At 67.9% G+C, this 54412-nt stretch carries 56 protein-coding genes and 4 pseudogenes (2 of these 60 running past the window's edge); 20 read left to right on the top strand and 40 right to left on the bottom strand.

The genetic code is table 11. The features are described from left to right. Nucleotides 1-244: the start of a VOC family protein gene (locus DD542_RS11670; protein WP_127805779.1), read on the bottom strand. The gene continues 617 nt to the left of window position 1, outside the view; only the first 244 of its 861 coding nucleotides appear in the window; the start codon lies at nt 242-244; its stop codon lies beyond the left edge, outside the window. A 99-nt stretch (nt 245-343) separates the two neighbouring features. Here DD542_RS11670 and DD542_RS11665 point away from each other — a divergent pair, with 99 nt between their 5' ends. Then, nucleotides 344-1270, top strand: coding sequence for a LysR family transcriptional regulator (locus DD542_RS11665; protein WP_164868385.1), 927 nt, complete (start codon nt 344-346; stop codon nt 1268-1270). Nucleotides 1271-1312: 42 nt separating this feature from the next. Here DD542_RS11665 and DD542_RS11660 read toward each other — a convergent pair whose 3' ends face one another. From DD542_RS11660 to DD542_RS11570, 19 genes and pseudogenes are all read right to left on the bottom strand, one after another. Next, the gene (locus tag DD542_RS11660) at nt 1313-2830 is read right to left on the bottom strand and encodes a methyl-accepting chemotaxis protein (protein ID WP_127805777.1); all 1518 of its coding nucleotides are present in this window, start codon (nt 2828-2830) and stop codon (nt 1313-1315) included. A gap of 29 nt (nt 2831-2859) precedes the next feature. Next, on the bottom strand, nt 2860-3471 hold the full coding sequence (locus DD542_RS11655) for an OmpW family outer membrane protein (RefSeq protein ID WP_127805776.1): 612 nt from the start codon (nt 3469-3471) through the stop codon (nt 2860-2862). A 32-nt stretch (nt 3472-3503) separates the two neighbouring features. After that, nucleotides 3504-4532, bottom strand: coding sequence for a 2Fe-2S iron-sulfur cluster binding domain-containing protein (locus DD542_RS11650; protein WP_241559757.1), 1029 nt, complete (start codon nt 4530-4532; stop codon nt 3504-3506). Further along, nucleotides 4529-5515, bottom strand: coding sequence for an aromatic/alkene monooxygenase hydroxylase subunit beta (locus DD542_RS11645; protein ID WP_127805775.1), 987 nt, complete (start codon nt 5513-5515; stop codon nt 4529-4531). Before DD542_RS11645 ends, DD542_RS11650 begins: the two co-directional genes overlap by 4 nt. Before the next feature lie 13 nt (nt 5516-5528). Then, nucleotides 5529-5843, bottom strand: a complete 315-nt coding sequence (locus DD542_RS11640) for an MmoB/DmpM family protein (RefSeq protein WP_127805774.1) — start codon at nt 5841-5843, stop codon at nt 5529-5531. A gap of 24 nt (nt 5844-5867) precedes the next feature. Then, a complete protein-coding gene (locus tag DD542_RS11635) occupies nt 5868-6203 on the bottom strand; it encodes a Rieske 2Fe-2S domain-containing protein (protein ID WP_127805773.1) in 336 nt (111 codons plus the stop codon). 11 nt (nt 6204-6214) lie between these two features. Beyond that, entirely contained in the window at nt 6215-6475 is a 261-nt protein-coding gene (locus DD542_RS11630; protein WP_127805772.1) for a toluene-4-monooxygenase system B family protein, read from the bottom strand. A gap of 23 nt (nt 6476-6498) precedes the next feature. Beyond that, a pseudogene (locus tag DD542_RS23720) lies at nt 6499-6702 on the bottom strand (toluene monooxygenase); the annotation flags it as partial. 206 nt (nt 6703-6908) lie between these two features. Then, the gene (locus DD542_RS11620; protein ID WP_164868384.1) at nt 6909-7193 is read right to left on the bottom strand and encodes a LuxR C-terminal-related transcriptional regulator; all 285 of its coding nucleotides are present in this window, start codon (nt 7191-7193) and stop codon (nt 6909-6911) included. Further along, a complete protein-coding gene (locus tag DD542_RS11615) occupies nt 7142-8617 on the bottom strand; it encodes a PAS domain-containing sensor histidine kinase (protein WP_127805769.1) in 1476 nt (491 codons plus the stop codon). The genes DD542_RS11620 and DD542_RS11615 overlap by 52 nt, the downstream gene beginning before the upstream one ends. Beyond that, nucleotides 8614-9453 carry a hydratase gene (locus DD542_RS11610; protein WP_127805768.1) on the bottom strand — a complete coding sequence of 280 codons (840 nt, stop codon included), beginning with the start codon at nt 9451-9453 and terminating at the stop codon, nt 8614-8616. Before DD542_RS11610 ends, DD542_RS11615 begins: the two co-directional genes overlap by 4 nt. Before the next feature lie 34 nt (nt 9454-9487). Next, nucleotides 9488-10771, bottom strand: coding sequence for an ABC transporter substrate-binding protein (locus DD542_RS11605; RefSeq protein ID WP_127805767.1), 1284 nt, complete (start codon nt 10769-10771; stop codon nt 9488-9490). 57 nt (nt 10772-10828) lie between these two features. After that, entirely contained in the window at nt 10829-12214 is a 1386-nt protein-coding gene (locus DD542_RS11600; protein WP_127805766.1) for an amidase, read from the bottom strand. Between the two features lie 43 nt (nt 12215-12257). After that, nucleotides 12258-12485: a benzoate dihydrodiol dehydrogenase gene (locus DD542_RS11595; protein ID WP_127805765.1), complete on the bottom strand. Its 228-nt coding sequence runs from the start codon at nt 12483-12485 to the stop codon at nt 12258-12260. Between the two features lie 63 nt (nt 12486-12548). After that, nucleotides 12549-12740: a 2-hydroxymuconate tautomerase gene (locus DD542_RS11590; RefSeq protein ID WP_008328882.1), complete on the bottom strand. Its 192-nt coding sequence runs from the start codon at nt 12738-12740 to the stop codon at nt 12549-12551. 17 nt (nt 12741-12757) lie between these two features. Continuing rightward, nucleotides 12758-13735, bottom strand: a complete 978-nt coding sequence (locus tag DD542_RS11585; RefSeq protein WP_127805764.1) for a tripartite tricarboxylate transporter substrate binding protein — start codon at nt 13733-13735, stop codon at nt 12758-12760. A 12-nt stretch (nt 13736-13747) separates the two neighbouring features. Continuing rightward, on the bottom strand, nt 13748-14785 hold the full coding sequence (dmpG, locus tag DD542_RS11580) for a 4-hydroxy-2-oxovalerate aldolase (protein WP_127805763.1): 1038 nt from the start codon (nt 14783-14785) through the stop codon (nt 13748-13750). A 103-nt stretch (nt 14786-14888) separates the two neighbouring features. Next, nucleotides 14889-15803, bottom strand: a complete 915-nt coding sequence (locus DD542_RS11575; protein ID WP_127805762.1) for an acetaldehyde dehydrogenase (acetylating) — start codon at nt 15801-15803, stop codon at nt 14889-14891. 32 nt (nt 15804-15835) lie between these two features. After that, nucleotides 15836-15940: pseudogene (locus tag DD542_RS11570) on the bottom strand (SDR family oxidoreductase); the annotation flags it as partial. Between the two features lie 167 nt (nt 15941-16107). On the opposite strand from DD542_RS11570, the gene DD542_RS11565 reads away from it, so the two are divergent. From DD542_RS11565 to DD542_RS11555, 3 genes are read left to right on the top strand one after another with little or no spacing between them, the layout of a single operon-like run. After that, the gene (locus tag DD542_RS11565; RefSeq protein ID WP_241559756.1) at nt 16108-16446 is read left to right on the top strand and encodes a helix-turn-helix domain-containing protein; all 339 of its coding nucleotides are present in this window, start codon (nt 16108-16110) and stop codon (nt 16444-16446) included. A gap of 10 nt (nt 16447-16456) precedes the next feature. Then, nucleotides 16457-17203 (top strand): GntR family transcriptional regulator, encoded by a 747-nt coding sequence (locus DD542_RS11560; protein WP_079366536.1) that lies wholly within the window; start codon nt 16457-16459, stop codon nt 17201-17203. Nucleotides 17204-17249: 46 nt separating this feature from the next. Beyond that, nucleotides 17250-17972, top strand: a complete 723-nt coding sequence (locus DD542_RS11555) for a hypothetical protein (protein WP_127805760.1) — start codon at nt 17250-17252, stop codon at nt 17970-17972. 14 nt (nt 17973-17986) lie between these two features. Here DD542_RS11555 and DD542_RS11550 read toward each other — a convergent pair whose 3' ends face one another. Genes DD542_RS11550 through DD542_RS11540 form a run of 3 tightly spaced genes read right to left on the bottom strand, consistent with a single transcriptional unit; the run spans nt 17987 to nt 19886 of the window. After that, the gene (locus tag DD542_RS11550) at nt 17987-18607 is read right to left on the bottom strand and encodes a MarC family protein (protein ID WP_127805759.1); all 621 of its coding nucleotides are present in this window, start codon (nt 18605-18607) and stop codon (nt 17987-17989) included. Nucleotides 18608-18611: 4 nt separating this feature from the next. After that, entirely contained in the window at nt 18612-19115 is a 504-nt protein-coding gene (locus DD542_RS11545; protein WP_127805758.1) for a MaoC family dehydratase, read from the bottom strand. A gap of 12 nt (nt 19116-19127) precedes the next feature. Further along, on the bottom strand, nt 19128-19886 hold the full coding sequence (locus DD542_RS11540; protein ID WP_127805757.1) for an SDR family oxidoreductase: 759 nt from the start codon (nt 19884-19886) through the stop codon (nt 19128-19130). A 121-nt stretch (nt 19887-20007) separates the two neighbouring features. Between DD542_RS11540 and DD542_RS11535 the strand changes: the two genes are divergently transcribed. Continuing rightward, nucleotides 20008-20691: a dienelactone hydrolase family protein gene (locus DD542_RS11535; RefSeq protein WP_066160124.1), complete on the top strand. Its 684-nt coding sequence runs from the start codon at nt 20008-20010 to the stop codon at nt 20689-20691. 64 nt (nt 20692-20755) lie between these two features. Continuing rightward, entirely contained in the window at nt 20756-21616 is an 861-nt protein-coding gene (locus DD542_RS11530; RefSeq protein WP_164868470.1) for an amidohydrolase family protein, read from the top strand. Nucleotides 21617-21631: 15 nt separating this feature from the next. On the opposite strand, the gene DD542_RS11525 is transcribed toward DD542_RS11530, so the two are convergent. Together DD542_RS11525 and hemB are read right to left on the bottom strand one after the other, a co-directional pair. Continuing rightward, nucleotides 21632-22753, bottom strand: coding sequence for a magnesium transporter CorA family protein (locus DD542_RS11525; protein ID WP_127805755.1), 1122 nt, complete (start codon nt 22751-22753; stop codon nt 21632-21634). 13 nt (nt 22754-22766) lie between these two features. Further along, nucleotides 22767-23768 (bottom strand): porphobilinogen synthase, encoded by a 1002-nt coding sequence (gene hemB, locus DD542_RS11520; protein WP_127805754.1) that lies wholly within the window; start codon nt 23766-23768, stop codon nt 22767-22769. 205 nt (nt 23769-23973) lie between these two features. On the opposite strand from hemB, the gene DD542_RS11515 reads away from it, so the two are divergent. From DD542_RS11515 to DD542_RS11470, 10 genes and pseudogenes are all read left to right on the top strand, one after another. After that, nucleotides 23974-25104: a hypothetical protein gene (locus tag DD542_RS11515; RefSeq protein ID WP_066160138.1), complete on the top strand. Its 1131-nt coding sequence runs from the start codon at nt 23974-23976 to the stop codon at nt 25102-25104. 252 nt (nt 25105-25356) lie between these two features. Continuing rightward, nucleotides 25357-25785: a CopD family protein gene (locus DD542_RS11510; protein ID WP_066160141.1), complete on the top strand. Its 429-nt coding sequence runs from the start codon at nt 25357-25359 to the stop codon at nt 25783-25785. Continuing rightward, a complete protein-coding gene (locus tag DD542_RS11505) occupies nt 25785-26909 on the top strand; it encodes a VanZ family protein (RefSeq protein ID WP_079366543.1) in 1125 nt (374 codons plus the stop codon). Before DD542_RS11510 ends, DD542_RS11505 begins: the two co-directional genes overlap by 1 nt. Nucleotides 26910-26918: 9 nt before the next feature. Continuing rightward, entirely contained in the window at nt 26919-27260 is a 342-nt protein-coding gene (locus DD542_RS11500; RefSeq protein WP_066160148.1) for a 2Fe-2S ferredoxin, read from the top strand. Nucleotides 27261-27295: 35 nt separating this feature from the next. Further along, nucleotides 27296-27919: an alpha/beta fold hydrolase gene (locus tag DD542_RS11495; RefSeq protein WP_127805753.1), complete on the top strand. Its 624-nt coding sequence runs from the start codon at nt 27296-27298 to the stop codon at nt 27917-27919. 46 nt (nt 27920-27965) lie between these two features. Continuing rightward, nucleotides 27966-29153, top strand: a complete 1188-nt coding sequence (locus DD542_RS11490) for a D-alanyl-D-alanine carboxypeptidase family protein (RefSeq protein WP_127805752.1) — start codon at nt 27966-27968, stop codon at nt 29151-29153. Between the two features lie 136 nt (nt 29154-29289). Next, nucleotides 29290-29627: pseudogene (gene rpsL / locus DD542_RS11485) on the top strand (30S ribosomal protein S12). A 158-nt stretch (nt 29628-29785) separates the two neighbouring features. Then, a complete protein-coding gene (gene rpsG, locus DD542_RS11480; RefSeq protein WP_066160156.1) occupies nt 29786-30256 on the top strand; it encodes a 30S ribosomal protein S7 in 471 nt (156 codons plus the stop codon). A 96-nt stretch (nt 30257-30352) separates the two neighbouring features. Next, entirely contained in the window at nt 30353-32455 is a 2103-nt protein-coding gene (fusA, locus tag DD542_RS11475; RefSeq protein ID WP_066160159.1) for an elongation factor G, read from the top strand. A 108-nt stretch (nt 32456-32563) separates the two neighbouring features. Further along, nucleotides 32564-33094, top strand: a pseudogene (locus DD542_RS11470) (GTP-binding protein); the annotation flags it as partial. Nucleotides 33095-33809: 715 nt separating this feature from the next. Here DD542_RS11470 and ssb read toward each other — a convergent pair. After that, nucleotides 33810-34310 (bottom strand): single-stranded DNA-binding protein, encoded by a 501-nt coding sequence (gene ssb / locus DD542_RS11460; protein WP_066156964.1) that lies wholly within the window; start codon nt 34308-34310, stop codon nt 33810-33812. Between the two features lie 161 nt (nt 34311-34471). On the opposite strand from ssb, the gene DD542_RS11455 reads away from it, so the two are divergent. Then, the gene (locus DD542_RS11455) at nt 34472-35851 is read left to right on the top strand and encodes a chloride channel protein (RefSeq protein ID WP_084397366.1); all 1380 of its coding nucleotides are present in this window, start codon (nt 34472-34474) and stop codon (nt 35849-35851) included. A 15-nt stretch (nt 35852-35866) separates the two neighbouring features. On the opposite strand, the gene DD542_RS11450 is transcribed toward DD542_RS11455, so the two are convergent. After that, nucleotides 35867-37051, bottom strand: a complete 1185-nt coding sequence (locus DD542_RS11450) for an MFS transporter (RefSeq protein WP_127807376.1) — start codon at nt 37049-37051, stop codon at nt 35867-35869. 130 nt (nt 37052-37181) lie between these two features. Between DD542_RS11450 and uvrA the strand changes: the two genes are divergently transcribed. Continuing rightward, a complete protein-coding gene (gene uvrA / locus DD542_RS11445; RefSeq protein ID WP_127805751.1) occupies nt 37182-40238 on the top strand; it encodes an excinuclease ABC subunit UvrA in 3057 nt (1018 codons plus the stop codon). A 3-nt stretch (nt 40239-40241) separates the two neighbouring features. Here the strand turns inward: uvrA and DD542_RS11440 are convergent, their stop codons facing one another. The 6 genes from DD542_RS11440 to DD542_RS11415 form a co-directional block, all read right to left on the bottom strand. Next, nucleotides 40242-41066: a MipA/OmpV family protein gene (locus tag DD542_RS11440; protein WP_066156969.1), complete on the bottom strand. Its 825-nt coding sequence runs from the start codon at nt 41064-41066 to the stop codon at nt 40242-40244. Between the two features lie 69 nt (nt 41067-41135). After that, nucleotides 41136-41765, bottom strand: coding sequence for a glutathione S-transferase family protein (locus tag DD542_RS11435; protein ID WP_127805750.1), 630 nt, complete (start codon nt 41763-41765; stop codon nt 41136-41138). A 13-nt stretch (nt 41766-41778) separates the two neighbouring features. After that, nucleotides 41779-42618 (bottom strand): orotidine-5'-phosphate decarboxylase, encoded by an 840-nt coding sequence (gene pyrF, locus DD542_RS11430; protein ID WP_206610800.1) that lies wholly within the window; start codon nt 42616-42618, stop codon nt 41779-41781. Between the two features lie 9 nt (nt 42619-42627). Further along, the gene (locus DD542_RS11425; protein WP_127805749.1) at nt 42628-44826 is read right to left on the bottom strand and encodes a CotH kinase family protein; all 2199 of its coding nucleotides are present in this window, start codon (nt 44824-44826) and stop codon (nt 42628-42630) included. Next, nucleotides 44823-45647 carry a polyphosphate polymerase domain-containing protein gene (locus DD542_RS11420; RefSeq protein WP_127805748.1) on the bottom strand — a complete coding sequence of 275 codons (825 nt, stop codon included), beginning with the start codon at nt 45645-45647 and terminating at the stop codon, nt 44823-44825. Before DD542_RS11420 ends, DD542_RS11425 begins: the two co-directional genes overlap by 4 nt. After that, nucleotides 45637-46200 carry a DUF4956 domain-containing protein gene (locus DD542_RS11415; protein ID WP_127805747.1) on the bottom strand — a complete coding sequence of 188 codons (564 nt, stop codon included), beginning with the start codon at nt 46198-46200 and terminating at the stop codon, nt 45637-45639. Before DD542_RS11415 ends, DD542_RS11420 begins: the two co-directional genes overlap by 11 nt. Nucleotides 46201-46341: 141 nt before the next feature. Between DD542_RS11415 and DD542_RS11410 the strand changes: the two genes are divergently transcribed. Beyond that, nucleotides 46342-47229, top strand: a complete 888-nt coding sequence (locus DD542_RS11410) for a DMT family transporter (RefSeq protein ID WP_127805746.1) — start codon at nt 46342-46344, stop codon at nt 47227-47229. Nucleotide 47230: 1 nt separating this feature from the next. Here the strand turns inward: DD542_RS11410 and DD542_RS11405 are convergent, their stop codons facing one another. The 4 genes from DD542_RS11405 to tsaB all read right to left on the bottom strand — a co-directional run bounded on the left by DD542_RS11405 (nt 47231) and on the right by tsaB (nt 50339). Further along, nucleotides 47231-47998, bottom strand: coding sequence for an alpha/beta hydrolase (locus tag DD542_RS11405; protein WP_127805745.1), 768 nt, complete (start codon nt 47996-47998; stop codon nt 47231-47233). Between the two features lie 85 nt (nt 47999-48083). Beyond that, a complete protein-coding gene (locus DD542_RS11400; RefSeq protein ID WP_127807374.1) occupies nt 48084-48896 on the bottom strand; it encodes a uracil-DNA glycosylase in 813 nt (270 codons plus the stop codon). Between the two features lie 124 nt (nt 48897-49020). After that, complete coding sequence (rimI, locus tag DD542_RS11395) at nt 49021-49515, bottom strand: ribosomal protein S18-alanine N-acetyltransferase (RefSeq protein WP_241559793.1); 495 nt, start codon at nt 49513-49515, stop codon at nt 49021-49023. A gap of 71 nt (nt 49516-49586) precedes the next feature. Beyond that, complete coding sequence (gene tsaB, locus DD542_RS11390; RefSeq protein WP_206610799.1) at nt 49587-50339, bottom strand: tRNA (adenosine(37)-N6)-threonylcarbamoyltransferase complex dimerization subunit type 1 TsaB; 753 nt, start codon at nt 50337-50339, stop codon at nt 49587-49589. A gap of 45 nt (nt 50340-50384) precedes the next feature. Between tsaB and dacB the strand changes: the two genes are divergently transcribed. Next, nucleotides 50385-52001 (top strand): D-alanyl-D-alanine carboxypeptidase/D-alanyl-D-alanine-endopeptidase, encoded by a 1617-nt coding sequence (dacB, locus tag DD542_RS11385; protein ID WP_127805743.1) that lies wholly within the window; start codon nt 50385-50387, stop codon nt 51999-52001. A 19-nt stretch (nt 52002-52020) separates the two neighbouring features. On the opposite strand, the gene DD542_RS11380 is transcribed toward dacB, so the two are convergent. The 3 genes from DD542_RS11380 to DD542_RS11370 all read right to left on the bottom strand — a co-directional run. After that, entirely contained in the window at nt 52021-52266 is a 246-nt protein-coding gene (locus tag DD542_RS11380; protein WP_066157000.1) for a hypothetical protein, read from the bottom strand. Between the two features lie 108 nt (nt 52267-52374). Further along, the gene (locus DD542_RS11375; protein ID WP_127807372.1) at nt 52375-53379 is read right to left on the bottom strand and encodes an L-threonylcarbamoyladenylate synthase; all 1005 of its coding nucleotides are present in this window, start codon (nt 53377-53379) and stop codon (nt 52375-52377) included. A gap of 11 nt (nt 53380-53390) precedes the next feature. Next, on the bottom strand, nt 53391-54412 hold the 3' portion of the coding sequence (locus DD542_RS11370; RefSeq protein ID WP_127805742.1) for a 5-(carboxyamino)imidazole ribonucleotide synthase. The gene runs 214 nt beyond the window's last position; only the last 1022 of its 1236 coding nucleotides appear in the window; its start codon lies off the right edge, out of view — the gene reads right to left on this strand; it ends in the stop codon at nt 53391-53393.

Genomic DNA, 54412 nt, shown 5'->3' with positions numbered 1-54412 from the left:
ACTGCAGCCGTTCAAGCGCCGCACCCAACTGGGTCCAGTCCTTGAGTTCAAAGGCCACCGTGTGGTCGCCGGGGTCTCCGTCGAAGTAGCAGACCGTGTGGTGGCGCGCGTCGCTCTTCAGGTAGAGGCGGTCGTTGGTGCGCTCCACGGGCTGCAGACCCACTATTTCTGTGCAGAATTTTTGTGCACCGTCCAGGTCGCGGGTGCCCACGCGCACGTAGTGAATGTCTCTGAGTTCGATCACTGCTGTCTCCTTATTTTGCTCCTTTCAAATCTACTGGCGGCTAGCGCCCGAGGCAAATGACGGACGATGATGGTGAGTATTTCCAGTGAAAATACTGGAATGAAGCCCGAGATCGACCTGAATCTGTTGCGCGTCCTGTGCGCCGTGCACGCGACCCGGAGTGCGTCCAAGGCCGCCGAAGAACTGGGCATGACCCAGTCGGGCGTGAGCAATGCCCTGCGGCGGTTGCGCACCTCGTTCTCCGACCCGTTGTTTGTCCGTTGCGCCGACGGCATGCAGGCCACGGCCCGTGCACAGGAGTTGATCGACCTGATTGCGCCCGGCATGGCGGACATCGAATCCGCGCTGACCAGCACGACCGGGTTCGACCCGGCGCAGTCCAGCCGCCTGTTTCGCATCATGGCCAGCGATCTGGCCCAGGTGGTTCTGATGCCGCGGCTGCTGGCCCGCTTGTCACCCATGGCGTCGAACGTGCGCTTCGAGACCGTGGATGCCAGCCCCGAGGACGGGCGCAGGGGCATGGAGGGCGGCTCGATCGACATGGTGTTTGGGAACTGGCCGGCGTTCGGTCTCGACTTTCACCGGCAGGTGCTGTTCAAAGAGACCTTTGTGGTGCTCATGCGGGAGGACCACCCGCTGTCCCGGCGCAAGCTGACCCGCAGCGCCTACCTGAACGCGAGGCACCTCGACTACCGCCCCGGGGGTGTCAGCTACCAGTCGCTGCGTCAGGTGCTGGACAAGGTGCTGCAGACGCAGAACCAGAAACGGCACGTCACCTTCACGGCCGCCCACGCCCTGGGGCTGGCCTCGGTGCTCTGCGAGTCCGACCTGCTGCTGACCTTGCCCAGCCGCCTGGTGAGTGCCATCACGTTCGGGCGCACGCAGCTGGTGGTGCGCCCGCTGCCCATCGACAGCCCCGAGATGGCCATCACCCTGCAGTGGCACACCCGGGTGCACCGCGATCCCGCGGTCACCTGGCTGCGGCGCTCCATCGTGGACATCTTCAGCACGCCCGACGGGGGCTGACCCCGGCGCCGCCCGTGCCTGGTGGGCGCAGCAGGCTCGGTGTCACACGGGGGCCGTGGCCAGCCGCTCGTGGTCGTGGGCGCCCAGTCGGAACCGGTCCACCGCATCGACCAGTGCTTCCGACTGGCTGCGCACCGACAGCGCCACCGCGGACGACTGTTCGGCCAGGGCGGCGTTCTGCTGGGTCGCCGAATCGAGCTCGCGCATGGCGCTGTCGATCAGGGCAATGCCGCTCCTCTGCTGGCCCAGGTTGCGGGCCACTGCGGTGTTCAGCTGGGACACCGACTCGACGGTGACCACCACCTGTCGGATCGTTTCGCCGGTGGCGTCCACCTCGCGCGCGCCGGCCTCCACCTTGGACACTGTGTCGTGGATCAGAGCTTCAATCTCCTTGGCCGCCGCTGCACTGCGTTGTGCCAGGCTGCGCACCTCGCTGGCGACGACGGCAAAGCCGCGGCCCATTTCGCCAGCGCGCGCTGCTTCCACTGCAGCGTTCAACGCCAGGATGTTGGTCTGGAAAGCGATGCCGTTGATGACGTTGTTGATGTCCGCGATCTTTCTAGAAGACGCCAGGATTTCGTTCATGCGCTCCACCGCCCGTTGGGCGGCGCTGCCGCCACCCTCGGCCAGGCTGCGTGCGCGGCCTGAGACGGCCTCCGCTTCATCCACCTGGCTGATGCTGGACTGGAGCGCCACACTCAGCTCGCTGAAGCCCGAGGCGGTCTGCTGGAGTGTGGTGGCCTGTCGTTCGGTTCTCGACGACAGGTCGTTGCTGCCCTGGGCGACCTCTTGGATGGCCGAGTCCATGGCTGCCGAACGGTCCCGAACCTGGGCGACGAGGGTGGCCAAGCTGCCACGCATGGTGTCCATGGCACGGGCGAGGTGGCCGACTTCGTCGTTGGTATGGGGGAGCGCGGGACCCGAAAGATCCCCTTGCGCGATGCGTTCTGCGGCCTGCACCACCTGGGCGATGAGTCGAATGGTGGCAGCGCGCACCAGGACCAGGAAAGTGATCAGAATCGCCAGCGGGATGAACGTCAGCAGCAGCGCGGCGAGGCGGATGAAGCTGGTGGCATCGACCAGCAGCGGGCCGAAGCGGTCGGAGGCGGCGCGCATCAGTGTCAGGTCCTGCGAGACCTTCCCTGCCAGATCGGGTGTGAGGTGCTGCTGGGGGGCGGCGGAGACCATCGCATCGATGCGGGAGGCAGCCTCGATCACGACCTGAGGTTGTTCGAGCAATTCGCCGAAGCCGATCACTTCGAAGGCGGCCTGTTCCACCGCGAACAGTTCCGAGAGCGCCTGCTCGGCCAGTTGCCGGGCCTTGCGCACGGCGACCACAAAGTCCTCCTTGGGCACAGCGGCAGCGGACTTGCCTCCTTCGAGTGTCAGTGTCAGCAGACCCGTTGCCTGCATCACGACACCCAGGTGATCGCGTTCGAGGTGATGGAACAGGGCGGCCTTGCTGAGCAGCCGGATGCTGATGGCGGTGGAAGCGACCACCAGGGCTGCGGTGAACAGCGCAACGAAGAACTTCTGTCGTAACGACACATTGCTGAACATGGAGTCTCCTGGCTGTTGAATGCAGCAATCTATGAGTCTGCACAGGCAGGTGCGCCGCCGAAGGCCGGCAGCGTGCCCGTGGCCTTGGTCTTGAGGAAGATCTTTCGCGCATCCAGCGACACCGACCAGTGGGCGTCGATGGGCACTTCCACGCCCGCCTGCAGCACCGAGCCCCAGGCGTTGCGGGTGTCGAGGTCGTGGATGAAGGCGTCGCGGTTGCGCGTGACGATGGTGTAGTTGATGCCGGCGCCGACATAGGGGCGCACCGGACCTTCGTTGAGAAGCTTGTACGTGAGCGAGAGCACGGCTGGGGCGTAGGTGACCTTGCCCAGCTTGCCTGCGCTGGCCAACGTGCCCTGGCCGGTGAGCGTGGTCGTTGGCGGAATGCCGGCCAGGAAGCGGGCGGTCAGCCGGTCCGAGACGTCGTAGGCGAGTTCGATGCCCAGCGTGGTGCTGCTGCTGGCCGAAGCGTCCCCGCCGGGCACCGGGTTGCCCGCGACGCTCACGTCGGCCTGGGGGCTGAAGCCGACGTGTGCCGGACCTAGACGCACCGTCCAGGGGGATGCATCGGCGGCGCTGGCTTGGCCAGCGGCTAGGCTCAGCGCGCAAACGGCGACGGTGGTGAATGTCTTTGTGTTCATGTGGTGTCTCCTCAAAGGTGGTTCATATGTCGTCAAACAAAGCGGTCGAAGCGGATCTGCCCGAAGGGCACCTCGTGCCGCGCCATTAGCAGGTCCTGCATTGCTTCGATCATGGGCGGCGGGCCGGCCATGTAGTGGTCGTAGTGGCCTAGGTCCGGTGCGAGCTGGCGTTCGACCTCGGCGTGCACGAAGCCGGTGGCACCGGCCCAGGCGGAGGGGCTGGCGGGGCTGGACAGGACCACTGTGGCTGACAGCCGTTCGCCGGTCAGGGCCAGCAACTGGTCGGCGGCGCCGAGGTCGCCCTCATGGCGCAGACCGAGGAAGAAGTGAACCCGCCGTGCGCCTGGTTCGGCGAGCACGCCGCGCGCGATCGACAGCATGGGGCCCAAGCCCGAGCCGCCGGCCACGCAGACCACGTCGCGCGAAGAGGGTCGCAGCCAGGCGTGTCCATAGGGGCCGTCGACGTCGACCTTCGCGCCTACCGGCAGCTCCGCGCACATCACGGCGCTGCCGCGACCGCCAGGGGTACGGCGCACGATGAAGTGCCACTCACCGGAGCCGTCGTCCAGGTTCGACATCGAATAGGCCCGTGCGCCCTGGGCGCCTGGCGGGTAGAGCAGGGCGTACTGCCCCGCCTGGAAGCCCGGAGAGCACGGCAGCGCCAGACGCAGCTCGACCATGTCGTCGCTGATGGCCCGCCGTTCGCTCAGCGTGGCGGTCACGCGTTGCGGCGCCACGGCGGGTTGTTCGGCCTCGCCACCCAGCCGCACCCGGATGCGCGCATCGCCTTGCACGCGCGACTGGCAGGCGAGGCGTTTGCCGCGTTTGCGATCGCGCTCGGACAGGCCGGGGGCGCCCTCCCATAGCGTCTGCACCACGCCTTCCAGCAATTCGAAACGACAGGCACCGCAGCCGCCCACGCTGCACTCGTAGGGGAAGGCCAGGCCCGCGCGCAGCGCGGCCCTGAGCAAGGTGTCCTCTTGCGGCCCGGGTTGAAAGCTCGGGCCGTTGTCGATTTCGATGCGGGTGGGCTGGAGCAGGGCGGCGGTCGGCCCGTTCACAGGCCCAGCCCGCGACGGAACTCGCGGGTGGCAGCGCGGGCGCGGGTGGCCGCACCTGCGGCGTCGGGCAGGGCGGCGCAGTAGGTGTCGATGGCGGCGTCGGCCAGCGGTTCCCACTTCGCGATCCAGCCTTGCAGGGCTTCGCGGTTGCCGGGCTGTTCCAGCGCCATGCGCGTGAGTGCGCTGGCCCAGCGGCGGTGGCGCTGCGCGTCCAGCAGCTGAGCGTCGACCAGTAGGCCGAGCAGGGTGTCGCCGTTGTGGCGGCCGGCCTCACCCAGCGTGCGCAGCAGGCCTTCTTCGACGGCCGGGCGGATCACCAGGCTGAAAGCGGTGAAGCTCTCGGCCCAGTCCCAGGCCACCAGGGCTTTTTCAACCAGCTCGCGCCAGCCTTGCCAGGCCGGGTCGGTTTCCCAGAACGAGCGTTCGCCCGTGCCCAGACCGATGGCAGGGAAGGTCTTGGCCAGTTCGGCGGTGCGGTAGGCGGTGTGGGTCAGCCAGCGCAGCGAGTCGGCGGTCTGGTAGGTCGCGCAGTTGGAAATGGTCGAGGCCGGGGCCATCTGCGACAGGTAGGCCGAAGCCATCTGCAGCGTGTGGAACAGGTAGCGTGCAGGGGCGTACAGGCGGGCCAGGCTGCCGGCCCAGGTGGGCTCCAGCATCGTGTCGTGGCCGCGCGCCGAGAACTGCTCGAACAGGCCTGTCACGTAGGTCTCCTGCCCGTCCTGTTGCATGTTGTAGGTGCGGTAGACCATCTCGTCCGGGTCGCGGAAGGCATCCCAGTCGGGGTGCTTGAGCGGCGACGCGTTGCGGTGCGTCTTGAACCACTGCGCCATCGCGAAGTTTGGGTCGAGCTCGAACGGCGCGTCGGGGTTGTCGGTGGAGAAGTGCAGATTGGTGGAGACGATCTCGTATTCGCTGGGCTTGCGGCGGCGGCCGGCGAGGTGGCTCCAGGTCTTGAGCGGCTTGAGGACTTCGGGTTGCGACATGGGGTGTCTCCGGTCAGAACGTCTTGTTGAAATAAAAGCGCACGTGGTCTTCGGTGGTTTCGATGCGGCCGGCGAACGAGCCGAGTTCGACCTCGAGTTCGGACATGCGGAACGGCCGGCCCAGCGTGCGCTCCAGCGTTTCGCGGCGCAGGATCAGTTCGCCTTCGCAGTCGATGCGCACATAGGCGACCTTGTCGTCGACGCGGATGGTCTTGTCCGGGTTGTCTTCTTCGGCTGCCTCGATCACAGCGGCCGTCAGCGGGCTGGCGCGCAGCACGGGGCCGACGCGGTTGTTGCGATAGGCATCGGCGGTGGAGGTGTCGCTCATGGGGTGTCTTTCTGGTATGGGGCTTCAGGAATGGGCGAACAGCGGCGTCACGCCTTCAACCTGCACGAACACGTCGTTGCCTTCGATGCGGATTGGGTAGGTCGCCAGCTGGCAGTCGCCGGGGTTGATGCCGCGACCGGTGCGGGCGTCGAAGGTCCACTGGTGCGCCCGGCAGGTCAGCACTTTGCCGTCGAACTTGCCTTCGCACAGGGGGATGTCCTGGTGCGGGCAGACGGCCTGGAAGGCGCGCACATCGCCCCCCTCCACACCGACCAGCAGCACCTCGTGGTCGCCAATCTCGACTTCGGTCATCTCGCCTTCCCAGACGTCGTCGAGTGTGCAGACTTTGTGGAACGTCATGCGCGGCTCCTTCAGCTGTCGCAGAAGATGAATTCGAGGGCCTCCATCGGCTTGATGTCGGTCTCGCTCAGCTTGGCATGGCGGGGGAAGAAACTGTCGCTGCCTTGCCGGCGCACGCGCACCACCTTGTCGGGGCGTGGCGCTACGCGGCGTCCCACCGAATGGTGGGCGGCGGCAGCGGCCACTTCGTCCATGGTGTTCTCGGTGTCGACCGGAACGAGCTGCAGCACGAAGTCGTACTGGAAGTTGGAAATCACGGGAAAGAGGGCCATGGTGGTCTCGGGGTTCGTTGGGTTCAGGCGGCTTTCTTCTCGGCCCGCTGGTCGCGGTAGGCGGCGACCCAGGAGTACTGGTGCGCGTCGTCGCCGATCTCGCCGGGCGCGAGACCCATGTACTGCAGCGCGCCGCCCAGGTTCGGCGGCTGAATGTGGCCCGCAAGGAAGCGGTCGACCAGCGTGAGGTGGTCGCGGTAGCGCACGGGGTACGACTCCCACTGTTCCATCGGCACGCCCATCGCGCCGGTCATGAGGTCGGGGAAGAGTTCGGATTCGCTGACGTAGGTCGGCGTCCAGTTGGTGGTGCGCGCAATGTCGTACCAGTCGCTGCGTTCCAGCAAAGCCATGGTGCTTGTCTCCTGTGATCGTTGATGCGGGTCGCGTCAACAACTTTAGGGAGCACGGGGCGCGCGCACCATTGGACTTTGGTTTATCCGGCGGCTAGGGAATTCCCTTGTCCGTTGGGCGGCAGCGGTTCGCCGGTGGCGTTGCGCAGGCGTTCCAGCATGCCGATCAGCATGGGCACCGAGGTGGCCTGCATCTTCTCCATCAGGTTGTGGCGGTGCACCTTCACCGTGACCTCGCTGATGCCCATGCGGTCGGCGGTCTGCTTGTTGCGCAGGCCCTGCGAGAGCAGTGCCAGCACCTCGCGCTCGCGCGGCGTCAGTGAGGCGAAGCGGTCCTTGAGCACCTGGATCGATTCGCTGTCGCGCAAGACGGCACCTGGAACTCGTCGCTCAGCGCGTCGCAGATGAAGCGGCACATCTCGGGGTTGTCTTCCACCACCAGGATGCGCGGTGCATCGGCGGACGCGCGGGCCATCCGGGGCGCTTCGTCGGGCGGGGTGAGTTCGGCCAGCGCGGGGTTGGGCGCAGGGGCCGGGCGCGGGCGAGCGGGCGACACCCCGTGCAGCGCGGCCGCCTCGGGCGGTGGCTCCAGCGGCAGTTCCACTTGGAACAGCGAACCGCCACCTGCGGCCGTGGTGACCCCGATGCTGCCGTGCATCAGTTCGGTGAACTCCTTGGCGATCGCCAGGCCCAGACCGGTGCCTCCGAAGTTGCGAGTGGTGCCAGTCTGCCCCTGGCGGAAGCGCTCGAAGATCTTCTGCTGCATCTCGGTCGATACGCCGGGTCCGGAGTCCTGCACAGAGATCAGGCAGCGACCCGGACCGGAGCGTTCAAGCGCGCAGCGCACGCGTCCACCGGGTGGAGTGAATTTGAAGGCGTTGGACAGCAGGTTCTGCAGGATGCGCTCGGTCTTGTCCTGGTCCAGCGTGGCGCACAGTGTGTCGGGCGCGGAGACAACGTAGCGCAGGTCCAGCTTGGGCGCCACTGCGTGGAACTGTTCGGCGTGCTCGCGCACCAGGGCTGCGAGGTCGAACGGTGTGTAGTGCAGGTCCATGCGCTCGGCGTCGAGCTTGGAGAGATCGAGCAGGTCGTTGACGTGTTTGAGCAAGGCGGTGGCGTTTCGCTGGATCACACCGAGCTGGCGCCGCAGCTGGTCTGGCAGCCGACTGTCTGAGGCCAGCAGTTCTTCGGCGGGACCGAGGATCAGGGCCAGTGGCGTGCGCAGCTCGTGGCTGACGTTGGCGAAGAAGTCGCTCTTTTGCTGGTCCAGCTGCCGCACTCGGGTGAGCAGGGCTTCAAGTTCGGCGTTCTTGCGCGCGATCTCTTCTTCCGCACGCTTCTTTGCGGTGATGTTGCGACCTTCGGCCAGCAAGAAGACCACCTTGCCCTGCGTGTCCCGCACCGGCAGCAGCGAGTAGTCGACCACGATGGTCTCGTCGCCCGCAGCCTGACCGTAGATTTCCATGTCGCAGCGGATGAACTCGCCGCCCTGGGCACGACGCACGAAGTCGCGCTGCAACTCGGTGGTTTCGCGCGACACCTGGAACCAGCGCGCTTCCCAGAACGGCCGGCCCCGGATGTCGGCCAGATCCACGCCAGCTCCTTCCAGTGCGGCCCGGTTGATCTCCAGTGTGGTGCCCTCGGCGTCGAGCAGGCCGACGAACTGGTACATCGAGTCGAGCACGATGCGCGCAAGCTTTTCGTTGCGTGTCTGGGGGGAGTCGGTCTGGCTGAGCGAGACCGCGCCGACCTGGTGCGGTCGTGTGTCGGCAAACGGGGGCTGCATGGTCATCGTTCTGACGCCTTCGGGCTGTGTTCAAACGGCGTCGGCCCGTCGGCCCGTCGGCGCACGCCGACGTCGACCGACCACCCGTCCCCGGACCAGAAGCGGGCCGAGAGGCGGGCTCCCGGCGCCAGCGGTTGCGCGGCGGTGAGACCGCCCGTGATCACCCAATCCCCCGCTTCCAGCCGCCGGTCGTTCGCCGCCAGCTCCTGCGCGAGGCGGACCAGCGCGTCGAGTGGGTGGCCATCGGCGTCGGCGCCCACGCCACGACCCAGCTCGGCGTGTCCGTCGCTCAGCCGCACCGCCACGGTGTCCAGCGCCATCGGGTCGGTCACCGGCAGGCGCGGCCCGACGACCAACTGGCCGGCGGACGAGTTGTCGGCGGTGTTCTGTTCCAGGTTGAAGCGGTAGCCGGTCCAGGTGGAGTGCACGACTTCGAGGCAGGCGTACGCAGCTTCCACCGCGGCGGCCACGATGTGGCGGTCGACGGGCGCGCGTCGCGCGTCCAGGGTGGTCCTGAGGCGCAGACCGATCTCGGGCTCCACGCGCGGCTGCACCAGACGCTCGTTCACGGCGTCGTCCGAACCGAGCAGCATCCGGTCCGTCAGCGGTCCGATGTTGGGCCGGTCAATGCCCATCTGGCGGCGCATCACTTCCGACGTGTAGCCCAGCTTCCAGCCGACCACGCGCTCACCGGCGGCCAGGCGCAGGGCGAGCAGCGCGCGCTGAATGGCGTAGGCGGTGGCGAGGTCGGGCGTGCCGATGGTGGCGTCGGCGTCCAGGGTGCGGCCGGCCTGGCGGGCGGCCCAGATGGTCTCGGCGAGTCGGGTGTTTTCGTCGGTCATGGAGGGCTCCGCCGTGTGGTTCGTGCAGACGGCGCTAGACCGCCTGAGGCACCTTCAGTTCCTCGGTCCTCGGGATGAACGGCGATCGCGTGTTGTCCACCACGTGCAGCACCCAGCGACCGTTCGGACCGCGCTGCCACTGTCCGCCGACGGCGGGGGTGATGCAGACGTTGCGGTTGGGGTGGCTGTTGCGCCAGTTGAGCGGGCCAACCACGGTGTTGACCTGCATGCGCGCGACAGCGTCTCGCACGGCGGCGCGGCCGAGGTTGCTGGCGGTGCGGAAGGTCTCTGCGACGACTTCCATCAGGGCATGTGAAAAGCCGAGGGTCTGCAGCCAGGGTTTGCCGGTGGCGACCTCGTAGGTCCGGGTGACTTCGGACGCCTTCTGTCCGGTGAGCTTCGAAGTGAAAGGCCAGGCGGGCGACCACCAGACTTCGTTGGTCAGGGCCAGGCCCTCACGGTGCACGGCGGCGACAGTGTCCGGAAAGGGAAAGGCCTTGGCGATGGAGGCCATGCGCGGCTTGTAGCCGACCTGTTGTGCAGCGCTGAAAAACGCCATTGCTGCGGGCGGCGGCAGCACGCCAGTGACCGCCTGGATGTTGGCGGCCTTGAGCTTTTGTGCCAGTGCCGCCCAGTTGGGGTTGCCCAGCGGCACGCGATCGGGCACCCAGAGCTCCAGGCCCCGGGTTTTCATCGGGCCGGGGAAGGCCTTGACGAACGCGTCGCCGTCGATGTCGTCGCCGAAGATGCCACCGATCTGTTGACCCACGTCGGCCTTGGCCAGCAGCGAGCTGTAGACGTCGGAGAAGTCTTCGAGGCCGCAGAAGAAGTGGAAAGTCCAGTCGAAGCCTTTGACCGGGTCGCCTTTGCGGCCGTAGAACCAGGCCTGCCACGGCGCAATGGCGGTGACGCACGGGACGCCCGCCGCTTCGCAGACGTCCGAGACCGGGTTGCATATCTCGGGTGTCGCGGTGGCAAGCACAAGGTGCACGCCCGAGGCGATCAGCTCCCGCGCCAGCGCCAGCGCCTGCGCCCTGGCGGACGATGAGGCCGCGTCGTGCAGTTCGACCTGCACCTTGCGCAGCTTGCCGTTCGGCCCGGGGATGCCTGCGTTCAGGCGCGGCGAGAGCAGGTCGACAGCGTACCGGTCGGTGACGCCGAACGCCGCGAGTGCGCCGGTCTGTGGCGAAATCCACGCGACGCGGACCGTGTCTTCATCGGCGGCCAGCGCGGTGCCGCTGGCGAGAGCGGCAGCGCCAGCACAGGCTTGCTGGAGCCAGTCGCGCCGGGTCAGCGTGGGTCGGGTGGGGATGGTCATGAAAGTGTCTCCTGTGGTTTCACCAAATGGCCCCCTGGCCCCTGGTGCCGGTTTTTCTCAAGGGACGACGGTGCCCAGTACGTCGAAGCCCTTGCCAATCAATGATTCGATGCTCAGCGCAATGCCGATCAACGGTCCTTCGGCCTTGGGCGGCCCCATCAGCTGCAGGCCCACCGGCATCCGGTTGGCGTCGAGGCCCACGGGCATCGTCAGCGCGCACCAGCCGAACAGGTTGCTGATGGCGGTGTTGCGCATGGCCTTCATGTTGGCCGGCGCGTAGGTCTCCACCGTGCCGATGTCGGCCAGCCGCGGCGGCGAGGCGGGCACGGTGGGCGTGAGCAGGACGTCGACGTCGTCGAACACCCGGGCCGCGCCCGCGCCGCAGCGCTGCAGCACGGCCTTGCGCCGCAGGTACTCGACCGACGACACCTGCTCGGCCCAGCGCACGCGGTCGCGCACCACCGGGTCCAGCCGCTCCACCTTGTGCGGGAAGTGCTGGTCGAGGTAGGCCGCGAGTTCGGACGCTGCGAGGCCGCCGCGGCGGAAGATGTCGAAGGCTTCCTCGCAGTGCGGCAGCGGGAACCGGACCACCTGCGCGCCGGCCTGGGCGAGGCGCCGAACGGCCGCTTCGACGGCGGCGGCGATGCTCGGGTCGATGTCGTCCCAGAAGTGGTTGGTCGGCACGCCGACGCGCAGTCCTTGCACGCGCACCGGGGCAGGCGCGGGCAGGCCCTGGCTCTCTGTGTCGAGGGCGGCGAACGCGTAGGCCAGGTCTTCCACCGTGCGGGTGAGCACGCCCGCGGTGTCGAGCGAGGACGACAGGGGCACGATGCCCTCGACCGGCCAGCGCCCCACGGTGGTCTTCAGGCCCACCTGTCCGGTCATGGATGCGGGCACGCGCACCGAACCGGCGGTGTCGGTGCCCAGCGCCAGCAGGGCGCTGCCCTGCACCAGCGAGACGCCCGCGCCCGCGCTGGACCCGCCTGGCACGCGGTGCTCGTGGGGCGACCAGGGGTTCCAGGGCGTGCCCCAGTGGGCGTTGACGCCAAGACCCCCGAACGCGAACTCGACCGTGTGCGTCTTGCCGACCACGATGCCCAGTTGCCGCTGCAGCCGCGCGACCAGCGGGCCGGCCGCCTGCCAGGCCTCGGACAGGGCTTCGTCGCTGCCCGCAAACACCGGCAGGCCGGGCACGCCGTACAGGTCCTTCACCGACACCGGCAGACCCATCAGCGGGCCCAGGTCGATGCCCTGGTCCAGCAGGCTGTCGACCGCCGCGGCGGCGCTGCGGGCGCGCGCGCCGTCCCAGGTCTTGTAGGCGTTGAGCCGGGGTTCCGTGCGCGCGTGGTGTTGCGCGCAAGTGTCGATCAGCGCCACCGCGGTCAGCTCGCGGCGGCGCAGGCGGGCGGCGTGTTCGGCCAGCGACAGGTGGGCAGCGTTCAAGGGCCTTCTCCTCGGGGTGTGGTGAACAGGGTGTGTCCCATTGTCACCACCCGGCTGCCAGGTCCGCGGCGATCTCTTCTGGTGTGCCCAGGCGGTTCATCGGCGTGTCGCGCAGCGACTGGGTGTAGATGGCTTTCATCCAGCCGGTCTCGGCCTCGCTCAGCGGCTGCGGGTTGCGCGGCACGATGCGCTGGCCGTTGTCGATGGCACCGGGCGAGACGCACCCAGATGGTGCCGCCCACGTTGTGCATCGACACGTCGACGCGGCCATGGGCCTGCAGGGCCGCCTGCACCACGCGCCCCTGGTAGCGCTGGGCGGCGATTCCGGTCCTGGTCAGCGGCCGAGGTCTTTGGCGCTGACGCCCGCGATGCCCCAGTTCTCCTTGGGCATTTCGTGGATCCAGACGCGGATGGTTTCCTTCTTCGCGTCGATGGCCTCGTGCAGCGCCTGGGTGACCTTCTCGATCACGGCCTTCTTCTGCTCGGGCGTGCGGCCTTCGAGGATGTAGATCTGTGCGAACGGCATGGTGGTGGTCTCCGGGGTCAGTTGGCTTTGATGTCCAGTTTGCGGATCAGGGAACCCCAGCGGTTGTTCTCGGCCTTGATGAAGGCGTCGAACTCCTGGGGCGTGGTGACGCGCAGGTTGCCGGAGATGTTGTCGAACGCGGCCTGGGCCTCGGCGGTCTTGGCGCCCTTGGCCCAGGCGTCGTGCAGCTTCTGCACGACGGCGGCCGGGGTGGCGGCGGGGGCGACCAGGCCGAACCAGGTCTCCACCGCGAAGCCGGGGTAGCCGGACTCGGCCACGGTCGGCACGTCCGGCAGGGCCTTGGCGCGCGTGGGCGAAGTGACGGCCAGCGCCTTGAGCTTGCCGCTGCGGATGTGCTGCAAGGTGGTGGCCAGCGAGCTTTCCATGCTCATGATCACCGTGCCCGAGAGCAGGTCCGGCACGATCTGGCTGGAGCCCTTGTAGGGGATGTTGGTGAGTTCGATGCCGGCCACCGACTGCAGCAGCTCGGCCGCCAGGTGGTTGCTGGTGCCGATGCCGGACGTGGCGTAGCCGAGCTTGCCCGGGTTGGCCTTGGCGTAGGCCACCAGACCCTTGAGGTCGGCGAACGGTGCGCTCGGGTGCACGACGATCACGCAGGGCGTGGTGCCCACCAGCGAGATCGGGGCGAAGTCCTTTTCCACCTGGAACGGCAGCTTGTCGTAGAGGTAGGGCGCGATGGCCAGGCTGCTGATGGCCGACAGCCCGATGGTGTAGCCGTCCGGCGCGGCCTTGGCCACCGCGTCGGTGCCGATGTTGCCGCCGGCGCCGGCCTTGTTCTCGACCACGAAGGACTGGCCCAGGGCGTCGCCCATGGCCTTGGCCGCGGTGCGGCCCATGATGTCGGTGGGGCCGCCCGGCGGGAAGGGCACGATGAGCTTGACGGGACGGGCGGGGTAGGCGTCCTGCGACCAACCAGCGGTGGGTGCCAGGGCCAGGCCGGCCCCCACGGAGGCGATGAAATCTCTGCGTTGCATAGGGTGTGTTCCTCAGGCTGCTTTTTTCTGTTGGCGGGCATCGCGCTCGCGGGCCATGGTCATGGCGGTGTCTTCGATCATGTCTTCCTGGCCGCCGACCATCTTCTTGCGGCCCAGTTCGACCAGGATGTCGCGCGCCGACAGGCCGTACTTGACGGCGGCGCGTTTGGCGAACAGCAGGAAGCTGCCGTACACGCCGGCGTAGCCCAGCGTGAGCGCGTCGCGGTCGATGCGGATCGGGAAGTCCATGATGGGAGTGACCAGGTCTTCGGCCACGTCCTGGATCTTCCAGACGTCCACACCGGTCTGCACGTCCATGCGGTCGAGCACGGCGACCAGCACTTCCATCGGCGTGTTGCCTGCGCCCGCGCCCAGGCCGGCGGCGGCGGCGTCGATGCGGGTGGCGCCACATTCAATGGCGGCGACCGAGTTGGCCACGCCCATGGCCAGGTTGTGGTGGCCGTGGAAGCCCAGCTCGGTCTCGGGCTTGAGCGCGTCGCGCACGGCCTGCAGGCGGGCCTTCACGTCGGCGGGCAGCATGTAGCCGGCCGAGTCGGTGATGTAGATGCAGTTGGCGCCGTAGCCCTCCATCAGCTTGGCCTGTTTCACCAGGCCTTCGGGGCTGTTCATGTGGGCCATCATCAGGAAGCCCACGGTGTCCATGTCGAGCTTTCGGGCGTAGGTGATGTGCTGCTCGCTCACGTCGGCTTCGGTGCAGTGCGTGGCCACGCGGATGGTGTGCACGCCCAGGCCGTGCGCCATCTTCAGGTGGTCGACGGTGCCGATGCCGGGCAGCAGCAGGGCCGAGACCTTGGCCTGCTTCATCAGCGGGATCACGGTGCCCAGGTACTCCTCGTCGGAATGGGCCGGGAAACCGTAGTTGACGCTGGAGCCGCCCAGGCCGTCGCCGTGCGTGACCTCAATGAGCGGCACACCGGCGGCGTCCAGGCCGCAGGCGATGCTCTTCATCTGGTCGAGCGTCATCAGGTGGCGCTTGGGGTGCATCCCGTCGCGCAGGGTCATGTCGTGCAGGGTGATTTTGGTGCTCATGTGAATCTCTTTCGGATGTCTTTTCGAGGGCTGCCGCAGAACCGGCTTTGCCGGGCTGCAGGCTGCGCCCCCTGCAAGGGGGTGACGCGAAGCGGCGCGGGGGTTAGGCCATGCTTGGTTCGAGCACGAGCTCGCCCTTCAGAATTTCTTCGGCAAACATCTCGGCGGTGCGCGCGGCGGCTGCCGTCATGATGTCCAGGTTGCCGGCGTACTTGGGCAGGTAGTCGCCCAGGCCCTCGACCTCCATGAAGACCGAGACGCGGTTGCCGTCGAAGACGGGGCCGTTGACCAGCTTGTAGCCCGGCACGTACTTCTGCACTTCCCGGATCATGTCGTGCACCGACTTCGTGATCGCGGCCTCGTCGGGCGTGCCTTCGACCAGGCAGTGCACCGTGTCGCGCATGATCAGCGGCGGCTCGGCCGGGTTGATCACGATGATGGCCTTGCCCTTCTTGGCGCCGCCCACCTTCTCGACCGCGCCGGCCGTGGTGCGGGTGAACTCGTCGATGTTCTTGCGCGTGCCGGGACCGACCGATTTGCTGGACACGGTGGCGACGATTTCGCCGTAGCTCACCGGCTGCACGCGGCTGACCGCGTAGACCATGGGGATGGTGGCTTGGCCGCCGCAGGTGACCATGTTCACATTCATCTCGCGCTGGCCGACGTGCTGCTTGAGGTTGACCGGCGGCACGCAGTAGGGGCCGATGGCGGCGGGCGTGAGGTCGATCATCATCGCGCCCTGTTCGTTGACCTTGCGCGAGTTCTCGGCGTGCACGTAGGCGCTGGTGGCGTCGAACACGATCTGCACGCCGTCGGCCTTCATGTGCGGAATCAGGCCGTCCACACCCTCGGCGGTGGTCTTGATGCCCATCTCCTTGGCGCGCTTGAGGCCGTCGGAGTTGGGATCGATGCCCACCATCCACACGGGTTCGAGCACGGGGCTGCGCTGCAGCTTGGCCAGCAGGTCGGTGCCGATGTTGCCGGGCCCGATGAGGGCGCACTTGATTTTTTTCGTCATGGGTTGACTCCTGGGGGAAGAAGAAAAAAGGTTCAGGTGAGCGTGCGCACCACGCCACCGTCGACCCGCAGCGCGGCGCCGGTGGTGGCGCTGGCCTGCGGGCTGCAGAGGTAGGCCACCATCGCGGCGACTTCGTCGGGGCGGATACCCGATCTGCATTCCGCCGCTGCGCGAACGCAGCAGCGACATCGAGCCGCTGGCGCAGCACCTGCTGGCGCGCTTCACCGCGCTGCACCAGAAGCGCCTGGGCGGCTTCAGCGACCGCGCGCTGCAGGCGCTGACGCGCCACAGCTGGCCCGGCAATGTGCGCGAACTGGAGAACCTGGTCGAGCGCGGCGTGATCCTCGCGGCGCAGGGCGGCGTGATCGAGGCCGAACACCTGTTCCCCAACCAGTCCGAGCCGGCACAGGACGGCATCGACCCGCAGGGCCGGCTGGCGCGCCGTGCACCCGAGGACGAGCTGCGCCTGTGCGCGCAGGTGCTCGATGCCGGCGTGCCGATCGAGACCCTGGAGGCGCAGGTGCTGGCCCTGGCGGTCGAGCGCAGCCGCGGCAACCTGGCCGGCGCCGCGCGCCTGCTGGGCCTGAGCCGCGCGCAGCTGGCCTACCGGCTCAAACGCCAGCATCAACAGGAAGCCGATTGAGGTCATCACCATGCTGCAAGACCTGCTTCAACCCGCGCACGCCGCCGGCCCCGCGCCGCGCAGCGACGAACCCGAGCCGCGCACCCTCACCGAACGCGCCTACCGCGCGCTGCGCCACGACATCGTGTGCGGCGATCTGCAGCCGGGCCAGCGCCTGCGCGTCGAGCACCTCAAGGACCACTATGGCGTGGGCGCCGGCACGCTGCGCGAGGCGCTGGCGCTGCTGGTGTCCGACGCGCTGGTCACGGTCGAAGGCCAGCGCGGCTACCGCGTCAGCGCCGTGTCGCTGGACGACCTGTGCGACCTCACCGACACGCGCGTGCGGCTGGAAACCGAGGCGCTGCGCCAGTCGATCCGGCTCGGCGACGCGGGCTGGGAGAACTCGGTGCGCGAGGCCTTTGCGCAGCTCAGCGTGGCCGAGGAGGGCGGCGCCGGCCGCGACCCGGACCAGTGGGAGCGCGCCAACCGCCACTTCCACGAAACCCTGATCGCGGGCCACAGCTCACCCTGGACGCGGCACCTGCTGGACATCCTCTACCGCCACGGCGAGCGCTACCGCCACATCGCCATCCGCATCGGCGCCACGCCGGGCTTCGACCGCGACGTGCACGCCGAGCACGAGGGCATCTTCCTCGCGGCGATGGCGCGCCAGGAGGCCCGCGCGGCGCTGGCGCTGGAAGCCCACATCCGCCTGACCTGCGACATCCTGACCCGCCAGGCCGACGCGGCGACAGGCGGCGGATTTAAGCTGTCTTAATACGGGTGGGGGTAGTATGGCTGTCCCCTTTCCACCCGTTCCGGTCATGAACATCCCACGCTTCCGAGTCCTGCCCTTGCTCGCCATTGCCGCAGGCGCCTGCGCCTGGTCCGCCTGGGCGGCCGACCCCGTCACCGATGCCTTGCAGAAGGCCTACGTGCCCTACCGTGCGGCCCTGTTCAAGACCAACGCCGGCCAGGCCGGCGAGTCGGCCGATGCGCTGAAGCAGGCGCAACAGGCCTGGTCCCAGGTCACCCAGCTCGTGAAGTCCCAGCCCACCGTCCCGTATGCCAACGATGCGCTCATGGCGCGCACCCTGAGCGGGGTCGAGGAGCACTACGCCAGGGCCGTGCAGCAGGTGGCCGCGGGGCAGTTGTCCCAGGCCCACGACACGCTCGAAGGTGTGCGCGACCTGCTCAGCGAACTGCGGCGCCAGAACCAGGTCATCGTCTACAGCGACCACATGAACGCCTACCACGCCCAGATGGAGCATCTGCTGGACGAGGGGCCGAAGTGGCTTCAGGCGGACGACGTCTTGCCGAAGCTGGCGGCGCAGGCGGGTGTGCTGACCTACCTGGCGGGCCTGCTCGCCAGCGAAGCCCCTGCGTCGGCGCAGTCATCGCCGGAGTTCAAGGAACTGCTGGGCGCGGTGACGCGGTCGGTGGAGGCGCTGAACGCGGCGGTGGCGGCGGGCGACAAGGCCTTGATCAAGCAGGCCGTCGGCCAGGTCAAGGCGCCCTACAGCAAGCTGTTCATCAAGTTCGGCTGAACCGGGGTCGCTGCTCAGGCGCCCAGCGCCGGGAACAGCTTGGTCAGCCCGGCGGCCATCACCTCCACCGCCAGCGCGGCCAGGATCAGCCCCATCAGCCGGGTCATCACGTTGATGCCGGTCTGGCCCAGGAAACGGGCGATGGGCTTGGCCGCGGCGAAACACACGGCGGTGGCCAGCGCGATCACCACGCCGTAGCCCACCAGTGCGGCGTGCTGAAGGAAGGTCTTGGCCTGGTCGGCGTAGATCACCACGGTGGACATGGTGGCCGGGCCGGTGAGCAGCGGGATGGTCAGCGGCACGACCGCGATGGAGGCCTTGGTGCCGGCGTCGTCCACCTCGCTCTTGGTGGCCTTGGCCTCGGCCGGCTGGGCGTTCAGCATCGACAGCGCTGAGGTCAGCAGCAGCATGCCGCCACCGACCTGGAAGCTCGCCAGCGAGATGCTGAAGAACTCCAGGATCTGCAGACCGATCACCGCGCAGGTCGCGATGACCGCGAACGCGCTGAACGAGGAAATCAGGATGGTGCGCTTGCGCTGCGCCGAACTGAATCCCTGCGTGTAGTGGATGAAGAAGGGCACGATGGCCAGCGGGTTGACGATGGCCAGCAGGGTGATCAGGGGCTTGAAATCCATCCCGCTATTGTGCGGGCGCGGCGGCGCGAGGGGGCGCTTTCAGCCGGAACATCCCGTAGCCCTCCATGTGCAGCACCTTGTCGCCGTGCTGGTTGAACATCTCCCAGATGGTGCGCACCAGGCCCACGTCGGGGCGCTTGCTCATCGGGCGTTTCTCGGTGATGGTGTGCTGCAGCCGCAGCACGTCGCCGGGGTAGACCGGCTTGGTCCACTTCAGGCTCTCCAGCCCGGGCGAGCCCAGGCTGGAGGTCTCGTGCAGGAAGTTGGTCACCATCAGCCGCATGGCCATGGCGCAGGTGTGCCAGCCGCTGGCGCTGAGCGCCCCGAACACCGAGGCCTTGCCGCCTTCTTCGCTCAGGTGAAAGGGCTGCGGGTCGAACTGGCTGGCGAAGGCGACGATCTCTTCCTTCGTCGGCGAAATGCTGCCCAGGTCGCGGGTCTGTCCGACCTCCAGGTCTTCCCACCAGATCTTGATGTGCGGGCTGTTCTCGGGCGTGGTCGCGGTCATGGGGTTCCTTGTTCAACGCCCGCCGGACACATCCAGCAGGCTCATGGTGGTGTAGCTGGCCGCCGGCGACAGCAGCCAGACGATGGCCTGTGCGACCTCGTCGGCAGTGCCGCCGCGCTGCATGGGCACCTGGTGCTTGAGGTCGTTGACGCGGGTGGGCAGGCCGCCCGAGGCGTGGATCTCGGTCTCGATCAACCCGGGCCGCACCGCGTTGACGCGGATGCCTTCGGCCGCCACCTCCTTGGCCAGGCCGATGGTGAAGGTGTCGATGGCGCCCTTGGCCGCGGCGTAGTCCACGTACTGCCCGGGCGAGCCGATGCGCGAGGCGGCGCTGGAGACGTTGACGATGGTACCGCCCTCGCCGCCGTGGCGCGTGCTCATGCGGCGCACCGCCTCGCGCGCGCAGAGGAAGCTGCCGTACACATTGATGTCGAACATGCGCTTCCAGCGCGCCGCGCTCATCTCGTCGACGCGGGCGGTCACGTCCACCACGCCGGCATTGTTCACCAGGCCGGTGAGCCGGCCCAGCTTGGCGTCGATCTTCCCGAACATGCGCAGCACCTGCGCCTCGTCGGCCACGTCGGCCTGCACGGTGATGGCGTTGCCGCCGTCGGCACGGATGGCGCGCACCACCTCGTCGGCGGCCAGCGAATTCGCGGTGTAGTTCACCGCCACCGCCCAGCCTTCGCGCGCGGCCAGCCGCGCCGTTGCCGCGCCGATGCCCCGGCCGCCGCCGGTCACCAGCAGCACCCCGTTGGCCCCTGCGTTCATCCTGCACCCTCCTGACGCTCTGTCACATTTGCGGTTACAACATGCACCTGTCGAAACTTAACGCAGGCGGCCCCGCGCAAGCGTCGCGCACCGGACCTGCCACTCATCGTTCGGAGACTTCATGGGCAGCTTTGTTCAACTCACTTCCGCCGACGGATTCCATTGTCCCGCCTACGTCGCGCAGCCCACCGGCCAGCCCAAGGGCGGGCTGGTCGTGCTGCAGGAAATTTTCGGCGTCAACAGCCACATCCAGGCCGTGGCCGACGGCTATGCGGCCGAAGGCTATTTCGTGGTGGCGCCCTCCACCTTCCACCGGGTCAAGGCTGGCGTGGATCTGGGTTACACCGAGGCCGACATGGGCGCGGGCATGGCCCTCAAGACCGCGGTCGAGGCCCTGCCCCCTCCGGGCGTGATGGCCGACATCCAGGCCGCGATCCGTCTGGCCGCACAGGGCGGCAAGGTCGGCATCGTGGGCTACTGCTGGGGCGGCCTGCTGACCTGGCGCTCGGCCTGCACGCTGCAGGGGCTGTCGGCGGCGGTGCCGTACTACGGCGGCGGCATGACCACACCGGACGAGATGGCGCGCAAAGAGCAGGTGCCGACGCTGGCGCACTTTGCCGAGCAGGACCGCTGGATTCCGCTGGACGGCGTGGAGGCGTTCCGCCAGGCGCACCCTGCGGTGACGGTGCACCTCTATCCGGCGCACCACGGTTTCAACTGCGACCAGCGGGGCGCCTGGGACGCTCCCTCGGCCGCACTCGCCCGTGAGCGTACGCTCGCCTTCTTTTCACAGCACCTGGGCTGAGTCCGGCATGCGCAATCTGCTGCGACGGGGCCTGTTGTGGCTGGCCTGTGGCGCGGCGCCTGTGATGGCGCAGACCCCGTACGCGGGGCCGCTGTTCGACGCCCATCTGCACTACAACGACGATGCCTGCGTGCAGGACGCACCCGACCCGGCCTGCCCGCACCCGCTGAACGATGTGCTGGCCCGCATGCAGCGCAACGGCGTGCGCGCGGTGCTGGCCAATTCGCGGCCCAATGCCGGCACCCTTGCCCTGGCCGGCGCGCGCGAGGCCACGCATGCCGCGGGCGTGACCGTGGTGCCCTTCGTGCGCCTGTACCGGGACCGGGCCGACTACAGCAGCTGGTTCCGGGACGAGAGCATCGTCGATCTGGTGAGCACCGAACTGGCACGGGGCACACCGGCCGGACCCTATCAGGGCCTGGGCGAGTTCCACCTCTACGACAGCGCAAATGCCAACGGGCCGGTGGCGAGGCGCCTGATGGCACTGGCCGAGGAGAAGCAGCTCGCGGTGCTTGCGCACGTCGATGACGTGGCGATCGACCTGCTGATGGCCGCCACACCCAGCCAGGGGCAGAAGCTGCGGCTGATCTGGGCGCACACGGGCATCGGTGGAGCTTCCGTCGAACGCGTCGATGCGCTCATGGCGCGCTACCCCCTGCTGATGGGCGAGCTGTCCTACCGGCCGGGCCTGACCTGCGGCGACGGGCAGCTGTGCCCCGAGTGGCACAGCCTGCTGCTGAAGTACCCCGAACGGTTTCTGATCGGATCGGACACCTGGGTCAACCAGCGCTGGCTCTATTACGACGAGCTGATGCAGTCTTACCGGCACTGGCTGGGCGGGCTGCCGGCCAGCGTGGCGCGGCGCATTGCCTGGGACAACGCCGCCACGCTGTTCGGCGTGGCGCACGGCAACGGCCGGCCCTGACGCGGTGGGCCGCGCTCAGCGCCCGCTGCGCGCCAGGTAGCGCTTGCGCCAGAAGACCACGCTCAGGCCCACGGCGATCAGGACCATTGAGCCCATGGCCCACCAGAAGCCGGCGTTGTCGTGCAGCAGCGGGATGAACTCGAAGTTCATGCCGAAGATGCCGGCGATCAGGTTCAGCGGCAGGAAGATGGCGGTCAGCGCGGTGAGCGTGCGCATGATGTCGTTGGTGCGGTTGCTTTGCGCCGAGAAGTGCATCTGCACCGCGGTCTCGGCGTTCTGCTCCAGCCGGCGCACGTGGTGGATCACCCGCTCGATGTGCTCCAGCACGTCGCGGCTGCGCACCTTGAGCAGTTCCAGTCCTTTGTGGCCGCCGAAGTGGTCGCCGTGGCCCTCGACCACCTCCCAGCCCGCCAGCGCCTCGATCCAGTCCTGGATCGCGGCGCGCTGGTCTTCGCAGATCTCGTCGAGCTGGTGCAGCGAGATGCGGGCGTCCAGCAGCGAACCCCAGTTCGTGAACCGGGTGGACGGGTGCAGCAGCTCGGCCTGCCAGTGGTCCAGCTGCCGCGTGAGCTCGCGTCGCAGCTCCAGGTAGCCGTCGACCATCTGGTTGACGATGCGCAACATCAGGTCGGCCGGGCCGGAGGGCAGATTCACACCAGCCGCCCGCGCGGCACTCGTGCCCGCGCCCAGCAGGCGGGTGGCGTAGTGGTCCAGCACCGTGCAGCCGGCCGGGTGCACCGTCAGCAGCACCCGGTCGAACACCGCGAAGCCCACCGGGCTGGTGTCGATGCGGCGCAGCACCGGCGGCCCGCCGCGCCGGGTGGGCTGCGTGAGCACCTGGCCCGGGTGGGAGAGGTCGGTTTCGCTGTGCCCGGCGGCCAGGCGGCGGAACACCAGCAGGTCGTACTGCGAGGTGTAGTCGAAGTGCGAGGGCAGCTGGTTGTTCAGCAGGTCGGAGATGTGCAGGTCCACCAGCGGCACGCTGCCCAGCGCCAGCAGCGTGGACTGCACATGGCCCTGCTCCAGCTCGAATTCCCGCCGGCCGCAGGCGATCCAGATGAATCCGCTGACCGGCGGTTGCGTGGGCAGACCATCCGATTCGGTGACCGAGGTCGTCTGGACGTGGAAGACGCGCATGCCCGGACGCGCTTCAGCCGCGCAGCAGCCGCGCGGCGTCGCGCGCGAAATAGGTCAGGATGCCGTCGCAGCCGGCGCGCTTGAAGGCCATCAGGCTCTCCATCATCACCGCGTCGTGGTCCAGCCAGCCGTTCTGGGCGGCGGCCTTGAGCATCGCGTATTCGCCGCTGACCTGGTAGGCGAAGGTGGGCATGTGGAACTGATCCTTCACGCGGCGCACGATGTCCAGGTAGGGCATGCCGGGCTTGACCATCACCAGGTCCGCGCCTTCGGCGATGTCCAGCGCCACCTCGCGCAGCGCCTCGTCGCTGTTGCCCGGGTCCATCTGGTAGACCTTCTTGTCGGCCTTGCCCAGGTTGGCGGCCGAACCCACCGCATCGCGGAACGGGCCGTAGAAGGCGCTGGCGTACTTGGCGCTGTAAGCCATGATGCGCGTGTGCACGTGGCCGGCCGCTTCCAGCGCCTGGCGGATCGCGCCGATGCGCCCGTCCATCATGTCGCTGGGCGCCACCATGTCCACCCCGGCAGCCGCCTGGGTCAGCGCCTGCTGCACCAGGATCTTCACCGTCGGGTCGTTCAGGATGTAGTTGTGCTCGTCCAGCACACCGTCCTGGCCGTGGCTGGTGTAGGGGTCCAGGGCCACATCGGTCATCACGCCCAGGCCGGGGAACTCCTTCTTGAGCGCCCGCACCACGCGCGGCACCAGCCCCTCGGGGTTCATGGCTTCCTGGCCGTCCGGCGTCTTGAGCGACTGGTCGATCACCGGGAACAGCGCCATGTAGGGAATGCCCAGCTTCACGCAGTCCTCGGCCACCGGCAGCAGCAGGTCCAGGCTCAGGCGCTCGACGCCCGGCATGGACGCGACCGCTTCGCGCCGGCCGGCGCCGTCGAGCACGAACACCGGGTAGATGAAGTCGGCGGGGCTCAGCCGGTGCTCGCGCACCAGGTCGCGGGTGAAGACGTCGCGGCGCAGGCGGCGCGGGCGGGACAGGGGGTAGGGGGCGGGTGTGTGCATGAGGCTATTGTGGCAAACCGGTCAACCGTGCAGTAATTTGCGATGGCCCCAGTGCAGCGTGTCCGGGTGGTTGTTGCAAATCGTAAAAAAAGCACGATGATTGAGAACGTCGGAGTGACGTCTTGCACGCCGCGTAATAAGAAAATACTGATGCTGCTGCGGCCATGCGGGACGCAGTAGGAATCTTTCACTCAAGAGCACTGTCATGCAGCCCACCAGATCCAGCCCACCCAACCAGACCTCCAACCCCAAACCGGGCGCCCCGACCGAGGCCGATGCATGGAAGCTGGAGGACCACTGGCAGGAGCTGGTGTCTGCGCTGGCCGACCAGTTCACCGAAGGTGTGAGCAGCCTTCAAAACCAGATCGACCAGCTGCTGGCCAAGGGCCGCATCACCAAGATGGAGCACCGGGCGCTGAACATCCCTGCCGAACGCATCAAGCTGGCGGGGCTCAGCGCCCAGCAGATCCACCGCCTGTACGGAGGGCGCATCCGCCAGACGCACGAGAAGGTGAACATGGCCGATCTGGTGGAGGGCGTGTTGCAGGAGCGCAAGCAGGAACTGGGCATCCTGGGCATCGCCCTGCGCCGCAAGCTCAAGCCGGTCGAGGTGCTGATCGACCCGACGTTGGCGCATTCCTTTGTCAACGCGGTGCTCGACTGGGGCATTCCGTTCGGCAACCGGGTGGATGTGCGCATGGACCTCAATGCGTGGCCACAGCACGCGCGGCTGCAGATGCGCGTGGCCAACGACGGGATCCCGCCTTCGAGCAGCACCGCGTCCGACAGCCTCAGCTGGATGCTGATTCGCCAGATCGCTGCCGCCTCGGGCGGTATCGACCTCGAGCGCGACGTGACCGCCGAGGGCGTCAGTTTCACGGCGATGTTCAGCCGCACCGTGGTGCAGGCGGTTGATGGCATTTCGACCGTCGACCTGTCGGACGAACACTCGTCGATGTTCAAGTCGCTCTCGGGCACGTATGTGCTCACGATCTCCCCTAGCCTGCAGATCCGTGCCGACGTGCGGGATGCGCTGCGTGAAATCGGGATCACCTCCGACAGCGTGGTGGACTTCCATCAGGCCCGCGATGCCGTCAAGGCCCGCATGCCCAACCTGATCGTGGTCGATTCGGAGATCAAGGACGGGGAGTTCGAGCGCTTCCGCAGCGAGCTGTTGCGCGAGGTGTTCGAGTTTCCGTTCGTGGAGATTTCGCCCGACGACAGTTCGTTTGACATGTCCGGGTTTGGCGAGTTTTCGATGGCCAAGGTCGGACGCGGGAACATCCGGGAGGCGCTGGGCACGGCCGTGATGTTCGAATTGGCCAAGATGATGTAGTGCTTTTGGGTCTATTTATTGGCCTGCGCGCAGGCCCTGTCAGTTTTGACAGGGCGTCGCTTCACATCCGATGTGATCTGTTGTAACATCAGCCCCGAGCGCGTCCTTGGACCGCTCCCCGCTTTTCCTCCCTGAGCGGGTGCCTTAGTGTGTGACAGCAAAAAGGCTTCCTAACCCGGCCCTGTGGGCCGGGTTTTTTTTGTGCCGTGCGGCCATGAATCCCTGCAGCGGCGGCGCAGATAAACTGCCCGCATGCTCTGGGTCAAATCCTTCCACATCGTCTTCATCGCCAGCTGGTTCGCGGGCCTGTTTTACCTGCCCCGCATTTTTGTGAACCTGGCGATGGTTCCCCCTGAAAGCGTGGCCGAGCGCGAACGGCTGATGCTGATGGCCGAAAAGCTGTTCCGTTTCACCACCATGCTGGCCGTCCCTGCGCTGGTCCTGGGGCTCTGGCTCTGGCTGGGGTATGGGATCGGCCTGGGTGCCGGCAACGGGTGGATGCACGCCAAGCTTCTGCTGGTGGTTCTGATTCTGGGCTATCACCACGCCTGTGGGCGGCTTCTGAAGTCCTTCAGGACCAATGCCAATCGGCGCCACCATGTCTGGTTCCGGTGGTTCAACGAAGCGCCGGTGATCATGCTGGTGCTGGTGGTCGTTCTGGTGGTCGTCAAGCCATTCTGATGACCGGGCGCGCCGTGGCGAGCCGATCCTCTGCTATTCCGCTGTCGCTGCTGTTTGCGGCGCTCGTCGTCTATGCCAGTCTCTATCCTTTCGAAGGATGGCGCTGGTCTGGCGGACAGGTGTGGGCGTTTCTGAGCGCGCCCCTTCCCCGTTACTGGACGAAGTTCGATGTGTCGGCCAACCTGGTGGGCTATGTGCCGCTTGGGTTCCTGGCGGCGCTGGGGTTGCTGCGGTCGGGCTGGGGGCGCTGGGCGTGGTGGTTTGCGGTGCTGTTGCCGGCCATGCTGTCGCTGTCGCTGGAGACCCTGCAGAATTTCCTGCCCATGCGGGTTCCGTCCAACCTGGACCTCGGACTCAACATCGCAGGGGGCGTGCTGGGCGTCTGCCTGGCCTGGTTCCTCGAACGACTGGGTGTGATGCGGCAATGGACGCAGTTCCGTCGGAACTGGTTCGCGCCTCAGGCGCACGGATCGCTGGTGTTGCTGGCGCTTTGGCCGTTCGCCCTGCTGTATCCGTTGTCGGTGCCGTTCGGCCTGGGGCAGGCCTGGGAACAGCTAGAGGAGGTGTTGTCCAGTCTGCTGGTGGACACGCCCTTCCTGGTCTGGCTGCCCTTGCAGTCGGAAGCGGCAGTGCCGCTGAGCCCCCTGGCGCAGGCGTTGTGCGTGGCGCTGGGTCTGCTGGCACCGCTGATGCTGGGGTATGCGGATGTGCATGCTCCCTCGCGCAGGCTGGTGCTGCTGGTTGCGCTGCTTTTGTCGGCCCTGGGCGCCGCCGGATTCTCGGCGGCCATGACTTACGGGCCGGACCACGCCTGGGCCTGGGTGGACATGCCGGCGCTGCTGGGCATGGCCGTCGCCGCGCTGGTGGCGCTTGCCACGTTGAGGCTGCCACCGCGCGCGTGCCACGTCAGTCTGCTGCTGGCACTCGCAGTCTCCCTGAGTCTTCTCAATCGTGCGCCAGTGAGTGCCTACTTTGACCAGTCTTTGAACGTCTGGGAGCAGGGGCGTTTCATCCGCTTCCACGGCCTGTCTCAGTGGCTGGGCTGGCTGTGGCCGTTTGCCGCCCTGATGTATGCCGTGCGGGCAGTGACCCGACTCCCCGCCGGGCGCCAGGCCGACCACTAGAATCCAGCCATGTCAGAGAACCGATCCTCCTACTACGAGCGCCACATCTTTTTCTGCCTGAACCAGCGCGACAACGGCGAAAACTGCTGCGCGCAGCACAAGGCGCAGGCGGCCTTTGATCGGTGCAAGAGCCAGTCCAAGGCATTGGGCCTGTTGGGCCCCGGCAAGGTGCGGGTGAACAAGGCGGGCTGCCTGGATCGCTGTGCCGGTGGTCCCATCGCCGTCGTGTACCCCGAGGCTGTCTGGTACAGCTACGTGGATGAACAGGACATCGACGAGATCGTGCAGTCGCATCTCAGGGATGGGGTGGTGGTCGAGCGCTTGCGAACGCCACCGGAAGTCGGGCGCTGAGATGCCCGGATTCCTGGATTGATAGCGCGACACACGTGAACGCACACACCGAGCATCTTTTACAGGTAGGTCCCTCCGGGCAGCTGGAGGTGGCCATCGACCGCGCTGCCGGGTCTTCCCGTGGGATGGCGGTCATTGCGCATCCCCACCCATTGCATGGGGGCACCCTCACCAACAAGGTGGTGCAGACCCTGGCGCGTGCCTTCGTCCTTTGCGGGTGGACGGCCGTGCGGTTCAACTTCCGTGGTGTGGGTGCGAGCGGGGGTGTCTACGATGAAGGGCGCGGGGAGTTGCAGGACATGCTGGAGGTTGTCCGCTCACAGGTGCCTGACGGTCCGCTGTGTCTTGCCGGCTTCTCGTTTGGTGGCTTCGTCGCAAGCCAGGCCGTGGCCGCATTGCACGGTCAGCGGGACATCCAGAAGGTGGTGCTGGTCGGCCCTGCCACCAGCCGGTTCGGCGTCGCCGCTATTCCGGATGAACTTCGCCAGCGCACATTGGTCATTCATGGCGAGCACGACGACACCGTGCCGCTGCAGTCCGTAATGGATTGGGCGCGCCCGCAAGCCCTGCCTGTGCTGGTGGTGCCAGGCGGGGGCCACTTCTTTCACGGGCAGTTGCCCTTGTTGAGAGAACTGGTGCAGCGGCATCTCGTCGCCTGAACTCGGGTCGCTTCGACCCTGGACTTCTTTCTTCTCTTTCAATTCCATGCTGTTTGAACGAATCTTGCCCAAGGGTGGTCTGCTGGCCGTTTTCTTTCTGTGTTGGCACCTGGCCGCCTCGGCGGCTGTTCCGCAACCTCCGGAAGTGGCGGCGCGGGCGTACCTGCTTCTGGATGTGTCGTCCGGGCAGGTCCTGGCGGCCAAGGAACCGGACAAGCCTGTCGAACCCGCTTCGCTCACCAAGCTGATGACTGCCTATCTCGTGTTTGATGCCCTCAAATCCGGCAAGATCGATCTCAAACAGACACTTTCAGTGAGTGAGCGGGCCTGGAAAATGCCGGGCTCCCGCATGTTCATTGACCCCAAGATGAAGGTGCCGGTGGAGGATCTCATCAAGGGCATGATCGTTCAGTCTGGCAATGACGCCACCATGGCCCTTGCCGAGGGCGTGGGTGGAAGTGCGGAGCAGTTCGTCGAAATGATGAATCGCCAGGCCAAGGCGCTGGGAATGAACGCCAGCAGCTTCAGGAACCCGGAAGGTCTGACCGTTCCGGGGCACACCACCACGGCCCGGGATCTGGCGACGCTGGCGACCCGGCTGATGCGCGACTTCCCTGAATACGTTCCGTATTACGCCATTCAGCGTTACCGCTATCCAGGCACTCCAGCAGCCAATGACACCAACCGGAACCTTCTGCTGTTCCGCGACCCCTCTGTGGATGGCCTGAAGACCGGACACACCGATGCCGCCGGCTATTGCCTCGTTGCAACTGCTCGCCGGCCCAGCGCGTTGCTGGGCGCCGGAGCAGAGGGGCAGCGCAGGCTGTTGAGCGTCGTGTTGGGTGCTGCCAGCGAAAATTCGCGTGCAGCGGAGAGTCAGAAGCTGCTGAACTGGGGGTTCACGGCCTATGAGGCGGTCCGCTTGAGCTCCGTGGGCGGTGCGGTGGTCACTCCCCGCGTCTGGAAGGGGCGCGCGGATCAGGCCAAGCTTGGGCGCCCCGAGGGCGTGGTGGTGTCCGTTCCGGCGGGAACCGGCGCCGGGCTCAAAACCGAGGTCACGCGCCCGGATCCGTTGGTGGCCCCTCTGCTCAAGGGGCAGCAGGTGGGGATGCTTCGTGTGCGTACCGCGGGCGGCGAGACGGTTGCCGAGGTCCCTCTGACGGTGCTGGAGTCCGTTGAAGAGAGTGGCATTTTCGGGCGGGCCTGGGACGCACTGCGGCTGTGGATCCAGTGAATACATCGGTGCGTCGACGGACACCAGAGAGATGGATTTGGTCTTTCAATAGGCCCGTGATACAGTAGAGGGCTTTTCGGAATTTTCCGAAGGGTTTCGCTTTTTCGCTCATCAAACGTTTAGGGACGTTTCTTTCATGCCAACCATCAGTCAACTCGTGCGCCACGGCCGGGAGGTCGAAAAGACCAAGTCCAAGAGCCCGGCCATGGAAAACTCGCCGCAGCGTCGTGGTGTGTGTACCCGCGTGTACACCACGACCCCCAAGAAGCCCAACTCCGCTCTGCGCAAGGTCGCCAAGGTGCGCCTGACCAACGGTTTTGAGGTGATTTCCTACATCGGTGGTGAAGGCCTCGTGTCAAGGATCTGCCCGGTGTGCGTTACCACATCGTCCGCGGCTCGCTGGACCTGCAAGGCGTGAAAGACCGCAAGCAGGCGCGCTCCAAGTACGGTGCCAAGCGTCCCAAGAAGGCCTGATCTTCCTGAAATGTCGGTGTTTGTTCCGCCCTGGCAGGTGGTGCAAACGTAGTGACCCCAAACACGGGCTGTTCCGTGCGGGTCGAGTAAGTGAGGGTCCCGGATGGCTCTCGCGGTGTCCGAAAGGGCGCCAACTGAAGCAATGCAGAGGTAAAAAAATGCCACGTCGTCGCGAAGTCCCTAAACGTGAAATCCTGCCGGATCCCAAATTCGGCAATGTCGAGCTTTCCAAGTTCATGAACGTGATCATGGAAGGTGGCAAGAAGGCGGTTGCCGAGCGCATCATCTACGGCGCCCTCGAGCAAATCGAGAAGAAGACCGGCAAGGATCCGGTGGAAATATTCTCGACCGCCATCAACAACGTCAAGCCCATGGTGGAAGTCAAGTCCCGCCGCGTGGGTGGTGCCAACTACCAGGTGCCCGTTGAGGTGCGCCCCGTCCGCCGTCTGGCGCTGTCGATGCGCTGGATCAAGGAGGCGGCCCGCAAGCGCAGCGAAAAGTCCATGGCCCAGCGCCTGGCCAATGAACTGGTTGAGGCAACAGAAGGTCGTGGTGGCGCCATGAAAAAGCGCGACGAAGTGCACCGTATGGCCGAGGCCAACAAGGCGTTCAGCCACTTCCGCTTCTGATTCACGCGGGCGTTTTGTACGCCTGCTGTTCTTTTGGAAGCGAGCCCGCGGGCCCCACAGGGTCGCGGGCTTTGGTATTTAATTTTGGAGAATTTCATGGCACGCACCACGCCCCTTGAGCGTTACCGCAACATCGGTATTTCGGCCCACATTGACGCCGGCAAGACCACCACCACCGAGCGCATCCTGTTCTATACCGGTGTGAACCACAAGATTGGTGAGGTGCACGACGGCGCCGCCACCATGGACTGGATGGAGCAGGAGCAGGAGCGTGGTATCACGATCACGTCCGCTGCCACCACCTGCTTCTGGAAGGGCATGGACCTGTCCTACCCCGAGCACCGCTTCAACATCATCGACACCCCCGGCCACGTGGACTTCACCATCGAGGTGGAGCGTTCCATGCGCGTGCTCGACGGTGCTTGCATGGTGTATTGCGCCGTGGGTGGCGTGCAGCCCCAGTCTGAGACCGTCTGGCGCCAGGCCAACAAGTACAAAGTGCCCCGTCTGGCCTTCGTGAACAAGATGGACCGCACTGGTGCCAACTTCTTCAAGGTCTATGACCAGATGAAGCTGCGCCTGAAGGCCAACCCGGTGGCGATCGTGATACCGATCGGTGCCGAAGACAACTTCAAGGGCGTGATCGACCTCATCAAGATGAAGGCCATCATCTGGGACGAGGCGTCCCAGGGCATGAAGTTCGAGTACCAGGACATCCCGGCCGACCTGCAGGCGCAGGCCGAGGAGTGGCGCAGCAAGATGGTCGAGGCAGCCGCTGAAGCCAACGAAGAGCTGATGAACAAGTACCTTGAGGAAGGCGACCTGACCGAAGCCGAAATCAAGGCCGGCATCCGTGCGCGGACGCTGGCGGTTGAGATCCAGCCGATGCTGTGCGGTACCGCCTTCAAGAACAAGGGTGTGCAGCGCATGCTGGACGCCGTCATCGATTTCCTGCCTTCGCCGGTGGACATTCCGCCCGTGGCAGGTACCGACGACGATGACAAGGAAACCTCCCGCAAGGCTGACGACGAAGAGAAGCTGTCCGCCCTGGCGTTCAAGCTCATGACCGACCCGTTTGTGGGGCAGCTGACTTTCGTTCGTGTGTACTCGGGCGTGCTCAAGAAGGGCGACACCGTTTACAACCCGATCAAGGGCAAGAAGGAGCGCATCGGCCGTATCGTGCAGATGCACGCCAACAACCGCCAGGAAGTCGAAGAAATCCGGGCAGGCGACATCGCTGCCTGTGTGGGCCTGAAAGATGTGACCACGGGCGAAACCCTGTGCGATCCGTCCGCCATCATCACCCTGGAAAAGATGGTCTTCCCTGAGCCCGTGATCGCGCAGGCCGTGGAGCCCAAGTCGAAGGCCGACCAGGAAAAGATGGGCATCGCCCTGGGCCGTCTGGCTGCCGAAGATCCGTCCTTCCGTGTCAAGACCGACGAAGAGTCCGGTCAGACCATCATTGCCGGTATGGGCGAGTTGCACCTGGAGATCATCGTCGACCGCATGAAGCGCGAGTTCGGCGTGGAAGCCAACGTGGGCAAGCCGCAGGTGGCCTACCGCGAAACCATCCGTGGAACCGTGGAAGAAGCCGAAGGCAAGTTCGTGCGCCAGTCCGGCGGCAAGGGCCAGTACGGTCACGTGGTGTTCAAGATCGAACCACAGGAGCCGGGCAAGGGGTTCGAGTTCGTGGACGCCATCAAGGGCGGTGTGGTGCCGCGCGAATACATCCCTGCTGTGGGCAAGGGCGTGGAAGAGGCGCTGAACCAGGGTGTGCTGGCCGGGTATCCGGTGGTCGACGTGAAGGTCACTCTGCACTTCGGTTCGTACCACGACGTGGACTCGTCCGAACAGGCGTTCAAGATGGCCGCCATTTTTGGTTTCAAGGAGGGCTGCCGCAAGGCTCAGCCCGTCATCCTCGAGCCAATGATGGCCGTGGAAGTCGAGACCCCGGAGGACTATGCCGGTACCGTCATGGGCGACCTGTCTTCCCGTCGCGGCATGGTGCAGGGCATGGACGACATGGTCGGCGGCGGCAAGGCCATCAAGGCCGAGGTGCCGCTGTCCGAAATGTTCGGCTATGCCACCACGTTGCGCTCCATGACCCAGGGTCGTGCCACCTACACCATGGAATTCAAGCACTACAGCGAGGCTCCGCGGAACGTGTCCGAGGCCATCGTCGCCGCTCGTTCCAAGTAATCAGATCGGTCTTCGGCGCCCGTCGGGGTGGGCCGGCTGCCCGTGGCAGGCCCGTGCCGGAGACGTTAAACACTCACGGGTTTTGTTCTTTCAACAGAGGTATTTGCAATGGCAAAAGAGAAATTTGAGCGGACCAAGCCGCACGTGAACGTGGGCACGATTGGTCACGTGGACCACGGCAAGACGACGCTGACGGCTGCCATCACCACGGTGCTGGCTGCCAAGTTCGGTGGCGCCGCCAAGGCCTACGACCAGATCGACGCGGCTCCTGAGGAGAAGGCTCGTGGCATCACCATCAACACCGCACACGTGGAATACGAGACGGCCAACCGCCACTACGCCCACGTGGACTGCCCCGGTCACGCTGACTACGTCAAGAACATGATCACCGGTGCTGCCCAGATGGACGGCGCTATCCTGGTGTGCTCGGCCGCCGACGGCCCGATGCCCCAGACCCGCGAGCACATCCTGCTGGCGCGCCAGGTGGGTGTTCCCTACATCATCGTGTTCCTGAACAAGTGCGACATGGTGGATGATGCCGAGCTGCTGGAGCTGGTCGAGATGGAAGTGCGCGAGCTGCTCTCCAAGTACGACTTCCCCGGCGACGACACCCCCATCGTCAAGGGTTCGGCCAAACTAGTAGCCAGAACATCCATCAACCCAGTGGCTCAGTATTCGACGTGATCACTGGCTCAGTTGTGATGATGAATCAACAGCCGAACACTCGAAACTCAGCCTGAGCACGCTATATACGGTCGAACACCCCGCTGCCGTCACGACAACCAGGTTGAGGACAGTCGAAAAGCTAGCGCAGGGCTTCGGTGTTCACCCACTCGTTTTGGTGTCGTCTGAGAAGCAGATTCGACAGCCCTTGACAGGCACAAACGCTATTACTCTCGTAGCACTCAACCTTAGAAAAATTCGTGCCGAGCAAGGTTTGACTCAAGAAGCGCTTGCATCCAAAGCCCTGATAGCAAGGCACCTCATCACCAAGATTGAGACAGCGTCGAACGAAAACCCGACGCTTGAGTCTTTGGACCGACTTGCCAACGCGTTGGGAGTGAGCACAGAGGCGTTTTTTAACGACCTTCAAGTCTCGTCAAGTTTGAACGGTTGAAGAGCGGCAACTGATTTAGCTCGGCGCAAAGCCTCAGCCGCGACGAAGCCGGACAGACTCCTCACCCATGACCTCACCACCATCAGAGTGAAGGCAACATAGGGTACTTGTTGACAAATACTGAAGGTAGCTGCTAGTTGACCCAGAGCCCTATTGTCAAAAAACACGTCAACAATGAAAAAGGCCCAGAACACAATGGTTCCGGGCCTTTTATTGACGAATCAGAAAAAGTAGCTTCTAGAACGGGATGTCGTCGTCCATGTCGTCGAAACCACTGGCCGGACGGGCGGCCGCCGGAGCGGGGGCCGGTGCCGGACGGGGCGCGGGCGCCTGGCGCGGAGCGGCGGCCGGACGGCTGTAGCCGCCACCACCACCGCCCTCGTCGCCACCGCCCATGCCTTCGCGGCCGCCGAGCAGCTGCAGTTCGGTGGCGATGATGTCCACGGTGTTCTTTTCCACGCCGGTGGCCTTGTCCACATAGGTGCCGTACTTCAGGCGGCCTTCGACATAGATCGGGCGGCCCTTCTTGACGTATTCGCCGGCGATTTCGGCCAGGCGGTCGTAGAAGGTGACGCGGTGCCACTGGGTGTCTTCGATGGTCTCGCCGCTGTTGCGGTCCTTGCGCCGGCTGGAGGTGGCCACGCTCACGTTGGCCACCGCCTGGCCCGAGGGCAGGTAACGGATTTCGGGGTCGCGGCCGCAGTTGCCGACGAGGATGACTTTGTTGACGGATGCCATGGATGAACCCTGCTGAACTGGAACCAGGCGCCGCGACGGCGCCGGGGCGGTCGGACATTGTGCCGCAAGTGCCCTTCTTCCCCGCCGTCCGACCCGCGAAGACGACCTGTGAACTGAGATAAACCGGCCGGGGGCACGCTTGCTTCTACACTGCGGGGCCCATGAAAGGTGAGCCGGACTTTTTCCAGAACCTGCAGGACGAGCTGTCGGACGGACGGGGCTGGCTGGACCGGTCGATCGTGCTGGCCTATGCCGTTGCCGCCGGCCTGTGCGTGGTGATCTTCACCCTGATGAGCGAAACCGCCTTCGAGTGGTTCGCGCACCTGCATGCCCGGTCGCCCTGGGCGGTCCTGATCTGGACCCCGGCATTGACCGCCTTCATCGTCTGGGCCACACGCCGCTTCGCGCCCGGCGCCGCCGGCTCCGGCATTCCGCAGGTGATGACGGCCCTCGACCCCCACCTGCCACGCGACATGCGCCAGCGGTTCGTGTCGATCCGCCTGACCGTGGCCAAGATGCTGCTCGGCTCCATGAGCCTGCTCGCCGGACTGTCGGCCGGGCGCGAGGGGCCTTCCGTGCAGGTGGCCGCAGGTGTGATGCACAACGCGCGCCGCTGGCTGCGCCCCGGCTCGGGGATGAACGATCACGCCCTGCTGGTCGCCGGCGGGGCGGCCGGCATCGCGGCAGCGTTCAATGCGCCGCTGGCCGGCGTGGTGTTCGCCATAGAGGAACTGTCCAAGAAACTCGAGTCGCGCAACAGCGGCCTGATCATCGCGGCCATCGTCCTGGCAGGCCTGGTGAGCATTTCGGCTTTTGGCAACCTCAGCTATTTCGGTTCGGTGGCCGTGACCCGGCTGGGCTGGGGCGCCCTGCTGCCCGGCCTGTCGGTGGCCATCGCCTGTGGTGTGCTCGGCGGCCTGTTTGCGCGGCTGCTGGCCGCCTCGGCGGCGGGCATGCCCGACCGCTTCAGCGCCTTCCGCAAGCGGTACCCGGTGCGCTTTGCCGCCGGCTGCGGGCTGCTGATCGCCATCATCGGCCTGGTCACGGACGGCGCCACCTTCGGGGCCGGTGCCGAAGAAGTGCGGCACATGCTGGCCGGCGAGAGCGACGCGTCCCGTCTGTATGTGCTGCTCAAATTCGTCGCCACCTGGCTGACCACCTGGAGCGGCGTGCCCGGCGGCATCTTCGCGCCCTCGCTGTCCATTGGTGCCGGCGTCGGCCACGACATGGCCCAGCTGGTGGCGGGCGCGCAGTTCCAGACCCTGGCACCGAGCCTGATCGCCATGGGCATGGCCGGCTTCCTGGCTGCGGCCACGCAGGCGCCGCTGACCTCGTTCATCATCGTGATGGAGATGATCGACGGCCGTCCGATGGTGCTGAGCCTGATGGCCTCGGCCATGATCGCCAGCCTGATCGCGCGTCTGATCAGCCGCCCGCTTTACAGCACGCTGTCGGGGCTGATGATGCGGCCCCTGCGCGAAGCACAGGCCCGCGCACGGGAGGCGAAGGAAACCGCGCCCCCGCCGGACGGCGCCAGCTGAGTCCGGAACGGTGTTTCAGCCCTTCGGCGCGGGCGCCTTCATCGGCCAGGCCACCACGAACCAGACCAGCGTCGCCACCGCACAGGCGGCGAACAGGCCGGTCGGCCCCTGGGTGCGGGCCAGCCAGCCGCCGACGGCGCCGCCGACAAAGAAACCCACCGACTGCAGCGTGTTGTAGACCCCCAGCGCGGCGCCGCGCGCATGGGCCGGCGCCAGCTTGGACACCAGGCTGGGCTGGCTGGCTTCCATCATGTTGAAACCGATGAAGAACACGAACAGCAGGCCGCCCAGGGTCCACAGGCCCGGTGCCGCGTCGGCCACGGCCCACAGGCCCAGCTGCACCGCCAGGATCAGGCCGATGGACACCAGGAAGGCCGCGCGCAACCGGCCTTTGCGCTCCATGGGGAACAGCACGCCGCCCATGACCAGCAGCGAGGCCGCCACCGCGGGCAGGTAGACCTGCCAGTGGTCCGCCTTGGCCAGTCCGGCCGCCACCAGCAGCGCGGGCAGCGCCATCCACATGGCCAGTTGCACCGCGTGCAGCACGAACACCCCCAGGTTCAGCCGCAGCAGGCCGGCGTGGCGCAGCACCTCGCCCAGGCCGCCGCGCACCTGCTGCATGTCCGACGGCTTGTGCACCACCGGCTCGGGTGGTGCCACCCACAGCACCACGGCGATGCCCAGCAGCGCCAGCGTGCAGGTCATGGTGAAGATGCCCGAGAGGCCCACCCAGCCGGCCAGCAGCGGGGCGATCACCAGCGACAGCGCAAACATCAGCGCGATGCTGGCGCCGACCATGGCCATGGCCTTGGTGCGCACGGCGTCGCGCGTGACGTCGGCCAGAAAGGCGGTGACCGCGGCCGAGATGGCGCCCGCGCCCTGCACCGCGCGGCCGACGGCCAGCCAGGTGAGGTCCGGCGCCCAGGCGGCGATGGCACTGCCCACCGCGAACAGCAGCAGGCCGGCGACGATGGTGCGCTTGCGGCCGAAGCGGTCGGACGCGGTGCCGAAGGGGATCTGGAGGAAGGCCTGGGTCAGGCCGTACAGGCCCATGGCGAAGCCCACCCGCGCCGGATCGTCGCCGCCGGGCAGGCGGGCGGCCTCGAGCGCGAACACCGGCAGCACGATGAACAGGCCCAGCATGCGCAGCGCGAACACCAGGGCCAGTGAGGCGCTGGCGCGGCGCTCGTCGGGTGTCATGCGGGAGGAGTCGGTCGAATCCGGGGTGGCGGTGGTCGGGGACACGGCGGAATGTGCGGTCGAGGCAAAGGCGTGATTGTCGGTCATGGCGCGCCCCGGGGTTTGGCCGGGAAAGGACCGGCCTCTTATCATGTCGGGTTGCCCATCTGATGCCCCTCCCGTGGATTCCAAGCTCACCGCCCCCGCCGCCCACCCCACCGCCACCACCCTGTCGGTGCGCGGCGCGCGCACGCACAACCTCAAGAACATCGACCTGGACATCCCCAAGCAGTCGCTGGTGGTGATCACCGGTCTGTCGGGTTCGGGCAAGTCCAGCCTGGCGTTTGACACGCTGTACGCCGAAGGCCAGCGACGTTATGTGGAGAGCCTGAGCGCCTACGCCCGGCAGTTCCTGCAGCTGATGGACAAGCCCGACGTGGATCTGATCGAGGGCCTGTCGCCCGCGATCGCCATCGAGCAGAAGGCCACCAGCCACAACCCGCGCTCGACCGTGGGCACGGTGACCGAGATCCACGACTACCTGCGCCTGCTCTACGCCCGCGCCGGCACGCCCTACTGCCCGGACCACGACCTGCCGCTGGCCTCGCAGAGCGTGGCGCAGATGGTGGACACCGTCCTCGCATTGCCCGAGGGCACGAAGCTGATGATCCTGGCGCCGGTGGCGCGCGAGAAGAAGGGCGAGTTCGCCGACCTGTTCGCCGAGATGCAGGCCCAGGGTTATGTGCGCTTCCGCCTCAACGGCGAGGTGGTGGAGGCCGAGGCCCTGCCGGCACTGAAGAAAACCGAGAAGCACAACATCGACGTGGTGATCGACCGCATCAAGGTGCGCTCGGCCGATGAAGAGGGCACGAATCCTCAACGGCAACGGCTGGCGGAGAGCTTCGAGGCCGCCCTGCGCCTGGCGGAGGGCCGCGCGCTGACGGTGGACATGGACAGCGGCGCCGAGCAGGCGTTTTCGGCCAAGTTCGCCTGCCCGGTCTGCACCCACACCGTGGGCGAGCTGGAGCCGCGCCTGTTCTCGTTCAACTCGCCCCTGGGCGCCTGCCCGGCCTGCGACGGCATCGGCCACACCGAGGTGTTCGACGCCGAGCGCGTGGTCGCCTTCCCCACACTGAGCCTGGCCAGCGGCGCCATCAAGGGCTGGGACCGGCGCAACGGCTACTACTTCGCGATGATCGAGAGCCTCGCCGCGCACTACGGCTTCGACGCCGAAGCGCCGTGGGAAAGCCTGCCAGAGAAGGTGCAGCAGGTGCTGCTCTACGGCTCGGGCGAAGAAGAGATCAAGTTCAGCTACGCGCTGGAATCGGGCGAGCGCGCCGGCAAGAAGATCGCCAAGAAACACCCCTTCGAAGGCATCATCCGCAACTTCGAGCGCCGCTACCGCGAGACCGACAGCGTGGCCGTGCGCGAGGAGCTCGCACGTTACCGCAGCACCCAGCCCTGCCCCGAATGCGGCGGCACGCGGCTGCGCAAGGAGGCGCGCCATGTGTTCGTCGGTGAAGGCGAACAACGCCAGCCCATCTACAAGGTCAGCCACATCACCCTGGGCGAGGCGCTGGACTACTTCCGCCGCCTCGAACTGCAGGGCGCAAAAGCCGACATCGCCGCGCGCGTGGTGAACGAAATCCGCCAGCGCCTGAAGTTCCTCAACGACGTGGGCCTGAACTACCTGAGCCTGGACCGCAGCGCCGACACCCTGAGCGGCGGCGAGGCCCAGCGCATCCGCCTGGCCAGCCAGATCGGCAGCGGTCTGAGTGGCGTGATGTACGTGCTGGACGAGCCCAGCATCGGCCTGCACCAGCGCGACAACGACCGCCTGATCGGCACGCTGCAGCACCTGCGCGACCTGGGCAACACCGTGCTGGTGGTCGAGCACGACGAGGACATGATCCGCACCGCCGACCACGTGATCGACATCGGCCCCGGTGCGGGTGTGCACGGCGGGCGCGTGATGTCGCAGGGCACGCCGGCGGTGGTGATGGCCGACCCCAACTCACTCACCGGCCAGTACCTCAGCGGCGCGAAAGAAATCGCCGTGCCCACGCGGCGCACGCCCTGGCTGCCGGTCATCAAGCCCGAGGAGAAGGCCGACCCCAAGGCTTCGGCGGCCAAGTCCCGCTTTCCCATGAGCCCGGCCGCCGAACGCCGCGCCGAACGCCAGGCAGCGCACGAGGCCACGCTGGGCGCGCTTCAGGAAATCCGCGTGCGCGGCGCCAGGGGCCACAACCTCAAGGACGTGAGCGTGGCCTTCCCGGTGGGGCTGCTGACCTGCGTGACCGGCGTTTCGGGATCGGGCAAATCGACGCTGGTGAACGACACCCTCTACGCCGCCGTGGCGCGCACGCTCTACCGTTCGCACGACGAACCGGCCGAGCACGAGGCCATCGAAGGCATCGAACACTTCGACAAGGTCATCAACGTCGACCAGAGCCCCATCGGCCGCACACCGCGCAGCAACCCGGCCACCTACACCGGCCTGTTCACCGGCATCCGCGAGCTGATGGCCGAGGTGCCGACCGCGCGCGAACGCGGCTACGGACCGGGGCGCTTTTCCTTCAACGTGGCCGGCGGCCGCTGCGAGGCCTGCCAGGGCGACGGCGTGGTCAAGGTGGAGATGCACTTCCTGCCCGATGTCTATGTGCCTTGCGAGGTCTGCCACGGCCGGCGCTACAACCGCGAGACGCTGGAGGTCCAGTACAAGGGCCGCAACATCGCGCAGATCCTGGACATGACGGTTGAGCAGGCGGCCGAGTTCTTCAGCGCCGTGCCCACCCTGCACCGCAAGCTGCAGACCCTGCTGGACGTGGGCCTGAGCTATGTGCGCCTGGGCCAGAGCGCCACCACGCTCTCGGGCGGTGAGGCGCAGCGCGTCAAGCTGGCCCAGGAGCTGAGCAAGCGCGACACCGGCCGCACGCTCTACATCCTGGACGAGCCGACCACCGGCCTGCACTTCGCCGACATCGAGCTGCTGCTCAAGGTCTTGCACCAGCTGCGCGACGCGGGCAACACCATCGTCGTGATCGAGCACAACCTTGATGTGATCAAGACCGCCGACTGGCTGATCGACATGGGCCCCGAAGGCGGCTCGGGCGGTGGCACGGTGGTGGTGCAGGGCACGCCGGAAGACGTGGCGGCCTGCGAGGCCAGCCACACCGGGCGCTATCTGGCGCGCTTGCTCAGTCGCTGAGGATCAGCGCTTGCCGCGGAAAGCGATGCCGGCGCTGATCGAATGCGTGGTCTTGCGGCCCACCAGTGGGCTGCGCGAGGGCGCCGACAGCATGCGCGAGAGGTCCAGGCCACCGAACAGCACCCAGTGCTCGCTCAGCACATGGGTGTACTGCAGGCTGGTGCGCATGTTCTCCCAGCCACTGCTGAGGGTGAAGGGCGAACGCCCGACGCTCTGGGCCGTTTCGGGCGTGATGCCGTAATGGGTCTGCAGGTAGGTCTCGTTGCCGTAGGTCGCGCCCAGCCCGAAGTCCCAGTAGCTGTGTTCCGTCAACGGGTGGCGGTAGCCGAGCCCGGCCGACAGCCGGGACCCGCCCCGCCGCCCCAGCAGGTCCTTGTCGATGCTGGTGCTCCAGCTCCAGCGCTCGCCCAGCGCCGAGCCGGTGGAAATGCGGGCGCGCAGAGTGGACGGAATGTCGGGCAGGCCGCGAAAGCGGGGGTCGCCACCGAAGTCGCGCCCGTTGTCCATGCGCAGGGAAGCGCCCAGGCGCCAGTCGTTGAAGATGCCGAAGTCGGCGCTGACCCCGGTTTCCAGTTCCTCCCGGCCCGCCTTGAGCAGGCTGGAGGCGCGGGAGCGCGACACCCGGAAAGGCCCCAGCTGGAAGGCCCACATGGGCTTGAAGTCGTAACGCACCGGTGCATCGCCGATGTGTCCGTTGCCGGACACGACCGAGGCGCCGATCAGGTAATCGCCTTCGATGGTGAGCCAGTCATCGTCGGCAGCGGACGCGGCGACGGCGGACGCACACAAAACCAGACCCAGGCCCGAGCGATGACAAATGGACAGCATGGGCGCAGATCATAGCCACCCAACATGAAGGGCCCCACGGATGCCCCGGCGGGGCGTCCGGCATTGGGTTCAGGCCCGTGCGGCGGGGCGCTGCGCGACCCGGTCGCGCCAAGCTTGCAAGGCGGAAAACCCTTGCTCGCCGGCGTTGAAGCGCATCAGTTTCGCGAACTCGATGGCACAGAACGCAGTGATGTCGGCGATGGTGAAGCGCTCGCCCGCCATCCAGGGCTGGCGCTGCAGCTCGGCATCCAGCCAGGCCGCGGTCTCGCGCAGCTTCTCGCCCTGCGAGCGGCCGAAGTCGGGGAACTGCGGCTGCTCCAGCGGCGCCAGGCCTGGGTGGGTGTGGCGCACGCAGTTGGCGATGGGCAGCAGGAAGTACCACTCGATGCGCCGGTCGGCCATCTCGATGAAGGCCCGCTCGGTGGCGTCCACGCCCATCAGGTTGGGCTCGGGGTGCTGCCCTTCGATCCAGGTGCAGATGGCCCGGGTTTCGGTCAGCACGCGCCCGTCGTCGAATTCCAGCGCGGGGATGCGCGCCAGCGGACTCTTGGCGCGGAAGGCGGCGCTCTTGTGTTCCTGGGCGTTGAGGTCGACGTTCACCAGCCCGATGCCCTGCGCCGCCGGGTCGATGCCCTTCTCGGCCAGGAACATCTGCACCCGGCGCGGGTTGGGGGCCCGGGGCGACACGTAGAGCTTCATGGTCGGCCTTCGTTCAGGCCTTGGCCGCGTTCAGGACCTCGCGCGTGCGCAGCGCCTCGGCGCGCGCGGCGGCCGCAAAGTCGGTACCGCCCGAGGCGTAGAGCACGGCGCGCGAGCTGTTGACGATCACCGGGCCAGTGGTCGCCCCGCCCTGCGTGCGGTAACCGGCGCGGATCGTGGCCACCGCGTCGCCGCCCTGTGCGCCCACGCCGGGAATCAGCAGCGGCAGCGTCGGCGCCAGTGCGCGCACCCGCTCGATCTCCGCCGGGTAGGTGGCACCGACCACCAGGCCGAGCTGGCCATTGAGGTTCCACGGCCCTTGCGCGAGCCGGGCCACGTGTTCGTACAGCAGAGGTTGTCCCTCCACCGAGGCCAGGCGCTGGTTCTGCAGGTCGTCGCCACCGGGGTTGGAGGTGCGGCAGAGCAGGAAGGCACCCTTGCCGTGGTACTTCAGGTAGGGCTGCACCGAATCGAAACCCATGAAGGGCGAGAGCGTCACCGCGTCGGCGCCGTAGCGTTCAAACGCCTCGATGGCGTACTGCTCGGCAGTGCTGCCGATGTCGCCGCGCTTGGCGTCCAGGATCACCGGCACCTGCGGCGCCACCGCCTTCATGTGCCGCATGAGTTTTTCGAGCTGGTCTTCGGCACGGTGCGCGGCGAAGTAGGCGATCTGCGGCTTGAAGGCGATCACGGCGTCGGCCGTGGCCTCGACGATGGCGGCGCAGAAGTCGTAGATCTTGGAGGCGTCGCCCTTCATCGCCACGGGGAACTTGGCCGGATCGGGGTCGAGGCCGACGCAGAGCAGGGACTGGTTCTGGCGCTCTGCCGCGCCCAGCATGTCGAGGAAGGTCATGCCCGAATTTTACGAACCCTGCGGTCGCGCGGCGGTGCCCGCCGGCTCGCAGGACGGGCCCAGCACGGGCCGCAGCACCAGCGGCTGGTCCACCACCAGGTCCAGCGAGGCCGCACGGACGCCCTGTCCCTGCCAGCCCTGGACGCGGCGGCACGGGCCTTCGAGCACCTCGATCTTCAGCGCCATGCCCTTGAAGTAGCGCAGCGTCACCGGCTGCGACGGATCGCCCTCGTGGCGCATACCGTTGACCTGCAGCACCGCGCCCGGCACCAGCGGCCCCAGCTGGATCGCCACCGGCGCCTCCAGCCCGAACAGCGACTGGAACTCCGCCAGTTGCGCCCCCACCCGCTGGCTGGCAAACCCCTTGACGTGGCGGACCGAGCGCTCCCAGGCCGCCACGTCGGCCGGCACGCGCCAGCGGTTGATGTGGTGCGGCACTTCGGTGGCGATCTCCCCGCGGTACTGGTCGACGAATCGGTGCACGCGCTCCGGTGCGAAGCGGGTGTTCAGCAGGTCCACATAACGCTGCAGGAACCGCGCCCGGACCGCCGGGTCCTTCATGAGCGCGCGGAACAGCCGGGTGCTCCAGGCCAGGTCCGGCCGGCCGCGCGGCCCCTGATCCGACAGCATGTCGGTCAGCTTGGGGGTGCCCGGCACGTGGAAGGAGGCGTCCATGTCGTTGGCCGGCCAGTGCCATTTGCGGTGCGCCTGGGCCCGCGGGGGCACCGAGGCCGACGGACGCACCCGCCAAGCCTGCATGTTGTTGAAGGGCCAGTCGATGTTGCCGACATAGATCTGCGCGATGTGCAGGTCGATGTAGCTGGCCAGGTCCATCTCGGCCTCGGCCACCGGCCCCGCCGGGCGGCCCGCCGCCGTGGCAGCCTCGATGCGCCCGATCAGGTCCAGCCATTCGGGCGCCATGCCCGGCTGCTCCTCCGAGACCCCGTAGTTCCGGCTGAGTTCGATGTCCGAGTCCTTGACCCCGGCCAACCCGGCGAAGTGGTCATCGCCCAGGCGCTCGCGCAGGTTGAACAGCCCCCAGTACTCGCCGTTGACGAACACCGACACCGGGCGGCTGCGCGAGACCTCCAGGTGCAGACCGTCCATCACCCGGTGCAGCACGGCGTCCCGGAACAGCGCCCCCGTGCGGTCGTTGCCCGCGTTGCGCAGGATGACCTGCTTGGCCGGAAACGGCCGGTCCATGGAGCCGAACACGTCCATGTCGTCCTGGCCGTAGCGCTTGCGTGCGTGCAGGCGCATGGACTTGTTGGTCGCCGCCCGGCTGAAGGCCCCGTGCACCCGCAGACCCGCCGACTGCGCGGCCGGCTGGGACTGCAGCCGGCCGTTTTCCATGCCCAGGTATTCCACGTGCACGGCGCGCTCGGAGCTGTCGCCCTCGTCGCGCCAGTTGGCGTCGGCCGTGCCCGCGGTGGCGGTGTGGTGCGGATGCCGTTCGCGCCAGGCGTCGAAGCGCCGCCCGGCCACCAGCACGCCCTGCTCGTGGCCGAACAGGTCCTCAGGGTCGGCCGTGAGCACCACCACCGGCAGGTTGAAACGCGCCGGGTTGCCGAAGAAGAAGCTGCGGGTCACGACGTGGCTGCGCTCGCCGCGCGGACCGACCGCCACAGCCCGCACCACCACGGCCCGGTCCACCTGGCCGTCGCCGGCGCGGGGGTGCACCAGCGCCTGCGCCGGGTCTGCGCCCGCCCAGGCACCGATGCCGTCGCGCGAGTACTCCAGGAACTCGTCCCACACCCGCTGCAACCCATAGGGGTCCGCGCCGGGGGGTGCCGGTGGCAGATGCGCCACCGGCTGGTCGCCGTAGCTGGTGGGGATGCGGGCGTAGCGGCCCGCGCCGCTCATCACGCGGGAGAGCTTGATCGGCCCGCGGTACGGCAGCGTCACCAGCCGCCCTTTTTCCAGCACACCGTCCTTGCTGCGCGGCGAGCGGCGGTAGGCGGTCTTGTACTGGAAGCTGCGCTCGTAGGGGAACTGCACGTAGGGCGTCGAACCGTCCAGCGTGTAGAAGATCGAGACCCCGGCGTCGGGGTGGTAGAGCTTGAGCTTGAAGGTGTAGGGATGGAACCCCGCCTCGTGCGAGAACTGCGGCGGGCTGATGATGTCGGCCGCCTGCGCCGGCCAGCAGGCACAGGCCAGCAGCAGCACCAGGCAACGCAAGGCCTGGCCCAGACCGGTCAGGAACCTCATGCCGCCACCCCCGCCGCGGCCACCGACAGGGCGGCAGGCGCCACCGGCTGGCAGTCCAGCCGCCGGTGGTTGGCGCCGAAGCGGCTGGCACCGGTCCAGAGCCCGCACGCCAGCAGGCCGATGCAGTACTTGGACATCTGCGTCTGCGGCCGCAGGCCGGCGTCGCGCAGCAGGCGGTCGGTCAGCGACATCGGCCGCGCCGACTTGACCTCGACGATCACGCTGCCCGTGCTCTGGTGGACCCCGGGTTCGGTGGCATGGCCGAACGACAGGCCGGTGTCGATGGTGACCCGGGTCTGGTCGCGCGCGTCGAACAGGGTGATGCGCCGGTAGCTCACGTCCAGCGTCGGCAGGAAGCAGCGGTCGGCCGCGGCGCCGGCGATCTGCCGGATGCGGCCGAGCAGGCCGCCGAAGTCGTCGCCGAGGTCCGACGGGTCGCTCAGGGGCACGCGCGACTTGGCGGTCGCCGCCACCCGGGTCTTTTCCTTGAGCTCGCAGAAGGCCAGGCCGCTGTCCTCGTAGCGCCGGATGCGCAGCTTGAAGCGGTTGGCCCGGCCCTGGTTGTGGGCCCGGAAGCACAGCAGGTCGGGCGTGTCGTAGTAGCGGCTCTGGTAGCCGTGCGAGCGCAGGCCGTCGATTTCCAGCACCGTGTGGCTGAAGCGCAGCACGTCGAACAGGCCGTCCAGCGCCGCCGGGTCCAGCACGTACTTGCGCTCCAGCCGCTTGAGCAAGGCGGCCTGCCCGTTCAGCTCGGCTAGGCCGATGGCGGCGAAGCCGGCCAGCCGGGACGCGGGGACGGCGCCCGGACGATCAGTACTCAACCTGCAGCTCCACGGTCTCGGTGATGCCGCACACCCGCACCAGCTGCACGCGCTGCGCCTTCAGCCCGGTCTGGCGGCCCACGGCCTCGACCACCGCGGCCTCGTCGCCCACGTCGAAGCTGCGGTCCATGTCCAGCTTGATGCGCGTGCTGCGCAACGGGCGGCTGAGCCTGGGGTGGTCCAGCACGTAAACCGAGGCCAGCATCGCCAGGATGATGATGAGCATCAGGCCGCGGTCGATCGCGTTGATGGCGAACAGCACCGCCATCGAGGCGCTGCCGAAGAAGTAGGCGATGTCCACCCGGGACAGCTGCTCGGAGCGCAGCGTGAACAGCGCCAGGATCGCGAACAGGCCAAAACCCGCCGCCAGCGAGAACTGCACGTCTGCCAGCACCGTGAGCACGGCGAACACGAACACGTTGAGCAGCAGGGCGGAGACCGCGGTGTCGCGGTTGTGGTGCCTTCTGTAATAAAGGCCAAACATCAGCACACTGGCTGCGCCCAGGTTGAGCGAGAACCGTGCGATGAATTCCAGATACCAGATGATTTCCATGGGCCGGCGGGCGTTGGTTGGACAACAATCACGACCGACCGGAGGCGTCGGATTCGGGCAAAGCGAGCGATTTTATTAAATCCGCTTAAGAATCCGTTCCGCCTCATCGACAACCGCCCCCATCACCGTGATGCTCTGCACATGTCGCTTTCCCGCCAGCAACTCGTTCTGCTCGTCCTGCTCACCCTGGTCTGGGGCATCAACTGGCCGATCATGAAGTTCGGGGTCACCGGCTTTCCACCGCTGACCTTCCGCGCCCTGTGCATGTGGCTGGGGCTGCCGCTGCTGGGCGGCTTCCTGTGGCTGCGCCGCGTGCCCTTCACCATCGGTCGCGAACACTGGCCCGAGCTGGCCCTGCTCACCGTGTTCAACATGTTCTTCTGGCACACACTCGCGATCCTGGCGGTCCAGTCGCTCTCCAGCGGGCGCGCCGCCATCCTGGGCTACACCATGCCGGTGTTCTCGGCCGTGATCGGCGCTCTGTGGTTCGGCCAGCGGCTGGTGACGCGCGCCTGGGCCGGCGTGGCCGCCGCCGCGCTGGGCGTGGTGCTGCTGCTGTGGCACGAGATCACCACCCTCTCGGGGCGGCCGCTGGGCGTGGCGATGATGCTGGTGGCCGCCGCCACCTGGGCCGTCGGCACGCAGCTGATGCGCCGTACCCGCATCGCTGCGCCCACGCTGGCGATCAGCTTCTGGATGACGGTGGCGACCACGCTGTGGATGTCGACGCTGGCGCTGCTGTTCGAGCGCGGCCAGTGGCTGGCCCCCAACCCCGCGCAGTGGGCGGCCATCGCCTACAACGCGGTCGGCGTGTTCGCCTTCGCGCAGGTGGCCTGGCTGGTGCTGGCGCGCGAGCTGCCGCCCATCGCGTCCACGCTGTCGGTGATGTTCATCCCAGTACTGGGCGTGTTCAGCGGCGCCTGGTGGCTGGGCGAGGTGCTGCACTGGCAGGACTGGACCGCCGTGGCGCTGGTGATGCTCTCGATCGCCACGGTGCTGTGGCCCGCCCGCTCCACCGCGGCCACCTGAGTCACATCGCCTTCATCAGGAAACGTTCGATGGACGTCGCCAGCGCGATCGGCGTCTCGTCCATCGGGTAGTGGCCGGCGTTGGCCATCACCTCCAGCGTGGCATTCGGGTAGTGCTGCAGCCAGGTGGCCTTGCAGGTCTCGGCGCCCAGCGCCGGGTCGTGTTCGCCCGCGATCACAAGCACCGGCAGGGTCTGGCCCTGCACCCGGTCCAGCACCGAGGTCTTGGCCCAGGCCACCAGGTAGTCGGCCACCGCGGTTTCATCCGAGTGCTGCAGCGAGCGCCGGGCCATGCCGTCGAGCCAGACGCCCGAGAGCCGGTTGCCGGTGGTCAGGTCGATGATGGCGCGGCGCGTGCCCACGTCCTTGGCCGCGGCCGAGAAGAAGGTCCAGCCCGCGTCGTCGAAAGGCACACCCGAGGCCGGCACCGGGGTCACGCCCACCAGGGCCTGCACCCGCTGCGGCGCGTCGGCCAGCACCTGCTGGATCGCCAGCCCGCCCATCGAATGCCCGACCAGGGCAAAGCGGTCCCAGCCCAGCGCGTCGGCCAGCGCCAGCGCGTCCTGCGCGATCTGGGCCATGGTGTAGGGGCCGCCGCTGTCCTTGCGGTGGCCGTAGCCGCGCTGGTCGAGGAAGGCGTAGGTGAAGGCGTCCTTGTCCAGGTGCTGGACCATGGGGCCCCAGCCGCGGGCATGGCCGAACCAGCCATGCAGGCACAGCACCTTGCGCGGGCCGGTGCCGATGAGGGGGGCGTCGAAGAGCTGGGTCATGGGGGTCTCCCGTCGTTGGTGATGACCGCAGGATCGCGCGACCGGCGCTGGCCGCCAACCCGGGGGAACCCCTGCCCCCCGACCGTCAGAGGCCTTCGGCCGTCTCCATCGCCAGGCAGAGGTCTTCCCAGGCCTTGGCCTTGTCGGCCGGGGTGCGCAGCAGGTAGGCGGGATGGTAGGTCACGATCACCGGCACGCCTTCGTAGCGGTGCACGCGGCCGCGCAGGCGGCCGATGGGCTCCTCGGTGCGCAGCAGCGACTGCACCGCAAAGCGCCCCATCGCCACGATGATCTTGGGCTTCACCAGCGCGACCTGGCGCGCCAGGTAGGGCTCGCACTGCGCGACCTCCTGCGGCTGGGGGTTGCGGTTGGCCGGCGGGCGGCACTTGAGCACGTTGGCGATGTAGGCACCCTTGACGCCCTCGCCCGTGCGGCTGCGGCCGACGGCACGCAGCATGTTGTCCAGCAGCTGACCGGCCGCGCCCACGAAGGGCTCGCCCTGCAGGTCCTCGTTCTCGCCCGGCGCCTCGCCGACGATCATCCAGTCGGTCTGCGTGTCGCCGACGCCGAACACCGTGTTGCGCCGTGTCTTGCACAGGCCACAGGCCTCGCAGCCGGCCACGGCCGCCCGCAGCGCCGGCCAGTCCATCTGCGCCACGCCGGCCGGGCGCAGGCGCTCGGTGGCCGCGGGTGATGTCGGCACGGCCACCGGTGCAACGGCCGGTGCAGCCGGCGCCGTCCTCGGCGCGGTGGCGGGTGCAGGAGGGGCTGAGGGGCGGGTCTCGGCCGGCGGGGGCGCCACCGGAGCAGACACCGCCGGCACCGCAGCCGGTGCAGGCTCCACCGCGGCCGCATCGGCGCGCGGCGCCCAGACGCGCACGCCCATCTCGGCCAGCATCGCACGCTGGCGCGCGTCCAGATGCGGCACGAACGAGGTGGCGTCGTCGTCGAATCCGCTCACTGGACTACCCTCCGTGCTGCGCACTGCGGGGCTGAGCGCCTTGGGAACGGCCCGGCGGCGCTCATGACGCTGCTCCTGCGGGCGGACCCGACAGGTCCAGGCTCATCACCACCGCGTCCTCGCGCTGCAGCCCGCCGGCCGGGTAGTAGCCCCGGCGCAGGCCGACCTGCTGGAAGCCGCAGCGGGTGTAGAGCGTGCGCGCCGGGTCGTTGCCCGCGCGCACCTCCAGCCACAGCCACTGCGCGCCCTGGCCGCGCGACCACAGCACCAGGGCGTCCAGCATGAAGCGCGCCCAGCCCTGGCGCTGCTGCGCGGGCGCGACCGTGATGTTGAGCAGGTGCACCTCGTCCACGCCGGGCATGGCCACCAGGTAACCGAGCAGCACCCGGCCGTCGCCACGCTTCGGGTGCGGCACCTCGCCGGGCAGGGGCTCGGCCAGCAGCATCACGGCGGGGTGGCCGCTGGCCAGCGAATCGGCGAAATGGCGCCGCGACCAGGGGTGGGCGTAGGCCGTTTTCTCGACCTCGCAGACCGCATCCAGGTCGGCGTCCGTCATGGGCTCGAAGGCCACTCGGCGCCCGCGCTGGGGGTCGGTGGCCGCCGCGGGCCAGGGCGAAGCGAGGGCCGTCATGCCCGCCCCTCCCGCTCCAGCGTGGTGCGCGCGACCTTGTCGCGCACGTACAGTGGCAGCGCCTCGCGCGCGTCCACCGCATGGCCCGCCGCCATCAGCGCCGGCGCCAGCGACAGCAGGGCCTGGGCCGTGGGCAGCGCGGGCTGCCGGGGGAGCGCCGGCAGGTCGAGCCGGTCGCGGTACACCTCGAACACATTGCCGGCCAGCAGGACGTCGCGCCCTTGGTCTGGCGCCACCCCACGCAGCCAGTCGCCCAGGTCCTGCGGGGCACACAGGCGCGGCGCCTGCAGCGGCCCGGTCCGCAACCCGTCGGGGCCGCAGGCGTACAGGGCCACATACATCTCGTCCATGCGGGCGTCCAGCAGGGCAGCGATCGCGGCGGGCACGGCCTGGCCGTCGGCGACCCGCTGCAGCCGGGCCGATTCGGCCAGCGCCAGCAGGGTGTCCACCGGCAGCACCGGCCGCCCTCCCGCGCCGTAGGCCAGGCCCTGTGCGACCGAACAGGCGGTGCGCAGGCCGGTGAACGAGCCCGGGCCGCGCCCGAACACGATGGCGTCCAGCGAGGCCAGCGACCAACCCGCCTGCGCCAGCAGCGTTTGCACGGCCGGCAGCAGCGTGGCCGAGGCCTGGGCCGCGCCCGGTCCTGTGAACGCCAGCGGCGTCTCGCCGGGCGCGCCCGAGCCCAGGGCCACCGACAGGGTGTCGGTGCTGGAGTCGATCGCCAGAAAACGCAGGTCGGAAACAGGCATTCGGGGGATTATCCGTGAGGGGCCCGGACCCATAATCGGCACTCCATGCGACACCCCCTGCACGCCGCCCTGCTGACCGGCCTGCTGCTGACCCTGGTCAGCGGTGGTGCACTCGCACAGGCGCAGGAACAGGAGCTGTCGGCCGGCGAGCTGCGCCTCACCCCCGAAACGGGTCTGCAGGCCCCCGGCACACCGTCCACCACCGCACCCACCGCGCTGCCGCGCGCCGCGGCGCTGCCGCCCCCCGTGCAGACCGGCCTGCCGCCGTCGGTGCTGGCGGCCCTGCAGCGCGCCCAGGTGCCCGCGGCGGCCATGTCGGCCCTGGTGCTGCCGGTCGGTGGCCCCGGTGCCGCCCGGGTGCGCTTCAACACCGAACAGCCGGTCAACCCGGCCTCGGTGATGAAGCTGGTGACCACCTACGCCGCAATGGACCTGCTCGGCCCCGACTTCACCTGGTCCACCCGCTTCTACACCAACGGCGTGGTGGACAAAGGCACACTGCGCGGCAACCTCTATATCAAGGGCGGCGGCGACCCCAAGCTGGTGCTCGAACGCATCCAGGGCGCCTTCCAGGCGCTGCAGAACCTGGGGGTGGTGGTCGTGCTGGGCGACATGGTGCTGGACAACAGCGCCTTCGACCTGCCACCGCGCGACCCCGGCGCCTTCGACGGCGAGGCGCTGCGGCCCTACAACGCCGGGCCCGACGCGCTGCTGGTGAACTTCAAGTCGGTGGTGCTCAAGTTCTTTCCCGACCCGGCCGCCGGCGTGGCGCGGGTGTTCAGCGAACCGCCCATGGCGGGGCTGGCGGTGGACGCCACGCTGCCGCTCACCCGCAGCGGTGGCTGCGGCGACTGGCGCGGCGCCATCGGTGCCCGCTTCGACGACGTCAACGCGATCCGCTTCACCGGCCGCTACCCGGCCGGCTGCGGCGACAAGGAGTGGCCGGTGGCCTACCAGGACCCGGCCAGCTACGCGGCGCGCGCGCTCGAAGGCCTGTGGCGCAACAGCGGCGGCGCGCTCACCGGCAAGGTGGTCATGGGCGCCACCCCGGCCCGGGCCCGCCTGCTGCACGAGGCGAGGTCGCTGCCGCTGTCGGACATCATTGCCGACGTCAACCAGTGGAGCAACAACGTGATGGCGCAGCAGCTGTTCCTCACGCTGGGGCAGCTGGCGCCCGCGCGGGTCGATACGATGACCGTGCCGCGCGGCCGGCTCACGCCCGAACGCCAGGGCCGGCTGGAGCGCTCGCGCGAGATCGTCGCGCGCTGGTGGAGAACCACCTTCGGCATCCGCCACACCGTGCCGGTGATGGAAAACGGCTCCGGCCTCTCGCGCATCGAGCGCATCACGCCCGAGGCCCTGGGCGATCTGCTGCTGCACGCGGCCCGCCACCCCCGCGGCGCGACCTTCGTCCAGTCGCTGTCGGTGGCCGGGGTCAAGGGCACGGCGGCCCGCGTCGGCCGGGAGCCGGGCAGCCCGGCCTATGGCAACGCCTGGCTCAAGACCGGCACGCTGCGCGACGTGACCGGCATCGCCGGCTATGTGAACGCGGGCAACGGTGGTCGTTACGTGGTGGTCGGGTTCATCAACCACCCGAACGCCATGGCGGCACGCCCGGCGCTCGACACCCTGGTCGAGTGGACCGCCGCCCTGCCCGACTGAAGCCGCCGCGGGTGGGGGTTCAGCCCAGCCACCAGACCAGTGCGGGCACGACACACACCGCCAGGACCACCAGCCCGATGCCCAGCCGGCGGTGGTCGCGGCGGGCGATCAGCGCGCGCGCCTTGCGGCGGTTGAGCGCAGCCAGCAGCAGGTCGTCGTCGCAGGTCTCGGCCTGCATGGTGCTGTAGTACTGGTGTCTCGTGGCGTCGTTGATGGCCAGACGGTCGTCGCTGACGCTCTGGAAAGCGAAGTGGTTGCGGTTCACGGCGGGCTCGCAGGTGGTTCGGCGGACGGAGGTGCAGGCGCCCTGACGGGCATCCTGCAGGGGCTATCGGCCGACCGCCGCCGAACTTGAGGGAAAGATTCGCCCGCGTCAGGCCGCGGCGCGCTGCAACCGGTCGCGAACGCCGTCCCACTCGGCGCCTTCGGGCGGCGTCTCGACCCAGATCAGCTTCACGCCGATGGCGTCCAGTTCGCGCAGCACCGCGAACAGCTCCTGCGCGCAGGCGGCGGCATCCGCCGGCATGCGGCGCTGCACCACGGCGCGGGCAGCCCGCTGCGTGGTGCGCGTGTACACGGCGATGTGCTTCGCGTCCTGGCCCAGCACGTCCAGCGCGGCCTGGATCTGCTCGCCCGACATCAGCCGCACCTTGGCGCGCGGCGCGTAATGCGATTCCAGCGTGCCCGAGGCGCGTGGCGCGGCCTCGTCGCGCTCGCGCAGCGGCTGGCCACAGGCGGCCTCGATCTGCGCGGGCGTGAGCATGCCAGGGCGCAGCAGCACCGGCGCACCGCGCGAGCAGTCCACGATGGTCGATTCGATGCCCACCGGGCAGGCGCCGCCGTCGAGGATCAGCAGCTGTTCGTCGTCCAGGTCGGAGAATTCCTCGGCCACGTGCGCGGCCGTGGTCGGGCTGACGCGGCCGAAGCGGTTGGCGCTGGGCGCGGCCACGCCGATCACGCCTTGCCGACCTGCTGCCTTCAGCAGCGCCTGCGCCACCGGGTGCGACGGGCAGCGCACGCCCACCGAGTCCTGGCCGCCAGCCGCCACCGCCGCCACCTCGGGCCGGCGCGGCAGGATCAGCGTGAGCGGTCCGGGCCAGAAGGCGGCCATCAGCGCCACGGCGAAGTCCGGCACGCTGTGCGCCAGCGGCGCCACCGCCGCGCGCCAGTCGCCAGCTTCGGCCGGGGGAATGTGCACGATCAGCGGGTGGTCGCTGGGCCTGCCCTTGGCCGAGAAGATGCGGCTCACCGCGCTGGCGTTGCCGGCGTCAGCCGCCAGGCCGTAGACGGTCTCGGTCGGCATGCCCACCAGGCCGCCCGCGGCCAGGCGCTGCGCGGCCTGCTCGATGGCCGCCGGATCGCTGGCGTTCAGGGTCAGGGGCACGGGATTCAGTCCAGCGCGGGCAGGCCGAGCAGGACGAGGACTTTGGAAGCCGTCTCGCGCACCTGCACCACCGAGTCGCCGGTGATGTTCAGGTGGCCCATCTTGCGGCCCGGGCGGGCGCTGAGCTTGCCGTACAGGTGCAGATGGGTGCCCGGCAGCGCCAGCACCTGCGCCCAGGGCGGCGACACCGGCTGTTCGCTGGCGGCGCTGCGCACGCCGTTGGGGTTGAACCAGAGGTCGCCCAGCAGGTTGACCATGATGGCCGGGCTGTGCTGGCGCGGCACGGGCAGCGGCAGGCCGGCCAGGGTGCGCACCTGCGCCTCGAACTGGGACATGTCGCAGGCGTTCTGCGTGTAGTGGCCGCTGTTGTGCGGCCGCGGCGCCATCTCGTTGACGATCAGGTCGCTGCCGCCCTGGCCGTTGTCGACCACGAAGTATTCGACGCAGAGCACGCCAACGTAGTTCAGGTGGTTCGCAATCGCCACCGTGCTGGCCTGCGCGCGCGCCGCCAGATCGGCCGGCACGGCGCCCTCGTAGACCTCGGTGATGGCCAGGATGCCGTCGTGGTGGGTGTTCTTCTGCACCGGGAAGGCGACCACCTGCCCGTCGGCGCCGCGCGCCACGATGACCGAGCACTCGCTCTGCAGCGGCATCAGCTTTTCCAGCACGCAGGGCACCCGGCCGAGTTTGTCCCAGGCGGCAGCGAGTTCTTCGCGGTTCTTCACGCGGATCTGGCCCTTGCCGTCGTACCCCAGACGCGCGGTCTTGATGATGCCGGGCAGCAGGTCGGCCGGCACCGCCGCCAGCAGCTCGGACGTCTCGATGGCCGCGTAGGGCGCCGGGTAGACGCCGCTGATCGGGCCGCACTGCACGAAGTGCGCCTTCTCCTGGATGCGGTCCTGCGCCACGGCCACGCAGTTGGCCGAGGGGGCCACCGGGCGGTGCGCGCCCAGGGTGATGAGCGCAGGCGCGGGCACGTTCTCGAACTCGGTGGTGATGGCGTCGCAGCGCTGCATCAGCTGGGCCA

The organism is Hydrogenophaga sp. NH-16, from assembly GCF_004006415.1.
GTDB lineage: Bacteria > Pseudomonadota > Gammaproteobacteria > Burkholderiales > Burkholderiaceae_C > Hydrogenophaga > Hydrogenophaga pseudoflava.
Note: the sequence above shows the minus strand (reverse complement) of the source record. Positions and strands in the feature narration are given on the sequence as shown.

What these genes read in the sequence shown, in the direction of transcription:
- DD542_RS11665 (WP_164868385.1), top strand. Translation starts at nt 344, where the DNA reads ATGAAGCCCGAGATCGACCTGAATCTGTTGCGCGTCCTGTGCGCCGTG.
- DD542_RS11660 (WP_127805777.1), bottom strand. Translation starts at nt 2,830, where the DNA reads ATGTTCAGCAATGTGTCGTTACGACAGAAGTTCTTCGTTGCGCTGTTC.
- DD542_RS11655 (WP_127805776.1), bottom strand. Translation starts at nt 3,471, where the DNA reads ATGAACACAAAGACATTCACCACCGTCGCCGTTTGCGCGCTGAGCCTA.
- DD542_RS11645 (WP_127805775.1), bottom strand. Translation starts at nt 5,515, where the DNA reads ATGTCGCAACCCGAAGTCCTCAAGCCGCTCAAGACCTGGAGCCACCTC.
- DD542_RS11640 (WP_127805774.1), bottom strand. Translation starts at nt 5,843, where the DNA reads ATGAGCGACACCTCCACCGCCGATGCCTATCGCAACAACCGCGTCGGC.
- DD542_RS11635 (WP_127805773.1), bottom strand. Translation starts at nt 6,203, where the DNA reads ATGACGTTCCACAAAGTCTGCACACTCGACGACGTCTGGGAAGGCGAG.
- DD542_RS11630 (WP_127805772.1), bottom strand. Translation starts at nt 6,475, where the DNA reads ATGGCCCTCTTTCCCGTGATTTCCAACTTCCAGTACGACTTCGTGCTG.
- DD542_RS11615 (WP_127805769.1), bottom strand. Translation starts at nt 8,617, where the DNA reads ATGACCATGCAGCCCCCGTTTGCCGACACACGACCGCACCAGGTCGGC.
- DD542_RS11610 (WP_127805768.1), bottom strand. Translation starts at nt 9,453, where the DNA reads ATGACCGACGAAAACACCCGACTCGCCGAGACCATCTGGGCCGCCCGC.
- DD542_RS11605 (WP_127805767.1), bottom strand. Translation starts at nt 10,771, where the DNA reads ATGACCATCCCCACCCGACCCACGCTGACCCGGCGCGACTGGCTCCAG.
- DD542_RS11595 (WP_127805765.1), bottom strand. Translation starts at nt 12,485, where the DNA reads ATGGCCGCGTCGACGTGTCGATGCACAACGTGGGCGGCACCATCTGGG.
- DD542_RS11590 (WP_008328882.1), bottom strand. Translation starts at nt 12,740, where the DNA reads ATGCCGTTCGCACAGATCTACATCCTCGAAGGCCGCACGCCCGAGCAG.
- DD542_RS11585 (WP_127805764.1), bottom strand. Translation starts at nt 13,735, where the DNA reads ATGCAACGCAGAGATTTCATCGCCTCCGTGGGGGCCGGCCTGGCCCTG.
- dmpG (WP_127805763.1), bottom strand. Translation starts at nt 14,785, where the DNA reads ATGAGCACCAAAATCACCCTGCACGACATGACCCTGCGCGACGGGATG.
- DD542_RS11575 (WP_127805762.1), bottom strand. Translation starts at nt 15,803, where the DNA reads ATGACGAAAAAAATCAAGTGCGCCCTCATCGGGCCCGGCAACATCGGC.
- DD542_RS11560 (WP_079366536.1), top strand. Translation starts at nt 16,457, where the DNA reads ATGCTGCAAGACCTGCTTCAACCCGCGCACGCCGCCGGCCCCGCGCCG.
- DD542_RS11555 (WP_127805760.1), top strand. Translation starts at nt 17,250, where the DNA reads ATGAACATCCCACGCTTCCGAGTCCTGCCCTTGCTCGCCATTGCCGCA.
- DD542_RS11550 (WP_127805759.1), bottom strand. Translation starts at nt 18,607, where the DNA reads ATGGATTTCAAGCCCCTGATCACCCTGCTGGCCATCGTCAACCCGCTG.
- DD542_RS11545 (WP_127805758.1), bottom strand. Translation starts at nt 19,115, where the DNA reads ATGACCGCGACCACGCCCGAGAACAGCCCGCACATCAAGATCTGGTGG.
- DD542_RS11540 (WP_127805757.1), bottom strand. Translation starts at nt 19,886, where the DNA reads ATGAACGCAGGGGCCAACGGGGTGCTGCTGGTGACCGGCGGCGGCCGG.
- DD542_RS11535 (WP_066160124.1), top strand. Translation starts at nt 20,008, where the DNA reads ATGGGCAGCTTTGTTCAACTCACTTCCGCCGACGGATTCCATTGTCCC.
- DD542_RS11530 (WP_164868470.1), top strand. Translation starts at nt 20,756, where the DNA reads ATGGCGCAGACCCCGTACGCGGGGCCGCTGTTCGACGCCCATCTGCAC.
- DD542_RS11525 (WP_127805755.1), bottom strand. Translation starts at nt 22,753, where the DNA reads ATGCGCGTCTTCCACGTCCAGACGACCTCGGTCACCGAATCGGATGGT.
- hemB (WP_127805754.1), bottom strand. Translation starts at nt 23,768, where the DNA reads ATGCACACACCCGCCCCCTACCCCCTGTCCCGCCCGCGCCGCCTGCGC.
- DD542_RS11515 (WP_066160138.1), top strand. Translation starts at nt 23,974, where the DNA reads ATGCAGCCCACCAGATCCAGCCCACCCAACCAGACCTCCAACCCCAAA.
- DD542_RS11510 (WP_066160141.1), top strand. Translation starts at nt 25,357, where the DNA reads ATGCTCTGGGTCAAATCCTTCCACATCGTCTTCATCGCCAGCTGGTTC.
- DD542_RS11505 (WP_079366543.1), top strand. Translation starts at nt 25,785, where the DNA reads ATGACCGGGCGCGCCGTGGCGAGCCGATCCTCTGCTATTCCGCTGTCG.
- DD542_RS11500 (WP_066160148.1), top strand. Translation starts at nt 26,919, where the DNA reads ATGTCAGAGAACCGATCCTCCTACTACGAGCGCCACATCTTTTTCTGC.
- DD542_RS11490 (WP_127805752.1), top strand. Translation starts at nt 27,966, where the DNA reads ATGCTGTTTGAACGAATCTTGCCCAAGGGTGGTCTGCTGGCCGTTTTC.
- rpsG (WP_066160156.1), top strand. Translation starts at nt 29,786, where the DNA reads ATGCCACGTCGTCGCGAAGTCCCTAAACGTGAAATCCTGCCGGATCCC.
- fusA (WP_066160159.1), top strand. Translation starts at nt 30,353, where the DNA reads ATGGCACGCACCACGCCCCTTGAGCGTTACCGCAACATCGGTATTTCG.
- ssb (WP_066156964.1), bottom strand. Translation starts at nt 34,310, where the DNA reads ATGGCATCCGTCAACAAAGTCATCCTCGTCGGCAACTGCGGCCGCGAC.
- DD542_RS11455 (WP_084397366.1), top strand. Translation starts at nt 34,472, where the DNA reads ATGAAAGGTGAGCCGGACTTTTTCCAGAACCTGCAGGACGAGCTGTCG.
- DD542_RS11450 (WP_127807376.1), bottom strand. Translation starts at nt 37,051, where the DNA reads ATGACACCCGACGAGCGCCGCGCCAGCGCCTCACTGGCCCTGGTGTTC.
- uvrA (WP_127805751.1), top strand. Translation starts at nt 37,182, where the DNA reads ATGTCGGGTTGCCCATCTGATGCCCCTCCCGTGGATTCCAAGCTCACC.
- DD542_RS11440 (WP_066156969.1), bottom strand. Translation starts at nt 41,066, where the DNA reads ATGCTGTCCATTTGTCATCGCTCGGGCCTGGGTCTGGTTTTGTGTGCG.
- DD542_RS11435 (WP_127805750.1), bottom strand. Translation starts at nt 41,765, where the DNA reads ATGAAGCTCTACGTGTCGCCCCGGGCCCCCAACCCGCGCCGGGTGCAG.
- pyrF (WP_206610800.1), bottom strand. Translation starts at nt 42,618, where the DNA reads ATGACCTTCCTCGACATGCTGGGCGCGGCAGAGCGCCAGAACCAGTCC.
- DD542_RS11425 (WP_127805749.1), bottom strand. Translation starts at nt 44,826, where the DNA reads ATGAGGTTCCTGACCGGTCTGGGCCAGGCCTTGCGTTGCCTGGTGCTG.
- DD542_RS11415 (WP_127805747.1), bottom strand. Translation starts at nt 46,200, where the DNA reads ATGGAAATCATCTGGTATCTGGAATTCATCGCACGGTTCTCGCTCAAC.
- DD542_RS11410 (WP_127805746.1), top strand. Translation starts at nt 46,342, where the DNA reads ATGTCGCTTTCCCGCCAGCAACTCGTTCTGCTCGTCCTGCTCACCCTG.
- DD542_RS11405 (WP_127805745.1), bottom strand. Translation starts at nt 47,998, where the DNA reads ATGACCCAGCTCTTCGACGCCCCCCTCATCGGCACCGGCCCGCGCAAG.
- DD542_RS11400 (WP_127807374.1), bottom strand. Translation starts at nt 48,896, where the DNA reads ATGCTGGCCGAGATGGGCGTGCGCGTCTGGGCGCCGCGCGCCGATGCG.
- rimI (WP_241559793.1), bottom strand. Translation starts at nt 49,515, where the DNA reads ATGACGGACGCCGACCTGGATGCGGTCTGCGAGGTCGAGAAAACGGCC.
- tsaB (WP_206610799.1), bottom strand. Translation starts at nt 50,339, where the DNA reads ATGCCTGTTTCCGACCTGCGTTTTCTGGCGATCGACTCCAGCACCGAC.
- dacB (WP_127805743.1), top strand. Translation starts at nt 50,385, where the DNA reads ATGCGACACCCCCTGCACGCCGCCCTGCTGACCGGCCTGCTGCTGACC.